This window comes from Ruegeria sp. YKSF57, from assembly GCF_059612585.1.
The window spans coordinates 54,803-108,151 of sequence record NZ_JBXWQW010000001.1; the positions used below are offsets into that span (position 1 = coordinate 54,803).

Annotated in this window: 59 protein-coding genes and 4 tRNA genes (2 of these 63 only partly in view); 37 read left to right on the forward strand and 26 right to left on the reverse strand. The window is 59.9% G+C overall.

The window, feature by feature from the left end:
* Both AC2FLX_RS00300 and AC2FLX_RS00305 read right to left on the reverse strand, forming a co-directional pair.
* Window positions 1-1,217 carry the 5' portion of a helix-turn-helix domain-containing protein gene (locus AC2FLX_RS00300; protein WP_496809580.1) on the reverse strand. 184 nt of this gene lie to the left of the window's left edge, so 1,217 of the gene's 1,401 nt are visible here — the first part of the coding sequence; its start codon is at window positions 1,215-1,217; the stop codon falls past the left edge of the window.
* 63 nt (window positions 1,218-1,280) lie between these two features.
* The gene (locus AC2FLX_RS00305) at window positions 1,281-2,486 is read right to left on the reverse strand and encodes a multidrug effflux MFS transporter (RefSeq protein ID WP_496809579.1); all 1,206 of its coding nucleotides are present in this window, start codon (window positions 2,484-2,486) and stop codon (window positions 1,281-1,283) included.
* Between the two features lie 182 nt (window positions 2,487-2,668).
* Here AC2FLX_RS00305 and AC2FLX_RS00310 point away from each other — a divergent pair, with 182 nt between their 5' ends.
* From AC2FLX_RS00310 to AC2FLX_RS00325, 4 genes are all read left to right on the forward strand, one after another.
* A complete protein-coding gene (locus tag AC2FLX_RS00310) occupies window positions 2,669-4,201 on the forward strand; it encodes an acyl-CoA carboxylase subunit beta (protein ID WP_496809578.1) in 1,533 nt (510 codons plus the stop codon).
* Between the two features lie 251 nt (window positions 4,202-4,452).
* Window positions 4,453-4,938 (forward strand): DUF6497 family protein, encoded by a 486-nt coding sequence (locus tag AC2FLX_RS00315; RefSeq protein ID WP_480751073.1) that lies wholly within the window; start codon window positions 4,453-4,455, stop codon window positions 4,936-4,938.
* Window positions 4,938-5,111 carry a hypothetical protein gene (locus AC2FLX_RS00320; RefSeq protein WP_496809577.1) on the forward strand — a complete coding sequence of 58 codons (174 nt, stop codon included), beginning with the start codon at window positions 4,938-4,940 and terminating at the stop codon, window positions 5,109-5,111. Before AC2FLX_RS00315 ends, AC2FLX_RS00320 begins: the two co-directional genes overlap by 1 nt.
* Window positions 5,105-5,458, forward strand: coding sequence for a hypothetical protein (locus tag AC2FLX_RS00325; protein ID WP_480751069.1), 354 nt, complete (start codon window positions 5,105-5,107; stop codon window positions 5,456-5,458). Before AC2FLX_RS00320 ends, AC2FLX_RS00325 begins: the two co-directional genes overlap by 7 nt.
* An 86-nt stretch (window positions 5,459-5,544) precedes the next feature.
* Here AC2FLX_RS00325 and AC2FLX_RS00330 read toward each other — a convergent pair whose 3' ends face one another.
* Window positions 5,545-6,684 carry a DcaP family trimeric outer membrane transporter gene (locus AC2FLX_RS00330; RefSeq protein ID WP_480751068.1) on the reverse strand — a complete coding sequence of 380 codons (1,140 nt, stop codon included), beginning with the start codon at window positions 6,682-6,684 and terminating at the stop codon, window positions 5,545-5,547.
* Window positions 6,685-7,340: 656 nt separating this feature from the next.
* On the opposite strand from AC2FLX_RS00330, the gene AC2FLX_RS00335 reads away from it, so the two are divergent.
* Both AC2FLX_RS00335 and AC2FLX_RS00340 read left to right on the forward strand, forming a co-directional pair.
* A complete protein-coding gene (locus AC2FLX_RS00335) occupies window positions 7,341-7,541 on the forward strand; it encodes a hypothetical protein (protein WP_496809576.1) in 201 nt (66 codons plus the stop codon).
* A 123-nt stretch (window positions 7,542-7,664) separates the two neighbouring features.
* On the forward strand, window positions 7,665-9,710 hold the full coding sequence (locus tag AC2FLX_RS00340) for an ATP-binding protein (protein ID WP_496809575.1): 2,046 nt from the start codon (window positions 7,665-7,667) through the stop codon (window positions 9,708-9,710).
* A 98-nt stretch (window positions 9,711-9,808) separates the two neighbouring features.
* Here the strand turns inward: AC2FLX_RS00340 and AC2FLX_RS00345 are convergent, their stop codons facing one another.
* The gene (locus AC2FLX_RS00345; RefSeq protein ID WP_496809574.1) at window positions 9,809-10,255 is read right to left on the reverse strand and encodes a DUF4174 domain-containing protein; all 447 of its coding nucleotides are present in this window, start codon (window positions 10,253-10,255) and stop codon (window positions 9,809-9,811) included.
* 41 nt (window positions 10,256-10,296) lie between these two features.
* On the opposite strand from AC2FLX_RS00345, the gene AC2FLX_RS00350 reads away from it, so the two are divergent.
* From AC2FLX_RS00350 to AC2FLX_RS00385, 8 genes are all read left to right on the forward strand, one after another.
* Window positions 10,297-11,304: a hypothetical protein gene (locus AC2FLX_RS00350; protein ID WP_496809573.1), complete on the forward strand. Its 1,008-nt coding sequence runs from the start codon at window positions 10,297-10,299 to the stop codon at window positions 11,302-11,304.
* Window positions 11,301-13,427 carry a methylmalonyl-CoA mutase gene (gene scpA, locus AC2FLX_RS00355; protein ID WP_480751060.1) on the forward strand — a complete coding sequence of 709 codons (2,127 nt, stop codon included), beginning with the start codon at window positions 11,301-11,303 and terminating at the stop codon, window positions 13,425-13,427. Before AC2FLX_RS00350 ends, scpA begins: the two co-directional genes overlap by 4 nt.
* A complete protein-coding gene (locus AC2FLX_RS00360; RefSeq protein WP_496809572.1) occupies window positions 13,420-13,905 on the forward strand; it encodes an MAPEG family protein in 486 nt (161 codons plus the stop codon). The genes scpA and AC2FLX_RS00360 overlap by 8 nt, the downstream gene beginning before the upstream one ends.
* Before the next feature lie 65 nt (window positions 13,906-13,970).
* Window positions 13,971-14,573: a VOC family protein gene (locus AC2FLX_RS00365; RefSeq protein WP_480751057.1), complete on the forward strand. Its 603-nt coding sequence runs from the start codon at window positions 13,971-13,973 to the stop codon at window positions 14,571-14,573.
* Complete coding sequence (locus AC2FLX_RS00370; RefSeq protein WP_496746244.1) at window positions 14,570-15,058, forward strand: GNAT family N-acetyltransferase; 489 nt, start codon at window positions 14,570-14,572, stop codon at window positions 15,056-15,058. The genes AC2FLX_RS00365 and AC2FLX_RS00370 overlap by 4 nt, the downstream gene beginning before the upstream one ends.
* A gap of 45 nt (window positions 15,059-15,103) precedes the next feature.
* On the forward strand, window positions 15,104-15,784 hold the full coding sequence (locus AC2FLX_RS00375) for a TerB family tellurite resistance protein (RefSeq protein ID WP_496809571.1): 681 nt from the start codon (window positions 15,104-15,106) through the stop codon (window positions 15,782-15,784).
* A gap of 5 nt (window positions 15,785-15,789) precedes the next feature.
* Window positions 15,790-16,803 carry an endonuclease/exonuclease/phosphatase family protein gene (locus AC2FLX_RS00380; RefSeq protein ID WP_496807670.1) on the forward strand — a complete coding sequence of 338 codons (1,014 nt, stop codon included), beginning with the start codon at window positions 15,790-15,792 and terminating at the stop codon, window positions 16,801-16,803.
* Window positions 16,800-17,222 (forward strand): hypothetical protein, encoded by a 423-nt coding sequence (locus AC2FLX_RS00385; protein ID WP_480751052.1) that lies wholly within the window; start codon window positions 16,800-16,802, stop codon window positions 17,220-17,222. Before AC2FLX_RS00380 ends, AC2FLX_RS00385 begins: the two co-directional genes overlap by 4 nt.
* A gap of 7 nt (window positions 17,223-17,229) precedes the next feature.
* On the opposite strand, the gene AC2FLX_RS00390 is transcribed toward AC2FLX_RS00385, so the two are convergent.
* The 3 genes from AC2FLX_RS00390 to AC2FLX_RS00400 all read right to left on the reverse strand — a co-directional run bounded on the left by AC2FLX_RS00390 (window position 17,230) and on the right by AC2FLX_RS00400 (window position 20,587).
* Window positions 17,230-18,774, reverse strand: a complete 1,545-nt coding sequence (locus AC2FLX_RS00390; RefSeq protein WP_480751175.1) for a Ppx/GppA family phosphatase — start codon at window positions 18,772-18,774, stop codon at window positions 17,230-17,232.
* 61 nt (window positions 18,775-18,835) lie between these two features.
* The gene (locus AC2FLX_RS00395; protein ID WP_496809570.1) at window positions 18,836-19,513 is read right to left on the reverse strand and encodes an HdaA/DnaA family protein; all 678 of its coding nucleotides are present in this window, start codon (window positions 19,511-19,513) and stop codon (window positions 18,836-18,838) included.
* Window positions 19,514-20,587: an AI-2E family transporter gene (locus AC2FLX_RS00400; protein ID WP_496809569.1), complete on the reverse strand. Its 1,074-nt coding sequence runs from the start codon at window positions 20,585-20,587 to the stop codon at window positions 19,514-19,516. It abuts the gene before it with no gap.
* 272 nt (window positions 20,588-20,859) lie between these two features.
* Here AC2FLX_RS00400 and proS point away from each other — a divergent pair, with 272 nt between their 5' ends.
* Both proS and AC2FLX_RS00410 read left to right on the forward strand, forming a co-directional pair.
* Entirely contained in the window at window positions 20,860-22,200 is a 1,341-nt protein-coding gene (gene proS / locus AC2FLX_RS00405) for a proline--tRNA ligase (RefSeq protein ID WP_496809568.1), read from the forward strand.
* Window positions 22,184-23,077, forward strand: coding sequence for a glycosyltransferase family 2 protein (locus AC2FLX_RS00410; RefSeq protein ID WP_496809567.1), 894 nt, complete (start codon window positions 22,184-22,186; stop codon window positions 23,075-23,077). The genes proS and AC2FLX_RS00410 overlap by 17 nt, the downstream gene beginning before the upstream one ends.
* Window positions 23,078-23,235: 158 nt before the next feature.
* On the opposite strand, the gene AC2FLX_RS00415 is transcribed toward AC2FLX_RS00410, so the two are convergent.
* Window positions 23,236-23,595 (reverse strand): hypothetical protein, encoded by a 360-nt coding sequence (locus AC2FLX_RS00415; protein ID WP_480751046.1) that lies wholly within the window; start codon window positions 23,593-23,595, stop codon window positions 23,236-23,238.
* Window positions 23,596-23,821: 226 nt separating this feature from the next.
* Here AC2FLX_RS00415 and AC2FLX_RS00420 point away from each other — a divergent pair, with 226 nt between their 5' ends.
* The 3 genes from AC2FLX_RS00420 to AC2FLX_RS00430 all read left to right on the forward strand — a co-directional run bounded on the left by AC2FLX_RS00420 (window position 23,822) and on the right by AC2FLX_RS00430 (window position 26,831).
* Window positions 23,822-24,781 carry a DUF6492 family protein gene (locus AC2FLX_RS00420; protein WP_480751045.1) on the forward strand — a complete coding sequence of 320 codons (960 nt, stop codon included), beginning with the start codon at window positions 23,822-23,824 and terminating at the stop codon, window positions 24,779-24,781.
* An 84-nt stretch (window positions 24,782-24,865) separates the two neighbouring features.
* Window positions 24,866-26,152: an ABC transporter permease gene (locus AC2FLX_RS00425; RefSeq protein ID WP_480751044.1), complete on the forward strand. Its 1,287-nt coding sequence runs from the start codon at window positions 24,866-24,868 to the stop codon at window positions 26,150-26,152.
* Window positions 26,145-26,831, forward strand: a complete 687-nt coding sequence (locus AC2FLX_RS00430) for an ABC transporter ATP-binding protein (RefSeq protein ID WP_480751042.1) — start codon at window positions 26,145-26,147, stop codon at window positions 26,829-26,831. Before AC2FLX_RS00425 ends, AC2FLX_RS00430 begins: the two co-directional genes overlap by 8 nt.
* Here the strand turns inward: AC2FLX_RS00430 and AC2FLX_RS00435 are convergent.
* Complete coding sequence (locus AC2FLX_RS00435; RefSeq protein WP_480751040.1) at window positions 26,815-27,252, reverse strand: DMT family transporter; 438 nt, start codon at window positions 27,250-27,252, stop codon at window positions 26,815-26,817. The genes AC2FLX_RS00430 and AC2FLX_RS00435 overlap by 17 nt on opposite strands.
* A 102-nt stretch (window positions 27,253-27,354) precedes the next feature.
* Here AC2FLX_RS00435 and AC2FLX_RS00440 point away from each other — a divergent pair, with 102 nt between their 5' ends.
* Window positions 27,355-27,756 (forward strand): c-type cytochrome, encoded by a 402-nt coding sequence (locus AC2FLX_RS00440; protein WP_496746262.1) that lies wholly within the window; start codon window positions 27,355-27,357, stop codon window positions 27,754-27,756.
* 70 nt (window positions 27,757-27,826) lie between these two features.
* Complete coding sequence (locus AC2FLX_RS00445) at window positions 27,827-28,162, forward strand: c-type cytochrome (protein ID WP_480751037.1); 336 nt, start codon at window positions 27,827-27,829, stop codon at window positions 28,160-28,162.
* 4 nt (window positions 28,163-28,166) lie between these two features.
* On the opposite strand, the gene AC2FLX_RS00450 is transcribed toward AC2FLX_RS00445, so the two are convergent.
* Both AC2FLX_RS00450 and AC2FLX_RS00455 read right to left on the reverse strand, forming a co-directional pair.
* On the reverse strand, window positions 28,167-28,847 hold the full coding sequence (locus AC2FLX_RS00450; protein ID WP_480751174.1) for a hypothetical protein: 681 nt from the start codon (window positions 28,845-28,847) through the stop codon (window positions 28,167-28,169).
* 42 nt (window positions 28,848-28,889) lie between these two features.
* Window positions 28,890-29,552 carry a DNA-3-methyladenine glycosylase I gene (locus AC2FLX_RS00455; protein WP_496746264.1) on the reverse strand — a complete coding sequence of 221 codons (663 nt, stop codon included), beginning with the start codon at window positions 29,550-29,552 and terminating at the stop codon, window positions 28,890-28,892.
* 419 nt (window positions 29,553-29,971) lie between these two features.
* On the opposite strand from AC2FLX_RS00455, the gene AC2FLX_RS00460 reads away from it, so the two are divergent.
* The 5 genes from AC2FLX_RS00460 to AC2FLX_RS00480 all read left to right on the forward strand — a co-directional run bounded on the left by AC2FLX_RS00460 (window position 29,972) and on the right by AC2FLX_RS00480 (window position 35,410).
* Complete coding sequence (locus AC2FLX_RS00460) at window positions 29,972-30,922, forward strand: ABC transporter substrate-binding protein (RefSeq protein ID WP_480751033.1); 951 nt, start codon at window positions 29,972-29,974, stop codon at window positions 30,920-30,922.
* Between the two features lie 9 nt (window positions 30,923-30,931).
* Window positions 30,932-31,984 carry a quaternary amine ABC transporter ATP-binding protein gene (locus AC2FLX_RS00465; protein WP_496809566.1) on the forward strand — a complete coding sequence of 351 codons (1,053 nt, stop codon included), beginning with the start codon at window positions 30,932-30,934 and terminating at the stop codon, window positions 31,982-31,984.
* A complete protein-coding gene (locus AC2FLX_RS00470) occupies window positions 31,981-34,047 on the forward strand; it encodes an ABC transporter permease (protein ID WP_496809565.1) in 2,067 nt (688 codons plus the stop codon). The genes AC2FLX_RS00465 and AC2FLX_RS00470 overlap by 4 nt, the downstream gene beginning before the upstream one ends.
* Before the next feature lie 108 nt (window positions 34,048-34,155).
* Entirely contained in the window at window positions 34,156-34,818 is a 663-nt protein-coding gene (locus tag AC2FLX_RS00475; RefSeq protein ID WP_496809564.1) for an NnrU family protein, read from the forward strand.
* Window positions 34,819-34,891: 73 nt separating this feature from the next.
* Window positions 34,892-35,410 carry a DUF2478 domain-containing protein gene (locus tag AC2FLX_RS00480; protein ID WP_480751172.1) on the forward strand — a complete coding sequence of 173 codons (519 nt, stop codon included), beginning with the start codon at window positions 34,892-34,894 and terminating at the stop codon, window positions 35,408-35,410.
* A 290-nt stretch (window positions 35,411-35,700) separates the two neighbouring features.
* Here AC2FLX_RS00480 and AC2FLX_RS00485 read toward each other — a convergent pair.
* Window positions 35,701-35,784: transfer RNA gene (locus tag AC2FLX_RS00485), tRNA-Tyr, on the reverse strand.
* A gap of 116 nt (window positions 35,785-35,900) precedes the next feature.
* Between AC2FLX_RS00485 and rlmB the strand changes: the two genes are divergently transcribed.
* From rlmB to AC2FLX_RS00505, 4 genes are all read left to right on the forward strand, one after another.
* Window positions 35,901-36,674: a 23S rRNA (guanosine(2251)-2'-O)-methyltransferase RlmB gene (gene rlmB / locus AC2FLX_RS00490; RefSeq protein WP_496809563.1), complete on the forward strand. Its 774-nt coding sequence runs from the start codon at window positions 35,901-35,903 to the stop codon at window positions 36,672-36,674.
* Window positions 36,675-36,686: 12 nt separating this feature from the next.
* A complete protein-coding gene (locus tag AC2FLX_RS00495) occupies window positions 36,687-36,971 on the forward strand; it encodes a hypothetical protein (RefSeq protein ID WP_480751170.1) in 285 nt (94 codons plus the stop codon).
* A 102-nt stretch (window positions 36,972-37,073) separates the two neighbouring features.
* Entirely contained in the window at window positions 37,074-37,520 is a 447-nt protein-coding gene (locus AC2FLX_RS00500; protein WP_496809562.1) for a YHS domain-containing (seleno)protein, read from the forward strand.
* 199 nt (window positions 37,521-37,719) lie between these two features.
* A complete protein-coding gene (locus AC2FLX_RS00505; RefSeq protein ID WP_496809561.1) occupies window positions 37,720-38,190 on the forward strand; it encodes a CoA-binding protein in 471 nt (156 codons plus the stop codon).
* A gap of 9 nt (window positions 38,191-38,199) precedes the next feature.
* Here the strand turns inward: AC2FLX_RS00505 and AC2FLX_RS00510 are convergent, their stop codons facing one another.
* From AC2FLX_RS00510 to hisF, 3 genes are all read right to left on the reverse strand, one after another.
* A complete protein-coding gene (locus tag AC2FLX_RS00510; protein ID WP_480751022.1) occupies window positions 38,200-38,775 on the reverse strand; it encodes a hypothetical protein in 576 nt (191 codons plus the stop codon).
* A gap of 66 nt (window positions 38,776-38,841) precedes the next feature.
* Entirely contained in the window at window positions 38,842-39,159 is a 318-nt protein-coding gene (locus tag AC2FLX_RS00515; RefSeq protein WP_496809560.1) for a phosphoribosyl-ATP diphosphatase, read from the reverse strand.
* On the reverse strand, window positions 39,156-39,917 hold the full coding sequence (gene hisF, locus AC2FLX_RS00520) for an imidazole glycerol phosphate synthase subunit HisF (protein ID WP_496809559.1): 762 nt from the start codon (window positions 39,915-39,917) through the stop codon (window positions 39,156-39,158). Before hisF ends, AC2FLX_RS00515 begins: the two co-directional genes overlap by 4 nt.
* A 121-nt stretch (window positions 39,918-40,038) precedes the next feature.
* On the opposite strand from hisF, the gene AC2FLX_RS00525 reads away from it, so the two are divergent.
* Complete coding sequence (locus tag AC2FLX_RS00525; RefSeq protein WP_480751017.1) at window positions 40,039-40,482, forward strand: DUF302 domain-containing protein; 444 nt, start codon at window positions 40,039-40,041, stop codon at window positions 40,480-40,482.
* Between the two features lies 1 nt (window position 40,483).
* On the opposite strand, the gene hisA is transcribed toward AC2FLX_RS00525, so the two are convergent.
* Window positions 40,484-41,203, reverse strand: coding sequence for a 1-(5-phosphoribosyl)-5-[(5-phosphoribosylamino)methylideneamino]imidazole-4-carboxamide isomerase (hisA, locus tag AC2FLX_RS00530; RefSeq protein WP_496746276.1), 720 nt, complete (start codon window positions 41,201-41,203; stop codon window positions 40,484-40,486).
* Window positions 41,204-41,335: 132 nt separating this feature from the next.
* On the opposite strand from hisA, the gene AC2FLX_RS00535 reads away from it, so the two are divergent.
* Entirely contained in the window at window positions 41,336-41,737 is a 402-nt protein-coding gene (locus tag AC2FLX_RS00535; protein ID WP_480751015.1) for a DUF2147 domain-containing protein, read from the forward strand.
* A gap of 24 nt (window positions 41,738-41,761) precedes the next feature.
* Here AC2FLX_RS00535 and hisH read toward each other — a convergent pair whose 3' ends face one another.
* Both hisH and hisB read right to left on the reverse strand, forming a co-directional pair.
* A complete protein-coding gene (hisH, locus tag AC2FLX_RS00540) occupies window positions 41,762-42,400 on the reverse strand; it encodes an imidazole glycerol phosphate synthase subunit HisH (protein ID WP_496809558.1) in 639 nt (212 codons plus the stop codon).
* Complete coding sequence (gene hisB / locus AC2FLX_RS00545) at window positions 42,401-42,988, reverse strand: imidazoleglycerol-phosphate dehydratase HisB (RefSeq protein ID WP_480751012.1); 588 nt, start codon at window positions 42,986-42,988, stop codon at window positions 42,401-42,403.
* Between the two features lie 160 nt (window positions 42,989-43,148).
* Here hisB and AC2FLX_RS00550 point away from each other — a divergent pair, with 160 nt between their 5' ends.
* Window positions 43,149-43,388, forward strand: a complete 240-nt coding sequence (locus tag AC2FLX_RS00550; protein WP_480751011.1) for an Lrp/AsnC ligand binding domain-containing protein — start codon at window positions 43,149-43,151, stop codon at window positions 43,386-43,388.
* Window positions 43,389-43,493: 105 nt separating this feature from the next.
* Here the strand turns inward: AC2FLX_RS00550 and AC2FLX_RS00555 are convergent, their stop codons facing one another.
* The 4 genes from AC2FLX_RS00555 to AC2FLX_RS00570 all read right to left on the reverse strand — a co-directional run bounded on the left by AC2FLX_RS00555 (window position 43,494) and on the right by AC2FLX_RS00570 (window position 45,483).
* Window positions 43,494-44,846: an aminotransferase gene (locus AC2FLX_RS00555; RefSeq protein ID WP_480751010.1), complete on the reverse strand. Its 1,353-nt coding sequence runs from the start codon at window positions 44,844-44,846 to the stop codon at window positions 43,494-43,496.
* A 159-nt stretch (window positions 44,847-45,005) separates the two neighbouring features.
* Window positions 45,006-45,080, reverse strand: a tRNA-Gly gene (locus AC2FLX_RS00560).
* Window positions 45,081-45,104: 24 nt separating this feature from the next.
* Window positions 45,105-45,179 (reverse strand) — tRNA-Gly (locus AC2FLX_RS00565).
* 230 nt (window positions 45,180-45,409) lie between these two features.
* Window positions 45,410-45,483, reverse strand: a tRNA-Cys gene (locus AC2FLX_RS00570).
* Window positions 45,484-45,712: 229 nt separating this feature from the next.
* On the opposite strand from AC2FLX_RS00570, the gene AC2FLX_RS00575 reads away from it, so the two are divergent.
* From AC2FLX_RS00575 to AC2FLX_RS00585, 3 genes are all read left to right on the forward strand, one after another.
* Window positions 45,713-46,363: a protein-L-isoaspartate O-methyltransferase family protein gene (locus AC2FLX_RS00575; protein ID WP_480749588.1), complete on the forward strand. Its 651-nt coding sequence runs from the start codon at window positions 45,713-45,715 to the stop codon at window positions 46,361-46,363.
* 96 nt (window positions 46,364-46,459) lie between these two features.
* The gene (locus tag AC2FLX_RS00580) at window positions 46,460-47,878 is read left to right on the forward strand and encodes a TolC family outer membrane protein (protein WP_496746283.1); all 1,419 of its coding nucleotides are present in this window, start codon (window positions 46,460-46,462) and stop codon (window positions 47,876-47,878) included.
* Between the two features lie 74 nt (window positions 47,879-47,952).
* Window positions 47,953-48,834, forward strand: coding sequence for a hypothetical protein (locus tag AC2FLX_RS00585; protein WP_496809557.1), 882 nt, complete (start codon window positions 47,953-47,955; stop codon window positions 48,832-48,834).
* A gap of 6 nt (window positions 48,835-48,840) precedes the next feature.
* On the opposite strand, the gene AC2FLX_RS00590 is transcribed toward AC2FLX_RS00585, so the two are convergent.
* Window positions 48,841-50,298, reverse strand: a complete 1,458-nt coding sequence (locus tag AC2FLX_RS00590; RefSeq protein ID WP_496809556.1) for a cobyric acid synthase — start codon at window positions 50,296-50,298, stop codon at window positions 48,841-48,843.
* Window positions 50,299-50,470: 172 nt separating this feature from the next.
* On the reverse strand, window positions 50,471-50,791 hold the full coding sequence (locus AC2FLX_RS00595; RefSeq protein ID WP_480749592.1) for a DUF6280 family protein: 321 nt from the start codon (window positions 50,789-50,791) through the stop codon (window positions 50,471-50,473).
* 219 nt (window positions 50,792-51,010) lie between these two features.
* On the opposite strand from AC2FLX_RS00595, the gene efp reads away from it, so the two are divergent.
* Complete coding sequence (efp, locus tag AC2FLX_RS00600; protein WP_480749593.1) at window positions 51,011-51,574, forward strand: elongation factor P; 564 nt, start codon at window positions 51,011-51,013, stop codon at window positions 51,572-51,574.
* A gap of 62 nt (window positions 51,575-51,636) precedes the next feature.
* Here efp and AC2FLX_RS00605 read toward each other — a convergent pair whose 3' ends face one another.
* Both AC2FLX_RS00605 and ygfZ read right to left on the reverse strand, forming a co-directional pair.
* On the reverse strand, window positions 51,637-52,560 hold the full coding sequence (locus tag AC2FLX_RS00605) for an ABC transporter transmembrane domain-containing protein (protein ID WP_496807048.1): 924 nt from the start codon (window positions 52,558-52,560) through the stop codon (window positions 51,637-51,639).
* Window positions 52,561-52,650: 90 nt separating this feature from the next.
* On the reverse strand, window positions 52,651-53,349 hold the 3' portion of the coding sequence (ygfZ, locus tag AC2FLX_RS00610; RefSeq protein WP_480749595.1) for a CAF17-like 4Fe-4S cluster assembly/insertion protein YgfZ. It continues 39 nt past the right edge of the window; the window shows 699 of its 738 coding nt (coding positions 40-738); its start codon lies off the right edge, out of view — the gene reads right to left on this strand; its stop codon occupies window positions 52,651-52,653.

A 53,349-nucleotide genomic window follows, 5' to 3' on the forward strand; every position in this document is an offset into this window, starting at 1 on the left:
TGCCTGACTTCACAGCCCAGTGCGATGGCATAGCGTCGAACCGGCGCGCCAAACGAACCACCGGGTTTTGAAATGTCTCGTGCCAACGAAATGTAGCGCACCCCATCCGGCGTCTCCGCCAATTGGCGCAGGAAATGTCCGGGCGTTTCAAAGGCGCGATGCACGTTCCACAACGGGCAGGCCCCACCGAATCGCGCAAACTGCAGACGGGTGGCCGAGTGTCGCTTTGTTATTGTGCCTGCCTGATCCACACGAACAAAGAAAAATGGAATCCCCTTTGCTCCAGGGCGTTGCAAGGTCGACAGTCGATGGGCAACTTGTTCGATGGATGCGCCGAAGCGGTTGCTGAGCAGTTCCAGATCGTGGCGGTCTTCCTGCGCGGCTGCCAGGAAAGTTCCATAGGGCATCAGGGCGGCGCCGGCGAAATAATTTGCCAGCCCGATCTTGGCGATGGAGCGTGCCTCGTCGCTTTGGAAGCGTGCAAAGTCCAGCGTTGCTTCCAACAGTTTGTCTTGATTCAACAAGGCGACTTGGAGAAGGAGCTGAAAAACCTGCGTTTGCGGGGCCGACCGAGAGGAAAGACGCAGGGTTTTCGATTGGGTGTCATAACTTCGCAGAGCCTCGATATCGGAAAGCTCTACATGAATGCCGCGATCGCCGAGGCTTTGCAGCGCAGCGGCTCGAATGCCGCCCGTGCCGCCGCCGCGTTCGGCAAAGTGCTCGGCCGCGTGATCGACAGCGTCAATATAGTTGTCGCAATAGTGGAAAAAGTCGCGCACCTCTTCCCAGGGGCTGGCTTGTATGCGGGCATCTTCACGCCCCAGCGCCTCGTCAAGAGAGGCCAGCCGCTCATGGGTCTGACGGTAGTTTCGGTGCAATTCGATAAAGGCTCGTGCAAGCGCCGGAGCATTTGATGCTGTCAGGCGCAGGTCCGCAAGCGGCGGCATTGCGTCAGCAAAGATCGGGTCCGCAAGTGCTTCGCGCATGTCGGATACCAGCCGTTCGCTGTCGCCAGTGCTCAATTCGGTTACATCCAGCCCGAATTCCTGCGCCAAAGCCAGAACAACCGTCGTCGAAATCGGACGGTTGTTGTTTTCCATCTGGTTCAGGTAGGGCAGCGAGACACCCAGCTTTGAGGCAAAATCCTTTTGCGTCAGCGACAGTCGGGTGCGGATTTCGCGCAACTTTGCGCCGGCATAGAGTTTCTGTGTCGCCATCGACGTGCCTTTGCGGATTTACTTGGCGAAAGGCTAACTTTGCAAATCATCCTGTGCAAGTATTCAAAGGCCAAGCTGCTTTTCGCGAATGATGACCACAGTGATTGCCAGAACGGCAAGTACCGAGGTTGCGAACATAAGCCACAACAAGGGCAGCGCGCCCGTCTCGGGAGTCAGTAACCATCCTGCAAAAGCGCTCAGCGCAGCGCCGCCACCGAGCATGATCGCGCCGCTCAGGCCCGAAGCCGTTGCAGCAAGGCGCGGGCGGACCGAAAGGGAGCCGGCTGTTGCATTGGGGATCGACATCCCGTTTCCGAGCCCAACGAAAGTCATCAGGCCAAAAAAAGAAACCGCACTGTCCGCGCCTAGAAGTGTAACTAAGATTGAAAAAGCAATTCCCAGCGTGTTCAGCCAACACCCCCAAAGAACCATGCGGTTCACTCCGACGCGTGTCGAGAATTTCCCACTTATGAAATTGCCAAAGAAATAACCAAGAGCGGGTGCGCCAAAATAGACGCCAACCTCGGCGGCCGTGAGTTGGAAAACTTCGGAACCTACAAAAGGCGCGCCGCCGAGATAGGCAAAAAAGGCCCCAGACGAGAAACCACAGGCCAGCGAATATCCCCAGAAGCGTGGCGAGGTCAGCAATTCCGGATACTCGTGGAATTGCTGGACCAACGTCTTGCCACTCTTGAGGGCAGTTTCCCCGAAATCCGAATACGTCAGAAAAAGGGCCATGCAACCGAGAATGAGGAGCAGCCAGAAATTGGCCTGCCAACCAAGTGTTTCGTCCAAAAGCCCCCCGATGGCCGGGCCGATCATCGGCACTACGGCCATGCCCATTGTGACGTAGCCCAGCATTGAGGCCGCTTTGTCCTGCTCGTACATATCCCGCACGGCAGCGCGACTAAGCACAACTCCAACCGCGATCACCGCCTGGCACATGCGGAAAAACAGAAAAATCTCGGCGGTCGGAGCGTAGATGCAGCCCAGCGTCGCCAGAAGAAATAGGGCGATCCCCCACAGGATCACGGGGCGACGACCGGCTTTGTCTGCAAGCGGCCCGATTATAATTTGCATGCCTGCATTGACACCAAGATACACTGCCACCGAAAGCTGCATGACCCTGTAATCAGTCTGAAAATAGGCCGTCATGTTCGGTAGGCTTGGCAGAAACACGTTCATTCCCAGCGCCGAGAGGCCGGACAACAGAATAAGCGTCGCCAGCGTCGGCGGACTGCGGTGAGTCTGGGTGAAACTGAACTGCATGGTTTGCATCTATTGCATTGGTTGCGCCAAATCCATGCCAGCCGGAGTGTAGATATTTTGATTAGCCAATTTTCATTTAGCAAATAAAAGATTGCCAATACTTTGCAAATTTGCCGAATTGTTCTTTGGATGATGCAAGACACGCTATATGGTCCGGTCAAATTTTAAAGGGGACAATCGCGATGAAAGACATCCTTTCCGAACTTGAAGGTCGCCGCGAAGCAGCGCGCCTGGGGGGTGGGCAAAAGCGGATCGATGCGCAGCACGGGCGCGGTAAACTGACAGCGCGCGAGCGGATCGAGCTGCTGCTAGACGAAGACAGCTTCGAAGAATTCGACATGTTCGTTTCACACCGCTGCACCGATTTCGGGATGGAAAAACAAAGGCCTGCGGGCGACGGGGTCGTCACCGGCTGGGGGACGATCAACGGGCGCATGGTATATGTATTCAGCCAGGACTTTACGGTTTTTGGTGGATCGTTATCGGAAACGCATGCACAGAAGATCTGTAAGATCATGGATATGGCTGTGCAAAACGGCGCGCCGGTGATCGGCCTGAACGACTCGGGTGGCGCGCGAATCCAGGAAGGTGTCGCCTCGCTGGCCGGATACGCCGAAGTGTTCCAGCGCAACATCATGGCCTCGGGCGTGGTGCCGCAGATCAGCGTGATCATGGGTCCCTGTGCTGGTGGCGCGGTCTATTCTCCGGCAATGACTGACTTTATCTTCATGGTCAAGGATACCTCATACATGTTCGTGACCGGTCCCGATGTGGTCAAAACCGTCACCAACGAGGTGGTCACTGCCGAGGAGCTGGGTGGGGCCTCGACCCACACCAGAAAATCTTCGGTCGCCGATGGTGCATTCGAAAATGATGTTGAGGCGCTGGCCGAGGTGCGGCGTCTGGTGGACTTCCTGCCGCTCAACAACCGCGAAAAGCCGCCCGTGCGCCCATTCTTTGATGAACCGGGCCGGATCGAGGCGTCGTTGGATACGCTGGTTCCAGAGAACCCGAACACGCCCTACGACATGAAGGAACTGATCGCCAAAGTAGCGGATGAGGGTGACTTCTATGAGATTCAGGAAGACTACGCCAAGAACATTATCACCGGCTTCATCCGACTTGAAGGGCAGACTGTGGGCGTTGTTGCCAATCAGCCGATGGTGCTGGCAGGTTGTCTCGACATCGACTCCAGCCGCAAGGCTGCTCGTTTCGTGCGTTTCTGCGACTGCTTCGAAATCCCGATTCTGACTTTCGTCGATGTTCCGGGCTTTTTGCCGGGCACCAGCCAGGAATATGGCGGTGTGATCAAGCATGGCGCCAAACTGCTCTTCGCCTATGGCGAGGCGACAGTTCCAAAGGTCACGGTGATCACCCGAAAGGCCTATGGTGGAGCCTATGATGTGATGGCGTCCAAGCATTTACGCGGTGACTTCAACTATGCCTGGCCGTCCGCAGAGATCGCGGTAATGGGGGCCAAGGGCGCAACCGAGATCATTCACCGTGCTGATTTGGGAGATGCCGAAAAGATCGCGGCGCACGCCAAGAATTATGAAGACCGTTTCGCCAACCCCTTTGTGGCGGCCGAACGTGGCTTCATCGACGAAGTGATCATGCCGCATTCAACCCGCCGTCGGGTTTCGCGTGCCTTTGCCTCGTTGCGAGGCAAGTCGCTGAAGAACCCTTGGAAGAAACACGACAATATCCCGTTGTAAGGCTTTCGGGTGGGAGAGGCCCCACCCGATGAAGGACAACAGATGATCCAAAAACCGCAAGATCGGAGACTCCCTATATTGTTCGTCGACGTGCCTATTGGCGTCGGACGGGATGCACTTGGGTCGCGCGCGGGTCATTGCGTCCATCACCCCGGCAGCAAAGGGCAACGCAGAGTTTGGAGTTCGACTGAAACGAGAGTGATCGGACCGAAAGCGCGATCTCAATTTGACGCCAGAGGCGAATCGCCCACATGATCCGTGCGATCGTACATAGAGCCGCGCGCGCCCACCGCGCAGCGCCTGCAGCCCTGGCAGGAGGAGCCCGCCATTGGCGGGGCCGGGGCTGCGGCATTTTTATTACCGCAGTATCTCTGGTCATGCACACGAACGCCTTTGCGCAAGGCAGCCTGCCGGTGCCGTCCGGTCAGGAAGTCTGGCTGGATGAGGTTCTGCTGGATACCAATCCGGGCGAACTTTGGGTCCGCTTCCGGTTCGTAGCACCCGGAATCGGGTCAGAGATAGGGCAGATCGGGCATGACGTGGCGACCCACGATATGGACCATCTCTGCGATACCCTGGCCGTGCCGTACGTCGCCAGGCACCAGTTGGAACCGGCTCGCGTGATCATCTCGATGGCAGATCGTGAGGTGGAATTTGGGCAAACTCAGAAGGCTGCGACCCAGTACTTTGAAGCTTATAGGCTGGAAAATGCCGCCTGCGTATGGGAGGGGCTCTGATGTTGAATGCAACCTCTACACTGTTTCTGGCCCCTCAACCGTGCCAGATGGTTCTGAAAGCGAAAAAGATGACCCAAGTCGCATCCGGATGCCTGTTCCGGCACTATCCCGACGCCACGATGATACCTGCGTTAGCCTTCGCCCCTCTGCACGAGGAGGCGCTGCCATGCTGAAGCATCGTGGTTTTCCCGGCCGCCTTCCCGGCACCGATTTCCAGTTCACGATACGCCGGGCCAATCCCAAAGGTGTGACGCCATTGACGCGTCGCGAAAGGTTCCGCGACCGCAAGGCTGTTGACCGCAAAGCGGATGCAGTCTTTTTCGAAGCACTGTGGGAACATTTTGGCGATCAACCCTTTGAGCGCGGCAATCTCGATGCTGGACGGTTGAGCTGGCTGTTCGGACGCGAGGTGATCCCGGCAGAGGACCCATTCGATCCTGAAAGCTATAGCGCGCTACTAGTGATCGATGTGGATGCCGCGCGGCAGACGTTTCCGGGCGTTTTCGGGGGGGCTAGCTGAACATGCTCCCGGCCGTCGCATACACTGTCTCGCGCAATGTTGCGGACAAGGCCCTGCCCGGAATGGGGCAGGGCCGGAATGTGGTGTCAGAATGTCCACTGAGCCGCAAGTTGCACGCGACTGCCGTCAAAGGTGTTTCCCGAAATGACGTCATTGCGTTCGCCATAGATGTATTCGGCCATCAGTGTCAGATTGTCGGTGGCCTGGTAAAAGGCGTTCACGTGGATGGTTTCCAATTCCGTGAAAGACAGGGTCCCGGTCGACGTGGGAAGGTCATAGTCCTCTCTGCCGTAAGCTACGCCGACATTCCATCTGTTGCCCAGGTCTTGCCGCAACTCGATGGTATAGCCGTCCACGTCATTGGCTTGGCCGCCGACAATCGCATTGCCCACGCCGATCAACCAGGGACCAAGGGCTTCACCGTTCACGTACGTGACCTGAAAAAGACCGCCTTCCCAAGGGCGGACCGAACCCGCAAGGGTAATCCCAGTTTGATCGACTTCTGCGCCGCCCGACGTAGCTGTCCCGTAAAGGCCGGCCGCGCGAAGCGAGAACCGGTCAGTGCTGTACGCAACGGCTGCGGTGAGAACCGGATCGTCGGAAGCAGAGCCCGAAACGTTTTCCTCGACCGACGCGCTGAACACCGTATTGGCGGCAATATCCGCCGTGTATCTGACCTGAGGCACACGTGCGAAAGCAATACCAACCGGACCGTTGAATTCGACCGTGGTTGGATATTCTGCCAGGGGCATGAAGTTGGTCCAGTACTGGCCGATCAGCCAGGTGTCACCAATGCGGACGTTCGCATGGCGAACCCGCAACTCGGGCGAGCTGCTGGAGCCACCGAACAGGTCGAGTTCCAATTGACCGGTAATGTCGCCGATATCGCTCGGAGTGGTGCTTCGCAGGCCGATACGCGATTGCCGAACCGTCGCGCCGAAATGACCGTCCGTCGCGGCAGACGGCTCGCCGATTACGTTGACGAACGCTGTGTCCCCCTGGTCAAACTCGAAGTCATAGAAGAAGTCGGCTTTGACATAGCCGTAGATGTCGATTGCGGTGTTGCCAATGTTCAAATCACCGGACGGTGCGGCACCTTCGGAAGCCTCCAGCGCCTCGACCCGAGCACGCAGTTCGGCGATTTCCTCGGAGTCTTCCGCCAGGGCAGGAAAAGCAGCAAACGCGCACGCCGCTGCAGTCAACCCGAGGGTTGTTTTTGTGTTCATTTTCATATGCTTGGTCCTTGTCTTGCGAGTGAGCACAGCCAGCGTTTCACGCTGTTTACCAAGTGTGAAATCACGTTCTCGAGACTGGTCTGCGTTGATTTCTCACGGCAAAATGATTGTCCATCACGGAATGCCCACGCCTGCGTGAAGAATGAGTGCAAACTTTTGTCAAAGCGTGATTCTTTCAAAGCGGCGGCGAACAGCAGGAATGAAGGGAACTCCGCGGAGTCGAACGATCAATATGAAGGCCCTTACGTAAATGTGACACCAGCCACCTCAGGTGTTGGCCGGTCTGTTCACATTTGCGTCGGCACAATTTTGCGTGTGGGTGTAGAGAATGGGCAGAAACTAGCCGGAAACTCTGCCTTCCCAACAGACGTGTTGGCGGAAAAGCACGGCGCGGGCAGAGTGACCGGGCCGTGCGGCACGTCTTTGCCTGCGCCGCACATGCACCTACTATTCCGTACCCCTTCCTTCAGCGGGCTGGTTGATGTACCCCACATTGACCCGCCCGCTTTTTTCCGTCGGCTGGTTTTCGCAGGGTCACGGCAAAGATTTGCGCATGGTCAAGCTGTTCACCGAATTGACTTGAGAAATTTGGGATTTCCCATTCATCACACGCGTGAGCAGTCAAACTTGGATAGGGGATGCGACTCATGCGGAACATTCGGTTCATTTCGGTCATCGTGCTTTGTGCGGGCTTGGTCGCGTGTGGCGACACGAAAGGCGAACAGGCACTCTTTGGTGGCAGCGCGGGCCTGCTGGGCGCGCTCGTTCTTGACGCAAACCCGGTTGTCGGGGCAGCGGCTGGTGCGGCAGGAAACCTGCTGTATTGCGAAGTGCAGAAAAGCTGCTGATCAGCAGATTGTAGTTAAGGTCGGACATCCCGGCCAACCGAAATCACTGTGGAACGCCGTTTCGGACCATATTGTCCGAAGCGGCGTTTTGCATTTGAAACATCCCAAGACAAAGGACGTTCCATGTTCAACAAGATCCTGATCGCCAACCGGGGCGAGATTGCCTGCCGGGTTATGAAAACTGCCAGAAAGATGGGTATCGCAACAGTCGCCATCTATTCGGACGCCGACAAGCAGGCCTTGCATGTTCAAATGGCCGACGAGGCTGTACACATCGGGCCGCCACCGGCAAACCAATCCTATATCGTGATCGACAATGTAATGAACGCCATTCGCGAAACTGGGGCGCAGGCGGTACATCCGGGCTATGGCTTCCTGTCAGAGAACTCCAAGTTTGCCGAGGCTCTCGAGGCCGAAGGTGTGGCCTTTGTCGGCCCTCCCAAAGGTGCGATCGAGGCTATGGGGGACAAGATCACCTCCAAGAAGATCGCTCAGGATGCAAATGTCTCGACCGTTCCCGGTTACATGGGACTCATTGAAGATGCGGAGGAGGCCGTCAAGATTTCAAATGAGATCGGCTATCCGGTCATGATCAAGGCCAGCGCCGGTGGCGGCGGCAAGGGGATGCGGATCGCCTGGAACGACACCGAGGCACGCGAAGGCTTTCAGTCGTCAAAGAACGAGGCGGCAAACTCTTTCGGAGATGATCGGATTTTCATCGAGAAATTCGTGACCCAGCCGCGCCATATCGAAATCCAGGTGCTTTGCGACAGCCATGGCAACGGCATCTATCTGGGTGAACGCGAATGCTCGATCCAACGCCGTAACCAGAAAGTTGTCGAAGAGGCGCCGTCGCCGTTCCTTGATCCCGAAACGCGCAAGGCGATGGGCGAACAAGCAGTCGCGCTGGCCAAGGCCGTCGGATATTCCAGTGCGGGCACGGTTGAATTCATCGTGGACGGGAAAAAGAACTTCTATTTCCTCGAGATGAACACCCGCCTGCAGGTAGAACACCCTGTGACCGAGCTGATCACCGGTGTCGATCTTGTGGAACAGATGATCCGTGTGGCGGCGGGCGAGCCGTTGTCGATCACACAGGATGACGTGAAACTGAACGGCTGGGCCATCGAAAACCGGCTGTATGCCGAAGACCCGTATCGGAACTTCCTGCCGTCCATCGGTCGGTTGACCCGCTATCGCCCACCTGCCGAGACAGCCGCAGGTCCGTTGCTGGCCCACGGCAAATGGCAGGGGGACGCACCCGAAGGTGTAACGGCGGTGCGCAATGACACCGGGGTCTACGAGGGCGGCGAGATTTCGATGTACTACGACCCGATGATCGCCAAACTGTGCACTTGGGCACCAACGCGTGAACAGGCCATCGAAGCGATGCGTGTGGCGCTCGACGGGTTCGAAGTCGAGGGGATCGGCCACAACCTGCCCTTCCTGAGTGCGGTGATGGATCATCCCAAATTCGTCGAAGGTGACATGACCACCGCTTTCATCGCCGAAGAATATCCCGACGGGTTCGAAGGCGTTACACTGCACCAAGATGATCTGCGCCGTATCGCGGCAGCCAGCGCGGCAATGCACCGTGTTGCCGAAATTCGCAGAACTCGGGTCTCTGGGCGAATGGACAACCACGAACGCAAAGTGGGCACTGACTGGACGGTCAGCCTTCAGGGGCTTGATTACAACGTCGTAATCGACGCGGATCCAGCTGGTTCGACAGTAACATTCGAAGGCGGTGGGTCCTATCGCGTGGCTTCGGACTGGACGCCTGGGGATCAGCTGGCAACGTTGGATGTCAATGGGACACCGCTTGTTCTGAAAGTCGGAAAAATCTCGGGCGGTTTCCGCATCCGCAACCGGGGTGCGGATCTCAAGGTGCATGTGCGAACGCCGCGTCAGGCGGAATTGGCGCGCCTGATGCCCGAGAAACTTCCACCGGACACATCCAAAATGCTGCTTTGCCCGATGCCTGGTCTTGTCGTGAAGGTCGACGTCGAGGTGGGCCAGGAAGTGCAGGAAGGTCAGGCGCTGTGCACCATCGAGGCGATGAAGATGGAAAATATTCTTCGCGCCGAAAAGAAAGGGACCGTCGCCAAGATCAACGCCGATCCCGGAGACAGCCTGGCTGTCGACGAAGTGATCATGGAATTCGAGTGACCGGGCAACCCAGGTCTCTCACTGTGAAGAAAGGGTAACACCGTGAAACGCGGCAAAACCGTCTTGCCTGAATGGGATTTGACGACCCGGTGCGAGAGTCAGTTGCTTTCGCGCCGGTCGCGGATTTCCCGTTCGCGCATGGGGGTCTTGTCGATCGACCGGCTAATCTCGCGTACGCTCCATGGCGTGGGCTTACGCAGCTTTACCTCGCCGTCCTTGTCTACCAGAACCATCTGGAATCCACGCGGACGCAGCTTGTTGCGTACAGGTGTGCGCTCTTGGGGATTGGTGTCGGTCAAGACTACGACATCGCGGTCACGCAGCATCGCTTCGCCTTGTTGCAACATGTCGATCTGTTGCTGGAACCGGGGATCGGCAGGTGTGTCGGCAAAGACCACAATGGGACGGTTGACCCACAAGAACTCGGTCAGGTCGCTATTGCTGGCGGGACGGATCAGCTCGTCCTCCGCTGGTAACGTGCCATCCGCCGCAAATGCAGCGAAGGGGATAAGTGCAGAAAAAACAACAGCTAGCGTGCGTCTCATTCGGCCTCCTGTTCGATTGAATATAGAGGCTACGGTGGCGATTGCGACTGAAGAAATGGACGCGCCTGCGAAAAAAAACGGGAATGGTCTTATCGAAAGGGGTGGACATGACTGTGAATAGTCCCCTTTCAGAGCATCGGCAGTCACATGATGGGACAGACGGCCAAAATCTGCGCGTCATTCTTCACCTCGGCGCTCATCGCTGTGCCACGACGAGTTTCCAACACTACCTGCGCGATAACTCGGAGTTTCTTGAGCAAAACGGAATCGGCTTCTGGGGGCCTCCGAGGATTCGGAACAAGTTGTGCCCAGGATTTGGAAACACGGAAATCGCTACTCAAGTCCGCGAAGCGGCTGCGGAGCGTATCAGGGTGCAATCCAAACGCGCGGCAAAACGTGGGATCCAATGTCTCATTGTGAGTGACGAGAATATCCTTGGGACAATGGGGCAAAGCCTCAGAGAAGCAACCCTGTATCCAGCAGCTGGCGCGCGGCTTTCTGTTTTTGCCGGATTCTTCGACGGCGGCGTGACGGATATCGTACTGAATATCCGTCAACTGGAGGACTATTGGGCGTCGGTCCTTGCGTTTCAATTGCAAAAAGGTCGAACGATGCCGGAACCAGTTATTCTAGACTGGTTGGCCATGAACAAGCGCAGTTGGCGAGAAGTCATCACTGATGTCGCATTGGCTGCTCCCGGTGTCCGCCTGTCGATTCTGCCATATGAAAGCTATGCCGGTCATCCGGATTTGCAATTTGCACATATGATTGGGCGACCCACACCAGTGGCCCATAAGGCCAAGCATTTGAACGCGGCCGAGCGCCCCTGGTGCCCCACGACCTGCATCCCGGAAGATCCCGAGAATTTGCTCGCCGCATCCCCTTTCACTCTGGAACAGTCCGCCGTGCTGAACGTGGCCCACACCGCTGACCTGGACTGGCTTGCCGGTGGCGCCAATGGGCTCGCCGTTCTGATCGAGGGCCAGGAAACAAAACCTGACGGGGCATCTCCTGTCGCGACCGATATCCACAAGAGGAAGACATCATGACCAAAACCGACGACTGGCGCGCGCTGGCCGAAAAGGAACTGCGCGGCCGACCCGTTGAAGACCTTGACAAGACGACTCTGGAAGGGATCAAGGTCAAACCGCTCTATACCGAAGCGGATACGGCAGAGCTGGCGCATATGGGCACGTTGCCGGGATTTGGCCCTTTCACTCGTGGCGTCAAGGCAACCATGTATGCAGGCCGCCCATGGACGATCCGGCAATATGCCGGTTTTTCGACGGCCGAGGAATCGAACGCCTTTTACCGCCGTAATCTGGCAGCCGGTCAGCAAGGTGTTTCAGTGGCCTTCGATCTGGCTACTCACCGCGGTTACGACAGTGACCACCCTCGAGTGGTGGGCGATGTGGGCAAGGCCGGTGTGGCTATCGACAGCGTCGAAGACATGAAAATTCTGTTCGACGGCATCCCACTCGACAAGGTGTCGGTGTCGATGACAATGAACGGCGCTGTCGTTCCGGTTCTCGCCAGCTTCATCGTTGCGGGCGAAGAACAGGGTCATGACAAATCGGTGCTCTCCGGGACCATTCAGAACGACATTCTGAAAGAGTTTATGGTGCGCAACACTTATATCTATCCGCCCAAGCCTTCGATGCGGATCATCTCGGACATTATCGAATTCACATCAAACGAGATGCCAAAGTTCAACTCGATTTCGATCTCGGGCTATCACATGCAAGAGGCCGGGGCGAACCTGGTGCAGGAACTGGCCTATACGCTGGCCGACGGGCGCGAGTACGTGCGCGCGGCGATCAATGCGGGCATGGATGTGGACAAATTCGCCGGGAGGCTCAGTTTCTTTTTTGCCATTGGCATGAATTTCTTCATGGAAATCGCCAAACTCCGTGCCGCGCGCACGTTGTGGCACCGGGTGATGACCGAGTTCGGGGCGAAAAGCGAACGTTCAAAGATGCTACGCACCCATTGCCAGACCTCGGGGGTGTCGCTGCAGGAGCAGGATCCCTACAACAACGTGATTCGCACTGCCTATGAGGCGATGAGCGCAGTGTTGGGCGGCACCCAGTCGCTGCACACCAACGCGCTGGACGAGGCGATTGCGTTGCCGACCGATTTTTCGGCCCGTATCGCGCGCAACACGCAGCTCGTTTTGCAGGAGGAAACCGGCGTGACCGATGTGGTCGATCCTTTGGCAGGGTCTTACTATGTCGAAAGCCTCACTAACGAACTGATCGAAAAAGCCTGGGCCTTGATGCAGGAAGTCGAAGAGATGGGCGGCATGACCAAGGCTGTCGAAAGCGGCATGCCCAAGCTCAGAATCGAGGAATCGGCAGCCCGCCGTCAGGCAATGATCGACCGCGGCGAAGAGGTGATCGTTGGTGTCAACAAGTACCGCAAAGAAAAGGAAGACCCGATCGATATCCTTGATGTGGATAACGTAGCGGTGCGCGAGGCGCAGATTGCGCGGCTTGATAAAATGCGGGCCGACCGTGACGAGGAAGCCTGTATCGCAGCCCTGAACGAACTTACCCGCCGCGCCAAGGGAGGCGGCAACCTGCTCGAGGCGGCGGTCGAGGCCGCGCGCGCGCGCGCATCCGTAGGAGAAATCAGCATGGCGATGGAAAAGGAATTCGGACGTCACCGCGCCGAAGTGAAAACGCTCGCCGGTGTGTATGGCGCAGCTTACGAGGGCGATGAGGGTTTTGCGGCAATCCAGAAAAGCATCGAGGACTTTGCCGAGGCCGAAGGGCGCCGCCCGCGCCTGTTGGTCGTCAAGATGGGGCAGGACGGTCACGACCGCGGCGCCAAGGTCATCGCCACGGCCTTTGCAGATATCGGATTTGATGTGGATGTCGGGCCATTGTTCCAGACTCCGGCCGAGGCGGCGCAGGATGCCATCGACAACGACGTGCATGTGGTCGGCATCTCGTCCCAAGCTGCGGGGCACAAGACGCTGGCGCCGCAACTGGTTGAAGAACTCAAAAAAGCCGGTGCTGAGGATATCATCGTGATCTGCGGTGGCGTGATCCCGCAGCAGGATTATGACTTCCTTCACAAGGCGGGCGTCAAGGCGATCTTTGGCCCGGGTACCAACATTCCCGAAGCGGCACAGGACATCTTGCGTCTGATCCGCGAAGCGCGTGGCTAAGCGCGGAGTCATTTTGATAGGTATGGCGGCGGGTGCCCTGTGGGCACTCGCTGTCGTCATCTTGCTGCCACGGTTGGATTTGCCATTTTTGCCTTTGCCAATGGCCCTGCCGGTTGCGTTTGTTTTGCCGGGGCTGGTTCTCGCCGCCATGATTGGGCGGGCAGCCCAGCGGCGCTTCTTTGATGACGCAATTATTGATGGCGCAACATTTGTTCCGGATTCCGCCGCCGACATCGACCAGCGGGTGCTGACCAATACGGTGGAACAACTTGTGCTCGCATTGGCGCTCTGGCCGTTTGTCGCCCTTGTTCTTGGCGGGGCCGTTGCCGTCGTGCTCGGTATGTCATTCGCCTTGATGCGCGTAGTGTTCTGGCTGGGCTACCACAGGTCGCCACCCTTACGCGGATTCGGCTTTGCAGGAACTTTCTATCCGACTGTCGTTGCCGCTTTGTGGTCTATATTGGTTTGGTTTGTTTGATGCAGGTATCAGACTGTTGCACGCCGCCCACGAAACGCTAGGGTTCGCCTAAGCGGAGGTAAGTCATGCAACTGGACCACATTGCCGTCGCCGGGGCGACACTTGAAGATGCGACCGAGCATGTCGAGGCAGCTTTGGGAGTTAAATTGCAGCCGGGCGGGCACCATGACAAGTTCGGAACGTACAACACGCTGCTAGGGCTTGCGAATGGCCTGTACCTGGAGGCTATAGCAATCGATCCCGAATCGCCCGATCCCGGCAGGCCGCGCTGGTTCGATCTGGACAGGTTTTCCGGTGCACCTCGCCTGACAAACTGGATTTGTCACGTGACCGACATGAATGCGATTCTGGCTCGTATGCCGGACACGGTTGGTATGCCCATGTGGCTGTCGCGCGGTGAACTGCGATGGAAAATGGCCGTTCCTGAATCTGGTGCGCTGCCCTTCGACAACCTGTTTCCGGCGCTCATCGAATGGCAAGGAAACCTGCATCCGTCGGGCATGCTTACGCAAAGTGGCTGTACCCTAAGGCGACTGACCGTGTCTCACCCGCTTGCGGACGATCTTTCCGGCCTTCTCGGGCCACTGAAATGGGTCAACATCGAGCCCGGCGACCCCGGATTGAAGGCCAAGTTCGACACGCCCCACGGAATGCGGATTCTGGAATGACTATCCGCCGTGCAAGTTCCGAAGATGCGTCGGCCATTGCCGACATAACCAATGCCATCATACGGGAGACGTTGATCACGTTTACCTCGGCAGAACGCAGCCCGGAAAGCATTGCGGCAGATATTGGAGCGCGCGGCGAGGGGTATCTGGTGGCGGAGCTGAACAGAAAATGCGTTGGGTTTGCCACCTATGCGCCCTTCCGAAGCGGTCCCGGCTATGCTCATACGCGCGAGCATTCGGTACTGCTTGCCTCAGACGCGCGAGGGCAGGGATTGGGACGCGCTTTGATGGAGCAGCTCGAAATTCAAGCACGGAAGGATGGCGTGCATGTTCTGGTTGCAGGCATCTCCGCCGCAAATCCTTCCGCTATCGCCTTTCACAAGGCGATTGGGTTTTGCGAGGTTGGCCGGATGCCTCAGGTGGGCCGAAAGTGGGGAAAGTGGCTTGATCTGGTGTTGATGCAAAAAATCCTGTCTGGGGTATGATTCGTCGCACCTGACACCGGCTCTCTCGCGGGATAGGGTGGCCTCATGTCGATCTGGACCCGCATAACAGATGCCCTGAGCGCATTGGCGCAGGGGGAAAGTCTTGCCACCGTATTCGAACGGCTGCGCACGCCTCCTGAAAAGTCGGTGGCCTTCACCATTGCTGTCATTGCCCTTGGCGCCAAAATGGCAAAAGCCGACGGGCAGGTGACGCGCGACGAGGTGACGGCGTTTCGGGAAGTCTTCAGAATCGCCCCCGAGGACGAGGCAGGCGCAGCACGTGTGTTCAACATGGCGCGCACAGATGTAGCGGGCTTTCAGGACTATGCGCGAAACATACAAAAGATGTTCTCCGAGGACAGCACCACGCTCTGCGACTTGATGGAAGGGTTGTTCCACATCGCCTTGGCCGACGGGTTCTATCACCCTGGCGAGAACGAGTTTCTCGAAGAGGTCAGCCGGATATTCGGGCAAACAGACGCCCAATTCAAAGCCCTGCGCGCCCGTTTCGTTCCAGATGCGCCGACCGACCCCTACACAGTCCTTGGTGTTCCCTCCGACATGCCGCTGGGGGAAATCCGAAAGGTATGGCGACAGCTTGTGCGCGACACGCACCCGGATGCTATGATGGCCCGCGGTGTTCCGGAAGAGGCGGTGCGACTGGCCGAGAAGAAGATGATTGATATCAATCGCGCCTGGGACGAGATCAACGGCGCAAGGGCTTAAAAACGATGCGGTTGGCGACCTATAACGTGGAATGGTTCGCCAATCTCTTTGACAGGGATGACCATCTGATCGTTGATGACAGCTGGTCGGGACGGCACGACGTGACCAAGGCTCAGCAGGTCGAGGCCGTGGCCAAGGTGATGACAGCGATGGACGCTGATGCCATCCTTGTTGTCGAAGCTCCGAACACCGGTCGAACGCAGAATACCGTGCGTGCCCTGCAGGAGTTTGCCGCAACTTTCGATCTTCGGACCCAACGCGCGGTCATGGGATTTGCCAACGAAACGCATCAGGAATTGGCTTTGCTTTATGATCCCGATGCATTGCAAGCGCGACATGACCCGAAAGGAGAGGAGACCGGCAAGAAAGGCAGCACGGAGGCCCCCCGCTTTGACAGTGTTTTCCGGATCGACCTCGACATTGACGCCACCCAAGATCTGATCCGGTTTTCCAAACCTCCCATCGAACTTGCAATCCGAACCAAGGCGGGCAATGACCTGCGGCTGATCGGCGCACACCTGAAATCCAAAGCACCCCATGGCGCACAAAGGCGCGACGAGGCAATACAGATTTCTATCGCAAACCGGCGCAAGCAACTGGCCCAGGCGATCTGGCTTAAGCAGCGTATTGAACAGCATCTGGATGCTTGCGAAGAGGTCATCTTGCTGGGCGACATGAACGACGGTCCGGGGTTGGATGAATTCGAACACCTTTTTGGTCGTTCTTCGGTCGAGATTCTTCTGGACGCCGGGTTGTTCGACCCCCATGCGGCCAAGGCGAGCCAACTAAGGCCGGGGGCGGTTCCTGCGACGGCGCGGTTCCAGATGCCGGGCGACGGGCGCTTTCTTCAGGCTCTGCTCGACTACATCATGATCAGCCCCGGCCTGCGAGACAAAGACCCGGTTTGGCGTATCTGGCATCCATTTGACGATCCAGATTGCTGGAACGTTCCGGAGCTCCGCGATGCCTTGCTAACCGCATCCGATCATTTCCCCGTGACATTGGATATTCAGATATGACCTTTGAACGCATGGATGGCGCGCCCTATATTCACTGGATGCGATCTGTCCTTGTCATCACCGCAATTGTCCTGGCGCCGGTTCCTGTGCTTGCCGAAGAAGAGACCGGAAAATCACTGATGGAGCAGGGGGCTGAACTGTTCTTTGAAGGGTTGAGGAAAGAGATGGAGCCGACACTGGACAATCTGCGTGACCTGACACAGCAGCTTGGCCCCTCTATGCGATCCTTCATGGAAGAGATGGGCCCGGCACTTGCCGATCTGGCGCGCAACATTCAGGATTGGAGTGTTTACGAAGTGCCCGAAATGCTGCCGAACGGAGACATCATCATACGCAGAAAACCACAGTCCGAGACCCCTGAGGAAGAACAGGAACCGCCGCAGGACAAAACGGCCCCCGGTCCGGAAATCGACATCTGAGAAAGGTTCAGTCTTTAACGATGATGCGGACCTTGGCACTCAGCGCCTCGGCCAGTGAATCGAGTCTCGCAGCGGCAATTTCGCTGAAAAGCGGCACGGTTTCCTTGGGCAGCACAAGCTCAAGCTCCAGCTTTTTCGGATAAAACCTGAGTTGCCCCATTCTCACCTCGTGCTGCATCCAAAGCATGGCCCCGAACCGCATCGCCTTGCCCAAAATCTCGGCCTGTTTTTGACCCTTTTCATCCAGAAGAGCGTATAGCGGGTCGAATTGAGCCTTGTCGCGTTTGTTGCGGTAGCGGTGCTGCAACGCGAGGCCGATGAATATCCGTTCAGAGTGCTTCAGACCGCCAAGGTTTGCGCGTGTGACGTTGTCGAAGCAAATCTCGGCCCGATAGTCGGGATGCGCCCGCCAGGACACGTCATGCAGAAGACATGCCGCCTTGATCAGCCTCACTCTGGCAGGCGGCACCGATTTGAACAGGGGCATCACGAATTCGAACAGGTACTTGCCAAAACCCGGCAGGCGGGCGTCTTTGGATTCCGCGAAATAGCTCGCCTCAATCAGTGGATCGCGGTCGCGCAGGCGTTGCGGCATCTGTTCATAAAGCAGACCCTCGCGGATTCCATAGCTGGAAATGGCGATATCCTTGGGCTTGAAGGTGCGGATCAGGCGGGCAAGAACGTCCATTGCATAGGGGACCAGCGCCATGCGCGAGCCGGAAACGCCCGCCTTTGCACGCAGCTTTTCCGGGTCCGAGTTTTCGATGAACTTGATGGTGGCGCGCACCTGTTTGGTGCTCATTCGGTATTCATGCAGAACCTTCAACGGGTAACCGCGCCGCGCCATGTCGATCCGGGCAAAAGCGCGCCAACTGCCACCAACCAGAAACAGGCGGTCCCGTTGTGGGCCTAACTGATCTCGCAGCTGTTCCATCACCTGCTTGATGTGGTCCTTGCGGCCGCGACGTCCGCCCTTGATATCACGCAGCTTCAGAGGCCCAAGCGGAGAGGTAAGGCGGCGACCGACTTTTCCGCCGCCGATCTCGGCCAACTCCATGGACGAGCCGCCCATGTCGCAGATCAGTCCATAGGCGCCGGGCCAACCCAGCAAAACGCCCTGCGCAGACAGCCGGGCCTCTTCCTCGCCGTTGATGACCTCGATGTTCAGGCCGGTTTCCCGCTGGACCTCGGCGCAAAACTCCGGCCCGTCCTCGGCTTCGCGGACCGCAGCGGTGGCAACGACGTGCAAGGGCGGCATGTCCAGATCGCGCGACAGGTGTTTGAACCGACGCAAGGCCGCAAGGGCGCGGGTTCGGCCTTCAGGGTTCAGGCGTCCGGATTCCGACAGGCCTGCACCCAACGCGCACATGACCTTTTCGTTGTAGAAATACGCGGGCGACCTGGCCGCGCCATCGAACACGACCATCCGGACCGAGTTCGACCCGACGTCAACGACCCCAACGCGCGACAAGGCGCGTGCGCTTGGGTCGTCGAACAGGGGCCTTCCGAAGGGTCCCCAATCTGGCGCGGTGGTTGCGATTGGTTTTTCCATCTCTCCCCCGGTCATGGCGTCGGCAGGATGCGAAATCGCCGGGATAGGGTCAATTGCAGGATCATCCCTGGCCTGCGTCATAGTTGAGCACCCTGACAGCCAGGGCGCGCGTGATTTCGCGTTTTTCTGCCAGTGCGAGGCGGTCAAGCTGGTCTACCACTTCAGAAGCGGATGCGAACCGGCGGTCCATGTGTTTGATGAGATACGATATGACATCGGGGCCGGGATTGAGCTGGCGGTCGACAAAGAGCTTGGCCAGAACCGCGCCCAAGAGTGCGTCGTCGGGCGGATCAAGCGCCACGTGATGCGCACCTTGGATGCGACTTTGCAGATCGGCCAGCGGCAGTGCCCACAAGACAGGGGGCAAACGGCCAGTCATCAAGAGCGACCTGCCTTCGGCCAGAGCCAGATTGTGCAGGTGGAACAGCGTTTTCTGACACTCGATGTCACTAGCAATATCAGGCACGTCCTCGACGGCAACAGGGTGCTGCGCCAGTTCCGGCACCTCTTCGTGCCGCAGGTCAGAAGCGTGAACGATGCGCGCGCCTCTCTCGCCGGCCCAGACATGCGCCAGATGGGTTTTGCCCGCCCCTTCAGGCCCGGTCAGTACCAGTTTGTTTCCCGGCCAGGTCGAGGCGGAGATCATCGCAACCGCCAGTGCATTTGCTGGCGAGACAAAGAAATCCTCGCGCCCCAGTGCCGTCTTGGCCGGGAGGTCAAAGCTGAGTTGCTCGGCCATTCAGTCGTCGTCCTGATCCTGTGCGGTCAGCCCCAGATAAAGGCGACTTGTCAGATATTGTCCCGCGCCGAAACGTGCAAGCACCCCAAGTGCAGCGGCAACCGGAACCGCGATCAGCATCCCGACAAAGCCGAAGAGTGCGCCGAATACCGAAAGCGCCAGCAGAAGCCACACAGGATGCAGGCCGACTGAACTGCCCACGAGTTTCGGGGTCAGAAAATTTCCCTCGGCAATCTGGCCAGCAGCAAAGATGCCCGCAACCAACCCGATTGAGGCCCAGTCGCCCCAGAACTGAAACAGGGCCAGCCCGATGGCCAGAGACCCGCCGATCAGTGCTCCCAGATATGGGATGAAGGTCACAAGCCCTGCGATGAATCCTACGATCAGCCCGAACTGCAGCCCGACAATCATGAGGGCAACAGCATAATAGGTGCCAAGAATCAGACAGACCGTCCCCATCCCGCGCACGAACGAGGCCAGAACCTGATCGATTTCTCTCGCGAGCCGCCTGATCACGGGGGCGTGGTCCATCGGCAAAAGCTGGTCTATGCGCTCGATCATTCGATCCCAGTCAAGCAGCAAATAGACCGCCACCACTGGCACGATGACCAGCAGGATAACTACATTGATCGCCGAGCCGAGCGACGCCACCACGGTTTGCAGCACATCGCCGGTCTTGGATTTCAGGGTCTCACCGACTGAGACGAGAAACTGGTGGGTATTGGAATGCTGGTCGAGCAGCGAGGGAAACTGTTTTTCAATGAAACTGCGCAGATCTTTGAATAGCGACGGCAAAATCTCGACCAGATCGATCAGCTGCGTGATCAACGCTGGAACCACCATCAGAAACATCAAAACAAAAACCAGCACCGACAAAATCGTTATGACCGCCGTTGCAGCCGACCGTGACAACCCCATACGTTCCAGCCGGTCGGCAACCGGATCAAGGAAATAAGCGATGGCTCCCCCGATCACGAATGGCAAAAGCACGTCGCCCAGCAACCACAAAGCGGCGACAAAAACCACCGCTGCAATGCCCCAGTATCTGAGTTGGTCCCTGACGGGCAAAGCCATGGTTTTGTTCCCGTTACCGCTTTCCTTCTTCAGTTCTTGGCCGATGCGTGGGTTTGATGCAACCCGTTCCTTGGCTACGGGTTATTACCCTAAGGCAATGTCACACATTGCTCTGCCTGCCAAATTGAACGGTGTTGAAGCATGAAGCAGAATGCAAAATCTGTGAACTCCCACACCTTGACGGTCCGCAAGCCGCAATGACGTGCTGCCTTGCCTCGGGTTTGTGGATCGCGTAGAGCGTTCGGGCTTTCGCTTGCCAAAGAGGATTGCCTATGCGTCTGTCCCGCTATTTCCTGCCTGTTCTCAAGGAAAACCCGTCCGAGGCCCAAATCGTCAGCCATCGCCTGATGCTGCGGGCAGGGATGATCAAGCAGGCCGCCGCCGGTATCTATTCCTGGCTGCCGCTTGGCTTCAAGGTTCTGCGCAAACTGGAAAACATCGTGCATGAAGAGCAGGCGCGGGCAGGGCATATCGCAATCCAGATGCCGATCCTGCAATCGGCGGATCTGTGGCGCGAGTCCGGGCGCTATGATGACTACGGCCAGGAAATGCTGCGGATGCAGGATCGACACGGCCGCGACATGCTATACACACCGACGGCCGAGGAACTGGTCACCGATATCTTTCGCGGACATGTCAGCAGTTACAAGGATCTACCGCTGACACTTTATCAGATTCAGTGGAAATTCCGCGACGAAATCCGCCCGCGCTTCGGTGTGATGCGGGGGCGCGAATTTCTGATGAAGGACGGCTACAACTTTGACCTGACCAAAGAGGATGCGCTGCACGCCTATAACCGCCATCTCGTCAGCTATCTGCGCACCTACGAGCGCATGGGCCTGCAGGCCATCCCGATGCGTGCTGACTCGGGGCCGATCGGTGGGGACGATACTCATGAATTCCTGGTGCTGGCCGAAACCGGTGAATCCGAGGTGTTCTATGACAGCCAGGTCACCGATATTCGGCTGGGGCAGCGCGAGATCGACTATGACGACAAGGCCCAGTGTCAGGCGGTGCTGGAGGAGTTTACTTCGCTCTATGCCCGGACCGATGAAACCCATGACGAGGCGCTGTTCAACCAGATCCCCGAAGGGCGCCGGCGGTCGGCGCGGGGGATCGAGGTGGGGCAGATCTTCTATTTCGGTACCAAGTATTCCGATCCGATGGGGGCAACTGTACAAGGCCCCGACGGAAAATCGGTGCCGGTACATATGGGCAGCCACGGCATCGGTGTCAGCCGCCTGATCGGCGCGATCATCGAGGCCAGCCACGACGACAAGGGCATCATCTGGCCCGAAGGCGTGACGCCGTTCCATTGCGGTATCGTCAACCTGAAACAGGGCGATGACGCGGCCGACGCGGCCTGTGAAAAACTCTATGGGGCGATGACGCATCTGGGACTTGACCCGCTTTACGATGACCGAAACGAGCGGGCGGGCGGCAAGTTCGCCACCATGGACCTGATCGGTTTGCCGTGGCGGGTCACGGTCGGGCCTCGCGGGCTCAAGAACGGGGTGGTCGAACTCACCTGTCGCCGCACCGGGGAAAGCGAGGAGCTGAGCCCGGAACAGGCGGTCACCAAGCTTGCGGGCATTTATGAAGGCATTGCCTGAGCAGAGTGACGGGCCGCTGATCTCGGTGATCACGGCCACGTACAACCTGCTGTCCCAGGGGCGCGGCGACAGTTTTCGCGAGGTTGTCGCATGCCTGAGGCGGCAGGATTGTGCCCGGTTCGAGCATGTGATCCAGGACGGGGCCTCGGCCGATGGTACAATCGACTTCATTCGGGAGTACACCCGAATTGACCGGTTTGTACGCATTCAAAGCACCCAAGATGCCGGATTGTACGACGCCATGAACCGCGCCGTTGCGGCGGCGCGGGGGGATTATGTGCTGTTTCTGAACTCGGATGACGCGCTGGCCTCGGACGATGTACTGAATGCGGCGGCTGACGCGTTGGAGGCTTCGCGGCCGGATTTCCTGTTTGGCGCGACGGCACAGCAGATGGGCGCGGGCGGGATTCACATCCAGAACCGGATGTCGCTGAAGGCTGTGTTGCAGCGGATGCCGTTCTGCCACAACTCGGTGTTCATCCGCCGCGAGGTGTTTCTGGCACTGGGCGGGCATGACCTGAGTTTTCCGGTGGCGGCAGATTACGACATGATGCTGCGGATGATCGCAGCGGGATATCGCGGCGAGCGGCTGGAACATCCGGTATCGTTGTTCTGGACCCGGGGAGTGTCGGGAGACGATGAGCGGACCGCGCAGGATTATGCAAAGATCTGGATGAAGTTCTTTGACGGGTATTCCTCGGCCAAGGGACTGACTGTTGAGGATTTTGTAAGGTTCTACAAGCGGGGGCACATGCCGGCAGCCCTGGTGCTGGACGTCTTGCGGCGGCGGGGGCAATCGGAGGCGCTGCGCGCGGCGGCGCGGCACAGTCTGTTCAAGACCATCCGGCGCAATTTGCAGCCCTGGCGGAAATTCTGAGCCTTGCGGTTTTCGGATTGAGCGCCTTCGGCGCGCTCTTTTCGATCTTGGATTGAGGGACGCTGTCCCTCAAACTCTCTGGGGTACTTGCAACCAGAAAGAAGCAGCGAACCCCGAGCGGTAACCGTAGCGGGGTTGCCTTGGCGTGTCGCCGACGCTCAGGACGGATGCGCCGGTCGCGCGGCGATCAGATCGCCATCTGCGTTGCTGCCGGGCAGGGCCACGACGATGGGGCGACCGAACCGCCGCACCAGATCGCGTAATTCGATGCCGAGAAAACGCAGCCCACAGATCCTGCCGCCGGTTGTCCGGTCGGTGATGCAGAGCCGACCCTGCCGGAAAACCAGCCGGTAACCCTTGGCGCGCAACGTGTCCCTGAGCGTTGTCCAACTGGCGGCGTTTTCGAAATCCGGTCGGATCGCCGCGCGAAGAAGGGCGGCGGTTTCGCAATCCAGTTGAGTTGAGGCGTGGTTCGGCCCCGATGGGCCTACGGGTTGAATTCGTTCTTCATAACTCATGAGCGTCTCCCGCTCTAAACTCATTAATCCCCCGGAGCAGGGTGTCAAAATTTCCCTATCCGGTCAAACAGTGAAATAAAATTACTCGAGGAGCGTTGCATTTGGAAGTCAGTTAGCGCAACCGGAAACGAATTGTTTGTGTTCTGGGGACAATCCTTGGCGCCTGATTGGCCGGGCATTTGCGGTGACACTTGAATTGTCGCGCCTGACGCTGCAGGTGTGAAAGGTGAACAGAGCGGCGTCGCGCGCCGGTTGCAATGGATACGGGCAGAACGGCATGGCGATGAGTTTCGTGACGGTGGTCTATTCGCGAGACTACCCATTGCTGGAGCTTCAGGCCCTGTCGATGGCCCGGTTTCTGGACACGGGTCAGGTCGGGTCGATCCAGGTCGTGATGAACGACTGCAACGAGGCCGTGCTTGAACGGGCGCTGGAGCCGTTGCTGGCCGCCTATGGTCCCTTGGCGGCCAAACTGCGTATTCTGCGCGGGGATGACCTGTTGCGTGAGGGCTGGCGGGGCAACGACGGCTATCGTATGCAGCAGGCGCTTAATCTGGCGGCGGCGGCGCGGGCACCATGCGAGCGAGTGGTTATTCTGGACACCCAGAACCTGTTCCTGCGTCCGGTGACGGCAGAGGATTTCTTTACCAGCGACGTCAGGGGCAAACTGACATTCCTTCGGCCCGAAAACGAGTGTCACCGGGCGTGGTGGCGCGAGAGCCTGAATGCGCTGGGCATGCAGGCGGCAAATCCGGACACTGTCCGGACAACGACATTTTCGATGCCGTTTCCGGTCAGGCGTCAATTGGCGCAGGATCTGTGCGGAGATATCGAGGCGCGGTACCATTCGGTGCAGGGCCTGTTCGCGTCGCGGCGCAACCTGTCGGAGTTCATGTTGCTGAACGCCTTTTGCCTGGGGGAATATGGCGATATCCGCGCCGGGTTCGAGGAAACCATGCGCCGGAATGCGGAGCTTTGGCCGACCAATTCGCCCGAGCAGGTGGCGGCTGAGATCGATCGGCTGGAACGGGTGGAAACCTTGTCCTTTGGGCTGGACACCCGGGCCTTTGCGGCCTTGTCCGAGGATATGCGAGCGCGTGTCTTTGCCGCGCTCGAGGCGCGGGGAATTTGTGACCGGGACACCGCGCGGGCGGTCCTGGCGCGGGTATCGGCAGTATCCGGCTGACAACATTGCGCCCTGCGCAAACTCTTCCCTTGACCATCGGCTGTGATCGAACGAGGGTCCGGCACGCAAACCCGCGGAGATTTCATGACCGGCACCCCACCTCCTTTTGCGCCATTCGAATGGAAGATCGCCTGGCGGTATCTGCGCGCCCGGCGGGCCGAGGGCGGGGTCAGCGTGATGACCTGGATCTCGTTGATCGGCATCACGCTGGCGGTGTTCGCGCTGATTGCGACGCTGGCGGTTCGGTCGGGGTTCCGGTCGGAGTTCGTCGGTACCATTCTGGGGGCGAACGCGCATGTCACCCTGTACAGCGCAGGCGAGATCGATGCGCAGGGGCGGGTGGACCGGACGATCAAGGAGTTTGACGCGATTGCGCAGCGGGTGGCGCAGGTTCCGGGCGTCGTCAGCGCGGCGCCGCTGGTCAAGGGTGAAGTGCTGATTACCAATCGCGAGGCAAGTTCGGGTGTGCAGATATTCGGCATTCGCAAGGATGACCTGCTGAAGCTGCCGGGGATTGCACAAAGTGAGGATGCGTATGGCGATCTTGCCCGGTTCGATGAAGGCATCGCCATCGGCTCGGGCGTGGCACGCGCCATCGGTGCAACGGTTGGCGACCGGGTCAAGCTGACCTCGCCCAACGGGGTCAGGACGGCGTTCGGGGTGTCGCCTCGTGTGAACGCCTATGAGGTTGTCTATGTGTTTTCGGCGGGGCGGTATGACATAGACCGGACGCGGGCCTATCTGCCATTTGGTGAGGCACAAAAATTCTTTAACCGCGAAGAGTTGGCGGATGAAATTGAAGTAATGGTCGAAGCCCCGGAAGAGTTGGATCCGATGATCCTGCCGCTCTATGATGCTGCCGGAGAGCGGATGCAGATCTGGACGTGGAAGGATTCCTCGGGCGGGTTTCTGCGGGCTTTGGAGGTTGAGGACAACGTTATGTTCATCATCCTGTCGATCCTGGTGCTGATCGCGGCGATGAATATCGTGTCGGGCCTGATCATGCTGGTCAAGAACAAGGGGCGCGATATCGGCATCCTGCGCACCATCGGGTTGAGCGAGGGTTCGGTGCTGCGGGTGTTTTTCATCTGCGGGGCGTTCACGGGGATGATCGGCACCGCGATGGGAGTGATCCTGGGGTGCCTGTTCGCGCTGTATATCGATCCGATCTTTTCCTTTGTGAACTTCGCGATGGGCGGCGGGGTCTGGGACCCGGCGATCCGGGGGATATACGCGCTGCCGGCCGAGTTGCATCTGGGGGATGTACTCAAGGCGGTGGGGCTGTCGCTGGGGCTGTCGTTTTTCGTCACCTATTTCCCGGCCCGCCGTGCGGCGCGGCTGAATCCGGTCGAGGCGTTGCGCTATGAATGACGTGACTTTGCGGCTGGACGGCCTGACCAAGACTTATCTGCAGGGCACGCCGGGTGAGGTGCAGGTTCTGCGCGGTGCCGATCTGGAGTTGCGCGCGGGCGAGGCGGTGGCGCTGGTGGCGCCGTCGGGGGCGGGCAAGTCGACGCTTTTGCATATTGCCGGGCTGCTCGATACGCCGGACACCGGGACGGTCGAGGTCGCGGGCCAGGCGGCCAGCGGCAAGGGCGACCGGACGCGCACGGCGATCCGGCGGCGGGATGTCGGGTTCGTCTATCAGTTCCACCATCTGCTGCCCGAGTTCACGGCCCTGGAAAACATCACCTTGCCGCAGCTGGCAAACGGCGTGTCCGAAAAGGAGGCTGAGGCGCGGGCGATGGATCTGCTGGGGCGCGTCGGCGTGGCGGGGCGTGCGGGGCATCGCCCGGCAGCTTTGTCCGGGGGCGAGCAGCAGCGGGTGGCCTTTTGCCGCGCGCTGGCGAATGCGCCGCGGGTGTTGCTGGCGGACGAGCCGACGGGCAACCTGGACCCCGAGACCTCGGATCAGGTGTTCGACGCGCTGATGGATCTGGTGCGCGGCAATGGGTTGTCCGCGCTGATCGCGACGCACAACATGGACCTGGCAGCACGGATGGATCGCGTCGTGCGGCTGGAGGCGGGCGTTCTCAGGCCAGCTGAGTGATCGCAACGCCAATGGCCATGACCGCGATACCGCCAGCGCGCATCAGGGTCAGTGGGGTGACCTGTGCGCCGAACAGGCCATAGTGATCGATGGCGGCGGTGCTGAGCAATTGCCCGAGCAGCACGAAGAACACCGCATTGCCGACGCCGAAATGCGGCGCGACATGGGTGATGGACAGCACGTAAAAGGCCACCAGCAGGCCGCCAAGCAGCAGGTGTTTGGGGCTGGAGGCGACCTTGGCCAGCGCCTGCGGGCCTGGGAACAGCAGCATGACCAGCGCCGAGGCGCCAAGGGCCACGGCAAAAAGAACGACCGCGGCAGCGGTTGGCGAGCCGATCAGCTTGCCCAAAGCGGCGTTCAGTGCGGCGAGGATCGGGATACCGATCCCTGCGGCCAACATGATTGCTGCGTATTGTGTCATGCCCGAATCCCTTCTGCCCGTAAATCGTTGATCTGGATCATTGTGATACTCCCGGTTGTGGGCAAGCCTGCAATTGCGCAGATCAGATGTGGAGAGGGATCGATGAGGACAGTTCTTGGATATGCAATGGCCGCAGGTATTGCCCTGGCAGCGCCTGTCGCGGCGCAGGATGCCGAACGCGGGGCCGAAATCTATCGCCACCATTGCGCCACCTGTCACGGCATCGAGGCGACGGGGCACGGGCCAATGGCCGGGGTTCTGATCATCCAGCCGGTAGACCTGACCGCCTTGCAGGGCGCGGACGGCGAGTTTCCGACCGAGCGCGTGGTGCGCCGCATCGACGGGCGCGACCCGCTGGTCAGCCACGGCAGCCCGATGCCGGTTTACGGCCCCTATTTCGAGGGTAGTGACGTGGCGATCAAGACGCCTGCCGGGCAGCCGATCCTGACCAGCGAGCCGATTGCCGATCTGGTCGCGTATCTGAAAACACTGCAGGGTAGCTAAGAGCATGCGTATCACGGGCATTGGATTGGCAGGGGTTTTGATTCTGGCCGCCTGCACACCGGAGCCAAGGATGCCGACGCCGTCCGAGGGCGAGGCGATTTTTGCCGCCAACTGCACGGCCTGCCACGATTACGACGGGCGGGGCGGGACACTGGCCGAAGGCCAGGTCGCGCCCGATCTGACGCGCATTGCGGAGCGCAATGGCGGGACGTTCCCGCGCGCCGAGGTGATGTCGCAGATCGATGGTTACGGGCGTGGCAGGGTGTCGCCCGACATCATGCCGGAATTCGGCGGGCTGCTGGAGGGAGAGCTGGTGCCGGTCGAAGTGAATGGGGTGCTGACGCCCACGCCGCGCCCGTTGGCCGCCTTGCTGGCCTATCTGGAAAGCATTCAGGTCAGCGGCTGAACGATCAGTCGCAGATGCCCTGAATTTCCGCGCCGCTCCACGGAATGACCACGTCGGTTTCGCGCGATTGCGGCAGATCGGCCACCTGCATCGACTGGCTGAGCATGGCGTGCAGGCGTTTGGTGCGCTGTGCCCCGGGTGCGAGGGCGCGGCAACAGACATATTCCTCGATGATCGCGCCTTGCTGTTCGAACCCGTAGCTGAGGAAATCGGCAGGCCCGTCGAGGTCGAACAGGTAAGGATCGTCATCCCCACCATGTTCCGCGGCGGCGCGCAGCGGGTGATATCCGGTTTCGCGGCGGTTCTGCCATTGCCAGACATGGGTCAGTTCATGGGCCAGCAGCATGGCGGCCACCAGGTTGAGGCTGTCGGGATATTCGCTCATGTAATCGTCAAGGTACCAGTCACGGGTAAAATAGACCTTGTTGAACAGGGCCACGGCGGCGGGTTTGCTGGTTACGATCTCTTCCTTGAGGGGCGGCAGGATGCGCTCGCGGCAGGTCACGCGCGGGCGCTGGTTGCGCCGGAAGGTCACCGCCGCCACTGGCGCGCCTTCGACCAGGCGCACACGGTCGAGGTTGAGGCTTTCGCCATGAACACGGGCGGCAAAGTCGCGTTCGGTGTCGGTCAGGGGGCGACCGCAGGCGGCAAACAGAAGAAGGACAAGAAACGCGCGTAAAACCATGATTTCGAGAGTAGCCCGCATTCGGTCTGCCGCAAGACGTTTTCACAGGCTCATGGCCAGAACCCGGCTGATTTCGGTCAGTGACCGGCCGGATTGATCCATCCATTTGTTGAACGCGTCCTGCGTCGCGGCCAGTGCCTTTTTCGAGGTGGGCGTCTTGTCGACCACGCCTTCGGCCACCAGTCGGGCGGTAACATCACGGGACAGGATGAAACTGTCGCGCCCGACAAAACGCATGGCATATTGCGCGGTGGCGCCGCCCAGACGCGAGCCGCGTTTGCCCAGCATGGCGAGCAGCCCGACATAGTCGGTCGAGGGCCAGCCGCCCAGAACCGTGCCCGCGCCGCCCTGTTCACGAAGCTCCATCAGAAAGGCGGCGTTGTCGCGAACCGTGGCGATCTTGGTGCCGTTGCGCACGATGCGGGTATCCTGCAGCAGCGCGTCGAATTTTTCATCGTCCATGAAGGCGCAGCGGCCCACGTCGAAGCCGTCGAACGCGGTTTCGAACCCGTCCCATTTGGCTTCGATGACCTTCCAGTTGAACCCGGCCTGAAACACGCATTTGGTGATGGTCGACAGCCACCTGTCCTCGGGCAAGGCGGCCAGCTCGGCAGCCGATTTGGGTTTGACCAGTTTTTCGTTCAGCGCATCCGGGCCGCCGTGCCGGTCGGCGGCGAGTTGAAATATCTCGTCGAAATGGTGCATGTCGGCATCCTCCTGCGTCAGAGTGGTTCCTTTCGCTTTGCCTTGGCAAGCGGAAATCATGCGCTTGTTCTGGTGTCATATGTACCTCCGCCGTTGCGGGGAGCTTGTCGGGGCGCAGGAGCGCTGCCAAGAACTGCTGTCCGAGCGGATCTTGGGGTGCCGGGATCACGGGAAGGTGAGATTCGTGATTGACTGGTCAATCAATAACCGGCAAGACTAGGATCATGGAGAGACCAGACCGGGGTGCAGGTCCGGAATGGAGGGGAGGAAACAGTGCCGGGGCGTGGTCGTCTTTGGCGCGATGGGGTTTGAACTTTTCCGGGTTTCCATATTGCAGTGCGCCGAGAGTTGTCGGCAATATGAGACCTTGGAATATGAACGGTCGCGAGAGGGCCGATTTGCCAACTGGGAGAGAAATGATGAAGAAACTGAGCCTCGGCCTTGTTGCCGCAACTGTTGCAGGGTCGGCCTATGCCGCCGACATGGGCGCGGTGGACGAGCCGATCAAGCTGGCGATCAACGAGTGGACCGGTCAGCACGTCACCACGCATGTCGCCGGCGAGATGCTGAAAGCCGCCGGGTACAATGTGGAATATGTCACCGCGGGCATGATGAACCAGTTCCAGGCGTTGGCGGATGGCGACATTCACGCAACGCTGGAAATCTGGTCGTCCAACGTGTCGGACGAATATGCCAAGAAGATCGACGAGGGATCCGTTGTCGAGATCGGCGATCTGGGCCTGGCCGCAAAGGAAGGCATCGCTTATCCGGCGCATGTGGGCGAACTGTGCCCCGGTCTGCCGGCGTGGGAAGCGCTGGCCGACTGCGCGCAGATGTTCGCCACTGCCGAAACGCTGCCATCGGGCCGTCTGGTCGATTATCCGGCTGACTGGGGGACGCCGGGCGCGGACCGCATGACCGGTCTTGCCTTGCCGTTCAAGGCGGTTCCGGCGGGTTCCGAAGGGGCGCTGATCGCCGAATTGCGCGCCTCGACCGAGCGCAAGTCGCCGCTGCTGATCACCTTCTGGCAGCCGCATTGGGCAATGTCGGCCTATGACGTGAAATTCGTCGACCTGCCGCCGGGTGAAGAGGCGTGTTTCAACGATCCGGCATGGGGTCCGAACCCTGACGCGGTCAACGATTGCGATTTTTCACCTTCGCGCATCTTCAAGGCCGGCTGGAACGGCATGGCCGACAAATGGCCCGCCGCCTATGAGATCCTGACCAACTATCAACTGGCGGTCGAGGACCAGCAGCCGATGATGGGCGCGATCGATGTCGATGGCGGCGCGGTCGAAGACGTCGTGGCCGCATGGATGGCCGAGAACGAGGGCAAGTGGCGTCCGGTTGTCGACGCCGCAACCAAGTGAGTCCCATAGGTGACTGACACCAAAACGCCAGCCATTGCCTGCCGGAACCTCTGGCAGGTCTTTGGCCCCGGTGCGGAAAAAGCCCTGACCGACGCGCTGTCTCGGTCAGGGGGAGATGCCGACAAGGCCGCCGGCGATCTGCGCGAAAAGGGATACATCCCCGCCGTGCAGGATGCCAATTTCGACGTCAAGGAGGGCGAGCTTTTTGTCATCATGGGGCTGTCGGGGTCGGGCAAGTCGACACTGATCCGCTGTATCTCGCAACTGCTGCCCGGAACCGGCGGAGAAATCCGGATCGAAGGCGACAATGTCGTCGGTGCGACGAAAAAGCGCCTGACCGAATTGCGCCGCAAGACGCTGGGCATGGTGTTCCAGCATTTCGGCCTGTTCCCGCACATGACCGTGGCAGAAAACGTGGCCTATCCGCTGCGGGTGCAGGGTGTTGGCAAGAAGGAGCGCCGTGCGCGGGCGCAGGAGGTCATTTCGCTGGTGGGCCTTGACGGGCGCGAGGACAGTTTCCCGCGCCAATTGTCGGGTGGGCAGCGGCAGCGCGTGGGTATCGCCCGGTCGCTGGCGGTGAACCCCGATATCTGGTTTCTGGACGAGCCGTTCTCGGCGCTTGATCCGCTGATCCGGCGGCAGTTGCAGGACGAGTTTCTGCGAATCCAGGCGACGTTGAAGAAATCTATCGTCTTCATCACCCACGACATTGCCGAGGCGCTGAAGCTGGCGGACAGGATCGCAATCATGCGCGATGGCAAGATCGTGCAGATCGGCACGCCGTCCGATATCGTGCTGCGCCCGGTGGACGACTATGTGCGCGAGTTTTCCAAGGATGTGGCCAAGGGGCAGCATGCCAAGGTGGCCTCGGTTCTGCATGCGGGCGAGGGCGAATACGGGCCGGACGATCCCGGACTGACCACGGCGATGACGCTGGACACGGCGCTGGCGCGCTGCATGCAGCTGTATCAGCCGGTGCCGGTGCGCGACGCATCGGGCACGGTCGTCGGCACGGTTCACCCATCCGATCTGGCCGCTGCCTTGCAGGTGGACGAGGCATGAGCGCGGTTGCCGATATCGCATCCGCCCGCGCCATGCGCCTGACGGCAGGCGCGCAGGCGGCGCTGATCACGGTGATCGTGGGCGCGCTGTGTCTGGCGCTGGAGCCGGTGGCCCCCTGGCTGGTGAAATGGCCGGCGGCATGGGTCATCCCGGCGACCGATTGGGTCGGATCGTTCCTGGCGTGGTTCCTGAACGGGATCAAACCGGCGGCGCGGCTGTTTTCGGACGTGATGGCCTATCCGATGAACTGGGCCAACTTCGTGCTTAGCGGCACACCCTGGCCTATCGTGATCGGCATCGTCACCGCGCTGGGCTGGTATCTGGGCGGGTTGCCGATGGCGGCGCTGGGCTTTCTGGGGCTGAGTTTCGTTCTGGCCTCGGGGTACTGGGCCGAGAGCATGAACACGCTGGCGCTGGTCGCCGTGTCGGTGCCGGTGGCGCTGATCATGGGCGGTGCGATTGGCATTCTTGCCAATGAGGTGCCGCGCGTAAAGGCATTCGTTCAGGCGGTACTGGATATCATGCAGACGGTGCCGACCTTTGCCTATCTGACGCCGCTTTTGCTGCTTTTTGGCTTTGGCCCGGTGGTTGGCCTGATCGCTTCGGCGATCTATGCCGCGCCGCCGATGGCGCGCAACGTGCTGTTGGGGCTGGAACGGGTCGAGCATGAGGTGAAGGAAGCCGCCATCATGTCGGGCGGAAGCCGGTTTCAACAGCTTTTCCAGGTCGAGATCCCGTCGGCCGCCACCCAGATCATGGTCGGAGTGAACCAGTGCCTGATGGCGGCGCTGTCGATGGTGATCATCGCCGCCGTTATCGGTGGCTTCAACGATATCGGTTGGGAAGTTCTGCTGACCATGCGCAAGGCGCAGTTCGGCGAGTCGCTGCTGGCCGGTCTGGTGATCGTGGTTTTTGCGGTGGTGATCGACCGGATGAGCGGCGTTCTGGCGACCGAACGCAAGCGGTATGACACGCGCGTGGTCTGGGCGGTGCTGGGGTTTGCGGTGGTCTTTACGCTGGCATTTTGGGCGCGGTTGCCGAACCCGTCCGACCTGACGCTGCTGGACCCGGCGGCGGAAGCGGTGGACAGGGGGCTGACGCAGTTCACGCAGGCGAATGCCGGGTGGCTGGACTGGCTCAAGAACAACTCGATGTTCTATGTTCTGTTGCCTCTGCGCATCGGTCTGGATCAGGCGGTGTTGCCTTTTACCTGGGGCTTCATGTGGACGCCCGCGATGAGCTATGGCCTGTTTGCCGCCGGGGCCGCGATTGCCGTCGTGATGGCGTGGCAGGGCCGGATTACCGGCGGGCTGACCGTTCTGATCGCGATAGGGATGCTGGAGACCGGCATTGCCAATCTGCCATGGCCTTTCGTGCTGACCGGTGCGGCGGCGCTGGGATACGTGGCGGGCGGCTGGCGGTTGGCGGCGCTGTCGGTCGGTCTGTTGTGCACGATCCTTGTTTCGGGCCTGTGGGAGCGGGCGCTGCTGTCGCTGTATCTCAGCGGTGCGGCGGTGTTTTCCTGCGCGGTTGTCGGCGGGTTGATCGGGCTGGCCAGCGCGGTGTGGGAGCCGGTGTGGAAAATCGTGCGGCCGATCTGCGACATGCTGCAGACCATCCCGCTGTTCGTGTTCCTGATCCCGGTGCTGATGGTGTTCCAGATCGGCGAGTTCTCGGCCTTTCTGGCGATCTGTGCCTATGCGATCGTACCGATGATCCGGTACACGCGGCACGGGCTGGTCAATACGCCGGACGAGATGATGGAGGCGGCGATTTCCAGCGGTGCGACCGAGTGGCAGATCATGCGCGACGTGCGCGCGCCCTATGCCGCGCCGACCATCCTGCTGGGGCTGAACCAGACCATCCTTTACGCCTTTGCCATGCTGGTGATCGCAGCGCTGATCGGGACCACCGGTCTGGGCCAGTCGATCTATCTGGCGCTGGGACAGGCGGATGTCGGGCTTGGCATTTCCGCAGGTGCCGCGATGGCCATTCTGGCGTTGATCGCCGACCGCATGGTGCAGGGCTTTGCCGAGGAAAAGCGCAAGGCGCTGGGTCTTTGACAATTGCGGCGGGGCGGCACCTGTGCCATCCCGCCGCCGACTTGACTTCGGACAAAGACCAAACCACTCGGCCCCTTTACATCCCAGTTCACAAGACCGGAGCAAGGCATGAGCGGCTGGGGCGAGTTTCTGTTGGCGTTGGGGGTGTTTCTGGCAAGCCATGTGGTGCCGGTGCGCCCGCCGGTGAGCCCGTGGCTGATCGACCGGCTGGGCCGGGCCGGTTATTTTACCGCCTATTCCCTGTTCTCGCTGGCAGTGCTGGCCTGGCTGATCGTGGCAGCCGGGCGCGCGCCGTATGTCGAAGTGATCCCGCCCTGGCCGGTCTTGCGCTGGGTGCCGGTGTTGACCATGCCCGTCGTCTGCTGGCTGGCGGTTGCGGGGATGTCGATCCGGAACCCGTTTTCTTTCGGAGGGCTGGGGCGCACGCCCTTTGATCCCGAACGACCCGGGATTCTGGCGGTCACTCGCCATCCGGTCCTGCTGGCGCTGCTGCTATGGGCACTGGCGCATCTGATCGCCAATGGCAGTCTGGCTCATGTGATCCTGTTCGGCCTGTTCGCGGGTTTCGCATGGCTGGGCATGGCGCTGATCGACCGGCGCAGGGCGCGCGAGGTGCCGGAGTGGCGCGAGCTTGCCCGCAATACCGCCCGTCTGTCGCTGCGCCGCCCAATTCCCTGGCCGCGCCCTTGGGTGTGGCTGGCTGCCACCGTGGCCTATGCCGCGATCCTTCACCTGCACGCGCCCGTGATCGGGCTGTCGCCGCTGCCATAATCAACAGGAGTGGCCGAAACCCGATGCGCGTGCTATCTGCTTATCCAACAACCGAAGTTCAGGAGCCATGACCATGCATCTGGCCTATATCACCACCACCGACCGGGGCGCGACCGACCGCCTGCTGAGCGCGGCCGCCGACCGTCTGAAGGCAAGCGGCTATGCCCTGGCCGGTGTCGTGCAGACCAACACCGAATGCTACGACAGCAGCAAATGCGACATGGACCTTCAGGTGCTGCCCGACGGCGCGACCATCCGCATCTCGCAATCGCTGGGGTCTATGGCGCGGGGCTGTCGGCTGGACCCGGCGGCGCTGGAACAGGCTGTGGGCGACGTGACCGCGTCGCTGGACAACAGCCCGCAGCTGATGATCGTGAACAAGTTCGGCAAGCACGAATCCGACGGCCGCGGGTTCCGTCCGGTGATCGGCGAGGCGCTGGCGCGCGACATCCCGGTTCTGGTCGGGGTCAACGGGCTGAACGAGGACAAGTTCCTTGAATTTGCCGGCGACGCGGCCCGCAAGCTGGCCGCCGATCTGGACGAGATCGAGGATTGGATCGCGGCAGTGATCGCGGAACGCTCGGCCGCCTGAGCGGTTCGGTGTTCGTAAAGCATTGAAAACCTGCCTGGTATCGCTGCGCCCTTGTTCCGCTTTCTTGTCTTAGGAAAAGGGGAGCGGGTGAGTGCGGGAAACCGGGCGGGCTTTCCCTCAGGCACTTTGACATTCGGCCCGTGGTCAAACAGCCATTCCAGACTTTTGATCGCCCCCTGAACAGCTCAGCCAGATCCGGAGGCATCGCTCTGCTACGTCGGCCGGCATGCGGACAGATGGCGATGTTCCACTTTAAGATCGTGTTGCAAGGATTTGAATTCAAGGAGAAGTGGTGGGCGACCCTGGAATCGAACCAGGCGTGCGTCTCCGCGAGGGAGTTACAGTCCCCTGCCACACCTTGCGGCCTGTCGCCCACTGTCAGGCGTTGCACCTGACGTGGAGGCGTGATTACTAGCGCGGCAAAGGAGCGTCAACAGGAAAATTCCGCTTTGGCGCAGGAAACCGAACTCATGGCCCGGAGGCCGGTAAGATGAAGAAACCCAAGTGGGTGATTGAAAAGGAACAGGCCCGCAAAGCGGCGGCATCAGAGACCGTCTGGCTGTTCGGACTGCACGCTGTTCGCGATGCGTTGATGAACCCGAAACGGCAGAAACTGCGCCTTATCGTGACCCGGAATGCACAGAACAAGCTGGCCGAGGCCATTGAATTCGCAGGAATTTCTTCTGAGCAGGTGGACCCGCGCAAATTCAGCGCGCCAATCGATCCCGGATCGGTGCATCAGGGCGCCGCGCTGGAGGTCAAGCCGCTGGAATGGGGCGGGCTGGACGAGAACTGTATAGGCGCCGAACACCCGCGTGTGATCCTGCTGGACCGGGTGACGGACCCGCACAATGTCGGGGCGATTCTGCGATCGGCCGAAGTTCTGGGGGCCAGCGCGGTGATCGGCACACGCCACCATTCCGCGCCCGAAACCGGTGCATTGGCAAAAACCGCCAGCGGTGCGCTGGAGCGCCAGCCCTATCTGCGCGTGCGCAACCTGGCCGACACAATCGTCGAACTGCAGGGGATGGGATTTTATGTGCTGGGGCTGGATGGCGAGGCGGATGTGACCATCGAAGAGGCGCTGGCGGGACGGCGCGACCATCCGGTGGCGCTGGTGCTTGGGGCCGAGGGGCCGGGACTGAGGCAAAAGACCAAGGAAACAGTGGACCGGCTGGTCAAGATTGACGCGGCGGGCGGATTTGGCTCTCTCAACGTCTCGAATGCGGCGGCGATCGCCTTATATGCCTCCAGACATGTCTGACAGGAGGCACCAATTCCGGGACCGGCCAAAATCGCAACTTGTTGCTACTGCGGCACCCGTGCGGCGCTGGTGTTGCGCGGGCGCGAACGCCACGAGTTGAGCTGTGCGAGCTGTGGTGCGCCCCTGCATGCACTAAAGATGCTGCGCAAGGAACACGTGAAGCCAAGCGGCCAGAAGGAACGGGGTTTCATGCCGAATCACATGCGCAAAAAACGAAAAAAGATCGGATCACGACGGCGGAAGATCGCCAAGGTGATGGATGAAGTCTGGGATGTGATCGAAGATATCTTCGATTGACGGGTTTTTTGGAACACAGGCCGATCACATCACCGTCAGATGGGGTTTCGAAACGCATGTGTTTGATGCATTTTATAGTTTGAATATTAAGGCAGAGAATTGATGATTTCGCGACGAGAATTCGTGGTGGGCATGGCAGGAGTTTTTGCAGCCAGAACCGCGTGGGCAGATTCACCCTTGTACTATGCAGACCAAGGAATGGCGGTCAGTGGGTTTGACGCCGTTTCGTATTTCCGGTCGCAAGCTCCGATGAGGGGACAGGCCGATATTTCGGTGATGTGGAAAGGGGCCGAGTGGCGCTTTGCCTCGATGGAGCATCGAGAAATGTTCGAGGCCAACCCGCGCGCTTTTGCGCCGCAATTCGGCGGCTATTGCGCCTATGCGGTGTCGCGTGGGCATCTTTTGGAATCCGATCCCAGAGCCTGGCGTATCGTGGATGACAAGCTGTACCTGATTCATTCGCCGAAAGTGGAAAAGATCTGGGAACAGGATATTGCCGGGAATATCGCGCTGGCAGAACAGAACTGGCCTGCTCTGCTGCAGGGATGAATGGTGATTCTTCGCTGAGTCGGGCTTGTCATCACATTTTTGGGCGCGCCCCTTTTTTTCTCTGAGATAGGACCTAAATGTCACAGTGACCGCGGACTGGAACTGCCGCGGGTCATTTCACTGTCCCTCGTTCCATAACTGGCGCCCAAGGTTAACTTGGGCGCTTTTTTCTTTCTGCGGTGCTGGATAATGTGCCCACATGCCAGAGTATTCCGACGCCTATCTCAAAACGATTCTGCAACGCACCAAGGTCATCGCCGTGGTGGGGGTGTCGATGAATCCGGTGCGGCCCAGTTATTACGTCGCGCGCTATCTTGGGCTGAAAGGATTTCGGGTGATCCCGGTCAATCCGGGCCATGCGGGCGAAAAGCTGTTCGGGCAAACGGTGCGGGGTTCGCTGTCGGATATTACCGAGCCGGTGGACATGGTAGATATCTTTCGCCGCTCCGAAGCTGTGCCGCCCATCGTCGATGAGGCGCTGGATTTCTTTCCGGGGCTAAGAACCATCTGGATGCAGATCGGGGTCGAGAGTGCCGAGGCTGCGGAAAAGGCGCAGGCGCGTGGCATCGACGTGGTGATGAACCGGTGTCCCAAGATCGAGTATCAGCGCCTGTTCGGTGAACTGCGCATGGGCGGCTTTGCCACCGGCATCATCTCATCAAAACTGTAAACGCCGCGTCTATTCGTTGAATTCCTGATCAAGCTTGGCCTGCTTGCGCTGGGTCTTGTCGATCAGCACTTCCATGCGGGGGCGCCAGTCATATCGCGTATCTTCAAGCGTCGGCGCCCAGAACAGAGTGCCGCCGTACCGCCACGGATCCAGTACGACGCCGTCATACATGTCGTCCCCGCGTTTCGAGATGATGGCGGTGCTGTGGTCGATCAGGAACGGGTTTTCCGGGTCGGAAATCGCCCGGTGCAGCGTCAGGGTGCGGAAGTTTTCCTGATTGAGGCGTTTTTCCATGTCTTCGGCCCAATGCCAGCACAGACCGCGCGGGCGCAAGCCGTGGTTGACCTTGGCATTGTGCACCAGAGGCGGGTCGGTGATCTGGTATTCCTCGGCCAGTTGTTTGGGATAGAAATAGGCGATGCGCGCCGCCCGTTCGGCCTCGGCCGGATCGACCTCGGGGCCAAGGCTTTTGAGTTGTCGCGCCAGTTCGTCAACGTCCTGCTGGGTGGCAGAGGGCGCCGGGGCGCAGCCTGCCAGAACAGCCAGAGACAGAGCCGCGAAGATGGACAAAACGCATTTCAGCATTCCCTGTTTCCTCGGGATTTTGTGAGTGTGCAATCGGATCAAGGGTAAACCGGGGTTGGCAAGGTTTCAATTGCCGGGTCGCGCGGCCTTTTCGGCGATGCCGCTGATCCCCTGCCGCCGCGCCAGTTCGTCAAGCACGGCATCCAGCGGCACGTCGCACGCGGCCAGCATGACCAGCAGGTGATAAATAACATCCGCCGCCTCGGCGGTCAGTTTTTCGGCGTCGCCCTTCACGGCCTCGATGATTGCTTCGACGGCTTCTTCGCCGAATTTCTCGGCGCATTTCTCGGGGCCTTTGGCGAGCAGTTTTGCGGTCCAGCTCGACTCGGGGTCGGCTTTCTTGCGGGCGTCGATGGTGGCGGCGAGGTCGTGCAGGATGCTCATGTCAGCCTCATCGGGATACCGGCGGCGGCCATGTGTTGTTTGGCCTCTTGAATGGTGTATTCGCCGAAGTGAAAGATCGAGGCCGCCAACACCGCACTGGCGCCGCCCCTGGTCACGCCTTCGACCAGATGATCCAGATTGCCGACACCGCCCGAGGCGATCACCGGCACGTCGACCGCGTCAGAAATGGCGCGGGTCAGCGGCAGGTTGAAACCCGCCTTGGTGCCGTCGCGATCCATCGAGGTCAGCAGGATCTCGCCCGCGCCCTTGGCGACCACGGTTCGGGCGAACTCTATCGCGTCGATGCCGGTGGGCCTGCGTCCGCCATGGGTAAAGATCTCCCATTTACCGGGGCTGACGGTCTTGGCGTCGATGGCGACCACGATGCACTGGCTGCCGAACTGGTCGGCGGCCTCGGCCACCACGTCGGGGTTGGCCACGGCGGCGGAGTTGAAGCTGACCTTGTCGGCGCCGGCCAGCAGCAGGGCGCGCACGTCGTCCCTGGTGCGCACGCCTCCGCCCACGGTCAGTGGAACAAAGCATTGCTCGGCGGTGCGCTGGACCACGTCGAACATGGTACCGCGGTTTTCGTGAGTGGCGTGGATGTCGAGGAAACAGATCTCGTCGGCCCCGGCGGCGTCATAAGCCTTGGCCGATTCCACCGGATCGCCCGCGTCGCGCAGGCCCACGAAATTCACGCCCTTGACCACGCGGCCATCGGCGACATCGAGACAGGGGATGATACGGGTCTTGAGCATGGGCGATCCTGTTGTTGCCGTTGTCCTAGCGGCAAAGCCCTGCCGATGCCAGAGTTGTGACCGGATGAAACGCCGCAGTCGGGGAGATTTGGGTAGAATGGTCAAAAAAGGGAGATTTGATATGCGCGTTCTTTTCTATGCGACCTTGATGGTGTTTGCGGGTGCGGCTGCGATTGCCGGCGATCTGGTCAAGGTCAAAACCGACAAATCGGTGAGCGAGGCGATGGATGCTCTGGAGGCGGCGGTCGGCAATGCTGGGGCAACGGTTTTCGCCCGTGTCGATCACGCGGCAGGGGCCAGGAAGGTCGATATGGAACTGGGCGAGGCACAGCTTTTGATCTTTGGCAATCCCAAGCTGGGAACCCCGGCGATGCAGGCCGATCCGCGCGCGGGATTGTTCCTGCCGCTCAAGGTGCTGGCCTATTCGGACGCTGACGGGCAGGTCTGGCTGGTTTATGAAGACCCAGCCGAGATGCTGGAGGATCTGGATATTCCCGCCGATGCCCCGGTCGTGGGCAAGATGCAGGGTGCCTTGGGAAAACTGACCGGAGCGGCGGCGAATTAGGTTACTTGAGCACCCGGATCGCTTCGGCAAGATCGAGGGCCCCGTCATAGAGCGCGCGGCCAGAGATCGCGCCGTTCAGCCCGGCGCCGCAATCGCGCAGGGCGATGAGGTCAGCGATAGAACTGACGCCGCCGCTGGCAATCACCGGGATCGACACGGCGCGGGCGAGGGCGGCGGTGGCTTCGATATTGGGACCTTGCATCGCCCCGTCGCGGTTGATGTCGGTATAGATGATGGCGGCGACGCCTGCGTCTTCGAAGCTGCGCGCGAGATCGGTGACCTGTACGTCGGTCTCTTCGGCCCAGCCCTTGGTGGCGACCATGCCATTGCGCGCGTCTATGCCGACGGCGACGTGACCGGGGAAGGCCCTGGCGGCGTCGCGCACCAGGTCGGGGTTTTCAACCGCTACAGTGCCCAGAATGACCCGCGCCAGCCCCTTGTCGAGCCAGGTTTCGATGGTGGCCATGTCACGGATGCCGCCACCCAGCTGCGCGGGTACGTCACAGGCCTTGAGAATCGCCTCGACCGGGGCGGCGTTCACCGGCTCGCCTGCAAATGCGCCGTTCAGATCGACCAGATGCAGCCATTCGCACCCCGCATCGACAAAGGCGCGGGCCTGTGCGGCGGGATCGTCGTTGAACACGGTGGCTTTGTCCATTTCGCCGCGCAGCAGGCGCACGGCCTGACCGTCTTTGAGGTCGATGGCAGGATAGAGGATCATGATCGGGCGGCCTTTTGCTGAAATCTGCGCGGCATATGGCACAGGCCGGGCAGGGGATGCAACGCGACGCCAAGTCAATCTTGCCGGATTGGGGCGGGCAGGCGAGACTGAGGGCAAAACACGGAGGTTTGAATGATGAAATTTGCAATCGCGGCGGCGGGCCTTGCCGTTTTGGCAACCGGCGCATGGGCGGACGACCCGGTAGACGGTCTGTGGAAGACCCAGCCGGGGGATTCCGGCGGGTATCTGCATGTCACGATCGGCCCCTGCGGCAGCGCTGTTTGCGGGACCATCGACAATGCGTTCGATGCCGACGGCAATGAGGAACTGGACTATGAGAATCTGGGCAAACAGATCATCTGGGACATGGTTGCGGATGGCGACGGCAGTTATGGCGGCGGCAAGATCTGGGCGCCGGACCGGGACAAGACGTATAACTCGAAAATGACTCTTGAAGGCAATGACCTGACGGTCAAGGGCTGCGTCGCAGGCGGGCTGATCTGCCGGGGGCAGACCTGGACCAGGATCGAATGATCCTGCTGGCCTGACCTGTGTTCCCTAAGGGGCCCAGGTCAGGAAATTTCTGATCATGCGCAGGCCCACATCCTGACTTTTCTCGGGGTGAAACTGCATGCCCACCATGGTGTCGCGGCCGATCACGGCCGTGACCGGGCCGCCATAGTCGACATGGGCCAGCCGCTGCGCCGGGTCGTCGACGTGGAACTGATAGGAATGCACGAAATAGGTATGATCGCCCGAGGTCACGCCGGCAAAGACCGGGTGGTCGTGCTCGATCACCAGATCGTTCCAGCCCATGTGCGGAACCTTGAGCGACTTGTCGGCGGGCTCGATCCTGACGACATCCCCGGCGACCCATCCCAACCCCGGCGTTTCCTCATATTCGTGGCCCTTGGTCGCCATCAGTTGCATGCCGACGCAGATGCCCAGAAATGGGCGGCCTTTCTTCTCGACCGCTTCGATCATGGCGTCATAGATGCCCTTGTGACCGCGCAACTCGGCGGCGCAGGCGGGAAAGGCGCCGTCGCCGGGCAGCACCAGCCGGTCGGCGCGGGCGACGACTTCGGCTTCGGAGGTCACTACGACCTGACCGCCGCCCATCTCGCGCGCCATGCGCTGAAATGCCTTTTCGGCGGAATGCAGGTTGCCCGACTCGTAGTCGATGATGGCGGTCAGCATCTACAGCGCGCCCTTGGTGGAGGGGATCGCGTCGGCCTTGCGCGGGTCGGTCTCGACGCCCATGCGCAGGGCGCGGGCGACGGCCTTGAAGGCGGCCTCGGCGATGTGGTGGCTGTTCAGCCCGTGCAACTGATCGACGTGCAGCGTGATGCCGCCATGGGTGCTGAGGGCCTGAAAGAATTCGCGCACCAGTTCGGTGTCGAAGCTGCCGATCTTTTGCGTCGGCAGATCGACATTCCAGACCAGAAAGGGCCGCCCCGACAGGTCCAGCGCACAGCGCACCTGCGCGTCGTCCATCGGAAGATGGCATTCGCCATAGCGGCGGATGCCTTTCTTGTCGCCCAAGGCAGCGGTCAGGGCCTGACCCAACGCGATGCCCGTATCTTCGACCGTGTGGTGGTCGTCGATGTGATAGTCACCGCTGGCGCGAATTGTCATGTCGATGAGCGAGTGGCGCGACAGCTGATCCAGCATGTGATCGAAAAAGCCGACGCCGGTCTGGTTGTCATAGGCTCCGGTCCCGTCGAGATTGATCTCGACCGTTATGTCGGTCTCGGCGGTCTTCCGGCTGATCGTGGCGCGACGCATGGGCGTATTCCTTTTGCTACCGCGCGCTTATAGGCGGGACACCGGTTCGATTTCCAGCCCGCATCGACCGGGCGCGGCGATGTGTTGCGCGAAAAACAGGGGATTGCACCCGGTTCGCCCCCATGCCAGCCTGTTGCAAAATCAAGAAATAGGCCCTGCCATGACCACCTGTGTTTTCATCCAGATCCGCTGCAAGCCCGGAACCACCTATAAAGTGGCCGAAGACATCGCCCTGCGCGAGATTCACTCCGAGCTTTATTCCACCAGTGGCGAATACGATCTTCTGATGAAGCTTTATATCCCGGAAGGTCAGGATGTGGGTCATTACATCAACGAACACCTGCTGGTGATTCCGGGCATCGAACGGTCGTTGACGACGATGACCTTCAAGGCGTTCTGAACCCGGTTCGGCTGGCGGTTCAACGGCTTTTGGTCGCGGAAAACAGCGCCTCGCCACCAAGGCGGCGAGGCGGGTGCCGCAATCCCAATCAGGGGATCGTGGCGCTCAGGCGGCAAGCAACCCTTTGTCCTTCAATTCGGCATAAGCGGCATCAACGGCCGTTTTGAGGCGGCGCAGCATCTCGTCCACTTCGGTCCTGGTGATGATCAATGGCGGGCAGAGGGCGGCGGCATTGCCTGCAACGGCGCGGATCAGCAAACCGTTTTCCTGCGCCAGCCGCTGCACGGTGGCCCCGCCTGCGCCCTTGTCTATGGTTGCGCCGGTGGTCTTGTTCGACACCAGTTCCAGCGCCGCGATCAACCCCTTGCCGCGCACTTCGCCCACCAGCGGGTGATCGGTGAAGATCGCGCGCAACTGGTCCTGCAAGTAAGCGCCCACGTCGGCGGCATGGTCGAAGATCTTGTCGCGCTCGTAGATTTCGAGTGTCTTGAGCGCCGCCGCGCAGGCCACCGGATGCCCGGAATAGGTATAGCCATGGCCGAACACGCCGACCGCCGCCGAAGGTGCCACCATCTTTTCGTACATCCAGCCCGGAATGACCGACGCGGAGATCGGGAAATAGGCCGAGCTGAGCTGCTTGGCAAAGGTCATCAGGTCGGGTTTGATCCCCATGGTGGTGCAGCCGAAATCGGCGCCCGTGCGGCCAAAGCCGCAAATGACCTCGTCGGCCCAGATCAGAATGCCGTGCTTGCGCAGCAGCGCCTGAAGCTTTTCGTAATAGCCTTCGGGCGGCACGATCACACCCGAGGCGCCGGTGATCGGTTCGACAATCATTGCCGCGATGGTGTCGGCGCCTTCGGCCAGGATCTGTTGTTCCAGGTTGTCGATGATACGGTCGACGAACTGCGCCTCGGTCTCGTTGCCCTGACGCCCGGTGTAATAATGCGGCGCGTCCGAGCGCAGGATGTGCAGCGCCTCGACGGGAGCGTCGAAATGCGCAAGGTTGGCGGGCAGCGACGTCATCGAACCGGCGGCGACGGTAACCCCGTGATAGCCGCGCTCACGTGTGATGATCTTGCGCTTTTCCGGCTTGCCGATGGCGTTGAAGTAATAGCGCAGCATCTTGTAGTGGGTGTCGTTGGCGTCCGAGCCGGAATTGCCGAAAAAGAAATAGGCATCCTCGACCGGCACCATCGCCTTGAGCTTTTCGGCAAGCTGCATGACCGGTTCATGGGTCTTGCCGCCAAAGGTGTGGGAAAAGGGCAGCCGGTTCAGCTGATCGGTGATTGCCTGGATCACCTCGGCATTGTCATAGCCCAGCGAGGTGCACCACAGACCGGCCAGGCCCTCGATATACTCCTTGCCGGCGGTGTCGTAGACATAGATGCCCTTGCCGCGATCCAGCACCAGCTGTTCGGTGGCGGCAAGGTTTGTGGTGGGATAAATGACAGGGGCCATGGCGAGATACCTTTGGTTTGCCGCGTGGCGGCGATTCAGCTGCGCCAAGCTTTGCCTTGTCTGGCGGCCCGCGTCAAAATTTTTGATCAAATTTCCGCCGCGACAGAATTGCCCGCCAAAACGCAAAAAGCCGCCCCGTGGGCGGCCTCTTTGCGTATCTGGAGCGGGCGAGGCGATTCGAACGCCCGACCCTAACCTTGGCAAGGTTATGCTCTACCCCTGAGCTACGCCCGCAATCAGATACTCTCGGTTCCTCGTTGGAGCGGGCGAGGCGATTCGAACGCCCGACCCTAACCTTGGCAAGGTTATGCTCTACCCCTGAGCTACGCCCGCCCCGTTGAGTGAGGCGTGAAGTATAAATTCTGACCGGAAGCTGCAAGAGGAAAAACGCATATGACAGAAAAAAAGTGTCGGACAGGAGAGAGACATGCGGGTTACCCGGAGGAGCGGCCGGGCCGCACCGAATGGCAGGTTCCGACGAAGGATGAAGGGCTTACCGGATAACCAGCGGGAGCAAAGTGAAGCATCCAATGCCGCGTAACAAGGACCGATACTTGGGAGGATGGAGGCGAGTACCGGAATCGAACCGGTGTACACGGATTTGCAATCCGCTGCGTCACCACTCCGCCAACTCGCCTTTGTAAGTGTTTTCAAACACTTGTAGTGGTGTGCTCGGCGTTCTAGCAGCTTTCAGCGAGGACGTCCAGTGGGACGAGAAGCGAAAGTGGCGGTTGCGTTGAAAATTCTTTGGGATGCACGGGGCGGGACAAATCGCCGGAATGAGGCGCGTGCGGCCAAAGGGACATTGCCGCAACCCGCGGGATGTGGCAAAAGCCCGTAAGCCAAAGGAAATTACGAGCAATCAGATGACCAACTTCGCAGACCGCCGCCGCACCATGGTCGACACTCAGGTCCGGCCTTCCGACGTGACCAAGTTTCCCATCATCGACGCGATGCTGAGGGTCGAGCGGGAAAAGTTTGTGCCGGATGCACAGCGCGAGGCGGCCTATGCCGGAGATCTGATCGACCTGGGGGGCGGGCGACACCTGCTTGAGCCACGCACCCTGGCGAAGATGTTGGATTTTCTGAATATTTCGAAAGACGAAGCCGTTCTCGATATTGCTCCGGGGCTGGGATATTCGACGGCGGTGGCCGCGCGTATGGCGCAGCTGGTCGTTGCGGTCGAAGAGGACGGGCTGGCCGAAGAGGCGCAGTCGGCGCTGGTCGAAGCCGGGGCCGACAATGCGGTCGTGCATCAGGGTCCGTTGGTCGAGGGTGCCGCCGAACACGGCCCGTATGACGTGATCATGGTTCAGGGCGGTGTCGAAGACGTCCCGGAAGCGCTGTTGGATCAGCTGAAGGACCACGGGCGCATTGCCTGCGTGTTCATGGATGGCAATCTGGGGACCGTGCGCGTTGGACACAAGGTGAATGGCCGGGTCAACTGGCGAAATGCCTTCAATGCAAGCGCGCCGGTGCTGGCTGGTTTCGAGAAAGAAAGGGCATTTGTGCTATAGTCTCGAAATTTGATTTCAGCTCCTTCTTGCAACCACGTGGAATCACGCCCAAACTGGCGCAGAGGCAAGGCTGATTTACAAATAAGGGGCACTAGAATGCACAGAGCGACAGGGCGCAAGCTTGCAAAAGCGCTTGTTCTGACGATGGGCGTTTCGATTGCGGCTATTTCGCCGCGCGCGGGTATCGCGGATAACCTTACTGACGCGATGATCGGGGCATATAACACCAGCGGTCTGCTGGAGCAGAACCGCGCATTGTTGCGCGTCGCCGATGAAGATGTGGCGATTGCGCTTTCCGCACTGCGGCCAATCATCGACTGGACGGCGCGGATCAGGAGCACCACCAATCAGAACCAGACCAACGGTGTGTCGGCAAGCAACGATCGGAATGATTTTTTCACCGGATTGGAGTTGCGGCAGCTGGTCTATGATGGCGGGGCCTCGGTTCTGAACAAGCAATCCGCGCAGGAAACGGTTCTTGCCACGCGGCAAAGCCTTGTCGGTATCGAACAGGGTGTACTGCTCAGTGCTGTCAGGGCATATCTTGACGTATTGCTCCGGGAAGAGACGGTTGCCATCCGGCAGAACAACGTTCGGCTGCTGGGTGAAGAATTGCGGGCGTCCCAGGACCGGTTCGAGGTCGGCGAAGTCACGCGGACCGATGTGGCGCTTTCCGAATCCCGCCTGGCGAACGCGCGGGCAAACCTTGCCGACGCCGAAGGCGCGTTGACGACTGCGCGTGCCGAATATGTTAACGTTGTTGGCAAGGAGCCGGGGCGCACGGCGGGTCAGCCCCCGCTTGCCAGGCTCCCGAGTTCACTGAGCAGTGCGACCAATCTGGCGGCGCGGAACCACCCGGCCATTCTGTCAGCGCAGCATCAGGTGCGGGCGTTGGATCTTGCGGTGCAAGAGCAACGTGCAGGTTTGGGGCCAACCGTCAATTTTGAGGCTGACGCAGGCATCGTCGAGAATTTCGGCGACGATGATTACAGCGGCGATGCCGTTGTTCGGTTTCAGTTCCGGCAAAGGATCTATGCGGGCGGTCGGATTGCCGCCAACGTTCGCCGGGCCATGGCACAGCGCGATGCATCGCGTGCGAACCTGTTGAATGTGCAGAAAGACGTTACGCAGGATGTCAGCGACGCATATGCCCGGTATCAGACTGCGGGCGCCAGCCTTACTGCATCGAACGAACGCGTTCGCGCTGCACAGGTCGCTTTTGACGGAATTCGCGAAGAGGCGACACTTGGTGCGCGCACAACTCTGGACGTTCTGACTGCTGAACAGGATTTGCTGGATGCGCAACTGGCGCAAGTTGCGGCGCGAACTGAAAGGGCGGGGGCGTCATACCAGTTGTTGCAAGCCCAAGGCCTGCTCACTGCCGAGCAATTGGGGCTGGCTGTTCAGATCTATGATCCAACGCTATATTATAACCTCGTCAAGAAAGCTCCTGCGCAGATCAGCAAGCAGAGCCGGGACTTGGATCGCGTCCTGAACGCGCTTGGAAGGAAATAGGCGTGGGCGCATCCGTTGTGGCGCGACCGCAAGTTCGCTAAACTCAACCCATAGGGTAGGAGTGTTGTCAGAGAATGTCGGATCCCGTGACAAAAGCCGAAGCTGAGGACGTTCTGTCGTCGATCCGCCGTCTTGTTCGTGAGCAGGACGAGGACCAGAACGTGCCTGCGCAGAAGGCGCGCAGAAAGCCCGGACGGCTTTTGCTGACGCCAGCATTGCGTATTGCCGACACCTCTGAAGGCAGGAAAATCGCCCGTGCACCTCTGGTGTTGGGGCGAGCGCAGCAGGTTGCGGATTCGGCCGACCATGCGGCAACCCGGCAGCACGACACCGGTTCCGGAAATTCGGCGCATCAATCGTTTGAAAGCCGTTCGCAGCCTGAACCTTCGCCTGTAGCGGCAACTCCTGAGGAAAAAGCAATCGGGAAGCCAGGCTTTGACGATGGGGTGATACGGGTGGAACCGGCGATCAGCCTCAGCGCCAAGATCGAGGCGCTGGAGGCCGCAATTGCGCAGACCGACGACCAGTGGGAGCCTGACGGAGAAGGCACGGACGCTTATGCCGGAACCCGGACCGGGACGATGGAGTGGGACGAGGACGATCGCCTGTCTCTGAGCGAAAGTGGCAGTGTCGAGGAACCGCCAGAGCCAGCCAGACCCGTCCCCTATGTTCTGGAGAATGAGCCCGTGACTGACGAGGAGTATCGACCTGCCGCCAAAGTCGCCGACGGCGCTCTGGATGACGATTTCTATGACTATGATGACGAAGACATGCTGGATGCGGACTATGCGCAGGCGGCAGAGGCCGTGATCGACGAAGAAGCCTTGCGTCAGCTAGTGGTGGATATTGTCCGCGAAGAGCTTCAGGGTCCGCTGGGCGAGCGGATTACACGCAACGTGCGCAAGCTGGTGCGCAGGGAAATACACAGGGCTCTGGATTCCCAGGATCTGGAGTAGCACTCTTTACCTGCGTTTGGGTTCTTCGGCCAGATTCAGCAATTGATCAAGGTCCATGTGCCGCTCCAGATGGTCGGCGAGCATTTCCAGCGTTTCCTCGACACCGTCTTCGTAACCGTTTTGCGACTGCACGCCCAAACCGGCCAGAAAGCTGGCGCGGAACGGATCGGATGAAAACAGGCCGTGCAGATAGCTGCCGCGTATGCGCCCGTCGGGGTTGGTGGCGCCTTCGGGACGGCCATTGATGTCCAACCATGCGCGGGCGCAGTCGGGGCCTTGGGTGCGCCCGATGTGGATCTCGTATCCGTTGACGGGTTCGCGGTGTGGCAGGGCCACTGCCTCGGTCAATGTCACTTGCTTGTCTCCGACCATTACGGTGTGGACATCCAGCAAGCCCAGCCCCTCGACCCGGCCTTTGAACCCTTCGATGCCGTCGGGGTCGTCGATGCTTTTGCCCAGCATCTGATATCCGCCGCAAAGTCCCAGAACGTGACCGCCGCGCCGCACGTGGGCATAAAGGTCGATATCCCAGCCTTGCGTCCGGAAATAGGCCAGATCCCCGATGGTCGACTTGCTGCCAGGCAGCAGTACCAGATCGGCATCGCCGGGCAGGGGGCGTCCGGCGGGAATGATTTCGACGCTGACATCCGGTTCCGCCGACAACGGGTCGAGATCGTCGAAATTCGCCATCCGTTCAAGCTGTGGCACCACGATTTTGCAGGTACCACCGGTGTGAGAGCGGATATCCATCATGTCCTCGGCGGGCAGTTTCCAGGCATCGTTGAACCACGGAACAACCCCCAGACAGGGCCAGCCGGTGCGGTTGGCGATGTCATCGCGGCCCTCGTCAAAGAGCGACACATCGCCCTTGAAACGGTTGATGGCAAACCCCCGGATCATCGACAGATCTTCGGGGGTCAGAACTGCCTGAGTGCCGACGATCTGTGCGATGACGCCGCCTCGATGGATGTCACCGACCAGCACCACGGGCACGCCTGCGGCGCAGGCAAACCCCATGTTGGCGATGTCGCCTTTGCGCAGGTTGGTTTCGGCAGGACTGCCTGCGCCTTCGATCAGCACGAGATCAGCGTCGGAACATAGCCGATCGAAGCTTTCCAATGCGGCGCCGAGAAGTTTAGATTTATCTTTGCGGTAATCACCTGCCTTCATCGTTCCGGCACGTCTGCCATGAACGATGATTTGCGCCCCGGTGTCAGTTTCGGGTTTCAGCAGGATTGGATTCATATCCGTATGTGTGGCGCGTTTGGCTGCTCGTGCTTGCAATGCTTGCGCGCGCCCGATCTCGCCACCGTTTGCAGTGACAGCGGCGTTGTTGGACATGTTCTGCGGCTTGAACGGAGCCACCCTGAGACCGCGCCGGGTAAAGGCGCGGGCCAGTCCAGCCACGAGCATCGATTTTCCGACATTACTGCCGGTGCCCTGAATCATGATGGCGCGAACCATGCGGTGCCTCCTTCTTGCGACAGCACATCACCCGAAATTGTGGCCGGGGAAAAGGCCCGGACAGCACTTAAATGGCGGCAAAACCGACATATCGGGACATGACGCAGGAAACTGCGGCGACAAAAAAAGCGCGCCGCCAACCGGGCGCGCTTTTGAATGGGCGAATTCAGTTTTACGCCGCTTCGGCCTGCATAGCTGCGTTTCGACGTTCGCTTTCCTCGCGCGACAACGCAACCGATGTGCGGATGCCGCGGCCTACGAATTCCATCAGGCCGCTTACAACGCGTTCGTTCGGGTCGATCCCGGCACAGGTCAGCACTTCGCGCCCGTCGCGTGAACGGGCCCAGCGGGCGATCTGTTCCGGGCCATTGCCATATTTCTTGTCGTCGGCGATGGCATCATCCAGTGCGGCCAGTACGACAGCCGCAAACAATTTCCGAGCACGGTTGCCCTGCTCGTTGTTAAAGGCGGTGCCGTCAACGAAATCTCTCATCTCGTCTTCCTTGTTGTTCTTGCTCTTGCAATTTTCGGCGTGGCGTTCCTTATGACCGATGAAGCGTGATTCGGATACACCTAATATGCATAGTTGCGTTGCGTAAACTGCATGGCTCGCTGCAACTGCAGCACTAGGTGTCGTTGTCTTGCCAGGTCCGGTCCCGCCAGATATAGGGTCGCCGAACGGCGCATCAACCATGTGTGAAGGAAATATGTAATGCCCAAGATCAATGGGAACGAAATCCGCCCCGGCAACGTGCTGGAGCATAACGGCGGACTTTGGGCCGCGGTCAAGGTGGATCATGTGAAGCCGGGCAAGGGCGGGGCCTTTGCCCAGGTCGAGATGCGCAACCTGCGCAACGGTTCGAAACTGAACGAGCGCTTTCGGTCGGCGGACAAGGTCGAGCGGGTCCGGCTGGAGCAGAAAGATCAGCAATTTCTGTATGAAAGCGATGGGATGCTGGTGTTCATGGATGCCGAAACCTATGAACAGATCGAATTGCCTGCGGATCTACTGGGCGAGCGCCGCCCTTTCCTGCAGGACGGCATGACCATCGTCGTCGAGTTTTATGAAAGCGAAGCGCTGAACGCCACGCTGCCGCAGAAAGTCACCTGCAAGATCGTGGAAACCGAGCCGGTGGTCAAAGGACAGACGGCGGCGAATTCGTTCAAGCCGGCGATCCTCGACAACGGCGTCAAGGTGATGGTGCCGCCGTTTGTCGGGCAGGACGAAATGATCGTCGTGAATACCGAGACCATGGAATATTCCGAGCGCGCATAACGTAACGTCATGTGATCCGGGATTTTTGAGTGCCCGCCAAAGCTGAATGTGGCGGGCATTTTTTATCGCCGTACGGCCTGACCTTCGAAGATTTCCAGAATCAGTTCATACTTGATCCGGTTGGCGCTGACCTGACGATAAAAGGCGATCAGGAATGCGGTCGGGCCCTGAATACGCGTCAGACCGCTTGTTGCGGCAACAACCGTGCCGACGTCGGTCTTGCCATTCAGCACCAGCCATCCGCCAAGCATCAGAACCCCCACCGTTCCGGCACCATTGATGGTACTGAGCAGGAATTTGGCCGACAGCTTCCACAGGAACATCTGGCGGCGCGTATCATAAATCGCGTCAAAACGGTCGGTGACCGCCTGAACTGCATCCTCGATATCCCGCGCCGTCAATTGATCGGTCGCCGCCCGCAGGATGCGGACACGCTCGGCGACAAATTTGTTGACCTTGCGCTGCGAAATCAGAACGATCACGACCTGCGGAAGGATCATCGACAGGGCGATCAGGCCCAAGCCGGGTTGAGTTGACGAGATATAGCCGATCACACTGATCAGCGTACCGACCTGTACGACCGGGTCTGAAAACGCGCCGCCTGCAAACTTGCCCAGTTCTTCGGCCTCTGCCGAGATTGCGGTGGCCAGAGTGCCCTTGCGCACCTGTTGATCCTGTTCTTCCACTTCGGACGCGCGCCCAAGCAGCCTTTGTCGGATCAGGCGAATGATGTCTTCGCCCAATATGCCGGATCGAAATCCCATCAACCATTTCAGAACAAGGCTCACAAGGATGACCCCCATCATCCCCAGGCCGAGCAGGACAAGCTGTTCCTTGTCGATCTGGCCCGAGGTCAGGTGGTTGACAATGTCGCGCTGAAATTCGAGCGGCACCGCCGCCAGCGCGGCAATCGCGATGGACAGGATAATCAACACGATCTGGCGGCCTGAACTGACGCGCCAGATGGCGGAGTAGAGTTGAAACATGAGTGCGCCCCTATCCGGTTTGTAAACGGAGTTTGGCGCGGGAGGAGGTGGAGTTCAAACCGAGTTTTGCGATGTGTTCTGGCGCGGTGTTCAGGCGGGCAGGCGGACTTGAGCGGTGCCGGCAATCATTTCACCCTGCGCCCGGTTCAGGCGCAGGTAGGCAATGGCCTTGCTGCCGGCGCGGGTAAACAACGTGCCGACCGATTTCCCGTCGGCGGTGATGTCAGTCCCAACCGGCGCGTCACCATCGATTTCGACGATTTTCAACCCTTTGCGCAACTCGGTCTTGTGCTTCATGCGTGCAGTGACTTCCTGGCCGACATAACAGCCCTTTTTGAAATCCACGCCGTTCAGAAATTCGAAACCCGCTTCTAGAATATAACAGTCAGGGGTCAGTTCGATGCCGGTTTCGGGAATGCAATGTGCTACCCGGATCGAGTTCCAATCGGTGCCGTCGTCGCCTTCCGGCATGTTTGTATAGGCGCGCCAGCCCATGTCCGGGTGGCGGGGGTCTGTCAGGGCTCCGGTGGGTTTTGTACCTGTGCCGCGTTGCAGGTGCAGGCCGCTGTCGGCGATTGTCACATCGGCGCGCAGCTTGTACATGCTGAGCCGTTTGATCAGGCCGTCGGCTAGTTCCTCGGCCACGTCCAGCAGGATGCCGTCACCGTCGCGGGCCAGAAAGAAATCGGCCAGATACTTGCCCTGAGGGGTCAGCAGGGCGGCATAGACCAGGCCATCCTTCAGCCGCGCGATATCATTGGTGATCAGGCCCTGCAGAAAGGATTCGAT

Coding starts and splice junctions, on each gene's coding strand:
- AC2FLX_RS00390 (WP_480751175.1), bottom strand. CDS start 18,774: ATGGAAAAACCAATCGCAACCACCGCGCCAGATTGGGGACCCTTCGGA.
- AC2FLX_RS00325 (WP_480751069.1), top strand. CDS start 5,105: ATGCTGAAGCATCGTGGTTTTCCCGGCCGCCTTCCCGGCACCGATTTC.
- rlmB (WP_496809563.1), top strand. CDS start 35,901: ATGAAGAAACCCAAGTGGGTGATTGAAAAGGAACAGGCCCGCAAAGCG.
- AC2FLX_RS00515 (WP_496809560.1), bottom strand. CDS start 39,159: ATGAGCATCCTGCACGACCTCGCCGCCACCATCGACGCCCGCAAGAAA.
- AC2FLX_RS00525 (WP_480751017.1), top strand. CDS start 40,039: ATGCGCGTTCTTTTCTATGCGACCTTGATGGTGTTTGCGGGTGCGGCT.
- AC2FLX_RS00535 (WP_480751015.1), top strand. CDS start 41,336: ATGATGAAATTTGCAATCGCGGCGGCGGGCCTTGCCGTTTTGGCAACC.
- AC2FLX_RS00380 (WP_496807670.1), top strand. CDS start 15,790: ATGCGGTTGGCGACCTATAACGTGGAATGGTTCGCCAATCTCTTTGAC.
- AC2FLX_RS00375 (WP_496809571.1), top strand. CDS start 15,104: ATGTCGATCTGGACCCGCATAACAGATGCCCTGAGCGCATTGGCGCAG.
- AC2FLX_RS00365 (WP_480751057.1), top strand. CDS start 13,971: ATGCAACTGGACCACATTGCCGTCGCCGGGGCGACACTTGAAGATGCG.
- AC2FLX_RS00430 (WP_480751042.1), top strand. CDS start 26,145: ATGAATGACGTGACTTTGCGGCTGGACGGCCTGACCAAGACTTATCTG.
- AC2FLX_RS00345 (WP_496809574.1), bottom strand. CDS start 10,255: ATGAGACGCACGCTAGCTGTTGTTTTTTCTGCACTTATCCCCTTCGCT.
- AC2FLX_RS00605 (WP_496807048.1), bottom strand. CDS start 52,560: ATGTTTCAACTCTACTCCGCCATCTGGCGCGTCAGTTCAGGCCGCCAG.
- AC2FLX_RS00475 (WP_496809564.1), top strand. CDS start 34,156: ATGAGCGGCTGGGGCGAGTTTCTGTTGGCGTTGGGGGTGTTTCTGGCA.
- AC2FLX_RS00340 (WP_496809575.1), top strand. CDS start 7,665: ATGTTCAACAAGATCCTGATCGCCAACCGGGGCGAGATTGCCTGCCGG.
- hisB (WP_480751012.1), bottom strand. CDS start 42,988: ATGCGTCGCGCCACGATCAGCCGGAAGACCGCCGAGACCGACATAACG.
- AC2FLX_RS00590 (WP_496809556.1), bottom strand. CDS start 50,298: ATGGTTCGCGCCATCATGATTCAGGGCACCGGCAGTAATGTCGGAAAA.
- AC2FLX_RS00445 (WP_480751037.1), top strand. CDS start 27,827: ATGCCGACGCCGTCCGAGGGCGAGGCGATTTTTGCCGCCAACTGCACG.
- AC2FLX_RS00395 (WP_496809570.1), bottom strand. CDS start 19,513: ATGGCCGAGCAACTCAGCTTTGACCTCCCGGCCAAGACGGCACTGGGG.
- AC2FLX_RS00460 (WP_480751033.1), top strand. CDS start 29,972: ATGAAGAAACTGAGCCTCGGCCTTGTTGCCGCAACTGTTGCAGGGTCG.
- AC2FLX_RS00415 (WP_480751046.1), bottom strand. CDS start 23,595: ATGAGTTATGAAGAACGAATTCAACCCGTAGGCCCATCGGGGCCGAAC.
- AC2FLX_RS00470 (WP_496809565.1), top strand. CDS start 31,981: ATGAGCGCGGTTGCCGATATCGCATCCGCCCGCGCCATGCGCCTGACG.
- AC2FLX_RS00320 (WP_496809577.1), top strand. CDS start 4,938: ATGTTGAATGCAACCTCTACACTGTTTCTGGCCCCTCAACCGTGCCAG.
- AC2FLX_RS00310 (WP_496809578.1), top strand. CDS start 2,669: ATGAAAGACATCCTTTCCGAACTTGAAGGTCGCCGCGAAGCAGCGCGC.
- AC2FLX_RS00510 (WP_480751022.1), bottom strand. CDS start 38,775: ATGCTGAAATGCGTTTTGTCCATCTTCGCGGCTCTGTCTCTGGCTGTT.
- AC2FLX_RS00335 (WP_496809576.1), top strand. CDS start 7,341: ATGCGGAACATTCGGTTCATTTCGGTCATCGTGCTTTGTGCGGGCTTG.
- AC2FLX_RS00330 (WP_480751068.1), bottom strand. CDS start 6,684: ATGAACACAAAAACAACCCTCGGGTTGACTGCAGCGGCGTGCGCGTTT.
- AC2FLX_RS00550 (WP_480751011.1), top strand. CDS start 43,149: ATGACCACCTGTGTTTTCATCCAGATCCGCTGCAAGCCCGGAACCACC.
- hisH (WP_496809558.1), bottom strand. CDS start 42,400: ATGCTGACCGCCATCATCGACTACGAGTCGGGCAACCTGCATTCCGCC.
- AC2FLX_RS00315 (WP_480751073.1), top strand. CDS start 4,453: ATGATCCGTGCGATCGTACATAGAGCCGCGCGCGCCCACCGCGCAGCG.
- AC2FLX_RS00450 (WP_480751174.1), bottom strand. CDS start 28,847: ATGGTTTTACGCGCGTTTCTTGTCCTTCTTCTGTTTGCCGCCTGCGGT.
- hisF (WP_496809559.1), bottom strand. CDS start 39,917: ATGCTCAAGACCCGTATCATCCCCTGTCTCGATGTCGCCGATGGCCGC.
- AC2FLX_RS00585 (WP_496809557.1), top strand. CDS start 47,953: ATGTCGGATCCCGTGACAAAAGCCGAAGCTGAGGACGTTCTGTCGTCG.
- proS (WP_496809568.1), top strand. CDS start 20,860: ATGCGTCTGTCCCGCTATTTCCTGCCTGTTCTCAAGGAAAACCCGTCC.
- AC2FLX_RS00385 (WP_480751052.1), top strand. CDS start 16,800: ATGACCTTTGAACGCATGGATGGCGCGCCCTATATTCACTGGATGCGA.
- AC2FLX_RS00555 (WP_480751010.1), bottom strand. CDS start 44,846: ATGGCCCCTGTCATTTATCCCACCACAAACCTTGCCGCCACCGAACAG.
- AC2FLX_RS00425 (WP_480751044.1), top strand. CDS start 24,866: ATGACCGGCACCCCACCTCCTTTTGCGCCATTCGAATGGAAGATCGCC.
- AC2FLX_RS00455 (WP_496746264.1), bottom strand. CDS start 29,552: ATGCACCATTTCGACGAGATATTTCAACTCGCCGCCGACCGGCACGGC.
- AC2FLX_RS00500 (WP_496809562.1), top strand. CDS start 37,074: ATGATTTCGCGACGAGAATTCGTGGTGGGCATGGCAGGAGTTTTTGCA.
- AC2FLX_RS00305 (WP_496809579.1), bottom strand. CDS start 2,486: ATGCAGTTCAGTTTCACCCAGACTCACCGCAGTCCGCCGACGCTGGCG.
- AC2FLX_RS00505 (WP_496809561.1), top strand. CDS start 37,720: ATGCCAGAGTATTCCGACGCCTATCTCAAAACGATTCTGCAACGCACC.
- efp (WP_480749593.1), top strand. CDS start 51,011: ATGCCCAAGATCAATGGGAACGAAATCCGCCCCGGCAACGTGCTGGAG.
- AC2FLX_RS00440 (WP_496746262.1), top strand. CDS start 27,355: ATGAGGACAGTTCTTGGATATGCAATGGCCGCAGGTATTGCCCTGGCA.
- AC2FLX_RS00410 (WP_496809567.1), top strand. CDS start 22,184: ATGAAGGCATTGCCTGAGCAGAGTGACGGGCCGCTGATCTCGGTGATC.
- AC2FLX_RS00435 (WP_480751040.1), bottom strand. CDS start 27,252: ATGACACAATACGCAGCAATCATGTTGGCCGCAGGGATCGGTATCCCG.
- scpA (WP_480751060.1), top strand. CDS start 11,301: ATGACCAAAACCGACGACTGGCGCGCGCTGGCCGAAAAGGAACTGCGC.
- AC2FLX_RS00480 (WP_480751172.1), top strand. CDS start 34,892: ATGCATCTGGCCTATATCACCACCACCGACCGGGGCGCGACCGACCGC.
- AC2FLX_RS00370 (WP_496746244.1), top strand. CDS start 14,570: ATGACTATCCGCCGTGCAAGTTCCGAAGATGCGTCGGCCATTGCCGAC.
- hisA (WP_496746276.1), bottom strand. CDS start 41,203: ATGATCCTCTATCCTGCCATCGACCTCAAAGACGGTCAGGCCGTGCGC.
- AC2FLX_RS00400 (WP_496809569.1), bottom strand. CDS start 20,587: ATGGCTTTGCCCGTCAGGGACCAACTCAGATACTGGGGCATTGCAGCG.
- AC2FLX_RS00595 (WP_480749592.1), bottom strand. CDS start 50,791: ATGAGAGATTTCGTTGACGGCACCGCCTTTAACAACGAGCAGGGCAAC.
- AC2FLX_RS00580 (WP_496746283.1), top strand. CDS start 46,460: ATGCACAGAGCGACAGGGCGCAAGCTTGCAAAAGCGCTTGTTCTGACG.
- AC2FLX_RS00575 (WP_480749588.1), top strand. CDS start 45,713: ATGACCAACTTCGCAGACCGCCGCCGCACCATGGTCGACACTCAGGTC.